The sequence below is a fragment of the Xanthobacter sp. YC-JY1 genome (genome assembly GCF_021730305.1).
Lineage (GTDB): Bacteria > Pseudomonadota > Alphaproteobacteria > Rhizobiales > Xanthobacteraceae > Xanthobacter > Xanthobacter flavus.
The window spans coordinates 4,672,977-4,730,647 of record NZ_CP032674.1; the positions used below are offsets into that span (position 1 = coordinate 4,672,977).

At 68.6% G+C, this 57,671-nt stretch carries 48 protein-coding genes (2 of these 48 cut by a window edge); 34 read left to right on the plus strand and 14 right to left on the minus strand.

All coding sequences use genetic code 11. The features are described 5' to 3' along the window. Nucleotides 1-471 carry the 3' portion of an outer membrane protein gene (locus D7006_RS22015; protein WP_237354554.1) on the plus strand. The gene continues 243 nt to the left of window position 1, outside the view, so the window shows 471 of its 714 coding nt (coding positions 244-714); its start codon lies off the left edge, out of view; its stop codon occupies nt 469-471. A gap of 46 nt (nt 472-517) precedes the next feature. Here the strand turns inward: D7006_RS22015 and D7006_RS22020 are convergent, their stop codons facing one another. After that, on the minus strand, nt 518-934 hold the full coding sequence (locus tag D7006_RS22020; protein WP_237354555.1) for a DUF3806 domain-containing protein: 417 nt from the start codon (nt 932-934) through the stop codon (nt 518-520). Nucleotides 935-1,112: 178 nt separating this feature from the next. Between D7006_RS22020 and D7006_RS22025 the strand changes: the two genes are divergently transcribed. Together D7006_RS22025 and D7006_RS22030 are read left to right on the plus strand one after the other, a co-directional pair. Beyond that, complete coding sequence (locus D7006_RS22025) at nt 1,113-1,868, plus strand: rhomboid family intramembrane serine protease (RefSeq protein ID WP_169122210.1); 756 nt, start codon at nt 1,113-1,115, stop codon at nt 1,866-1,868. 154 nt (nt 1,869-2,022) lie between these two features. Further along, nucleotides 2,023-2,454 (plus strand): CBS domain-containing protein, encoded by a 432-nt coding sequence (locus D7006_RS22030; protein ID WP_237354556.1) that lies wholly within the window; start codon nt 2,023-2,025, stop codon nt 2,452-2,454. A gap of 252 nt (nt 2,455-2,706) precedes the next feature. On the opposite strand, the gene D7006_RS22035 is transcribed toward D7006_RS22030, so the two are convergent. Beyond that, the gene (locus D7006_RS22035; RefSeq protein ID WP_169121850.1) at nt 2,707-3,345 is read right to left on the minus strand and encodes a peroxiredoxin; all 639 of its coding nucleotides are present in this window, start codon (nt 3,343-3,345) and stop codon (nt 2,707-2,709) included. Between the two features lie 270 nt (nt 3,346-3,615). Here D7006_RS22035 and D7006_RS22040 point away from each other — a divergent pair, with 270 nt between their 5' ends. Further along, complete coding sequence (locus tag D7006_RS22040) at nt 3,616-4,722, plus strand: choloylglycine hydrolase family protein (RefSeq protein WP_237354557.1); 1,107 nt, start codon at nt 3,616-3,618, stop codon at nt 4,720-4,722. Nucleotides 4,723-4,748: 26 nt separating this feature from the next. Here D7006_RS22040 and pncB read toward each other — a convergent pair whose 3' ends face one another. Further along, complete coding sequence (gene pncB / locus D7006_RS22045; RefSeq protein WP_237354558.1) at nt 4,749-6,041, minus strand: nicotinate phosphoribosyltransferase; 1,293 nt, start codon at nt 6,039-6,041, stop codon at nt 4,749-4,751. 195 nt (nt 6,042-6,236) lie between these two features. Continuing rightward, nucleotides 6,237-6,524 carry a YARHG domain-containing protein gene (locus D7006_RS22050; protein WP_169121853.1) on the minus strand — a complete coding sequence of 96 codons (288 nt, stop codon included), beginning with the start codon at nt 6,522-6,524 and terminating at the stop codon, nt 6,237-6,239. Nucleotides 6,525-6,756: 232 nt separating this feature from the next. Here D7006_RS22050 and gcl point away from each other — a divergent pair, with 232 nt between their 5' ends. The 5 genes from gcl to D7006_RS22075 all read left to right on the plus strand — a co-directional run bounded on the left by gcl (nt 6,757) and on the right by D7006_RS22075 (nt 12,877). After that, nucleotides 6,757-8,532, plus strand: a complete 1,776-nt coding sequence (gene gcl / locus D7006_RS22055) for a glyoxylate carboligase (RefSeq protein WP_237354559.1) — start codon at nt 6,757-6,759, stop codon at nt 8,530-8,532. Between the two features lie 102 nt (nt 8,533-8,634). Then, nucleotides 8,635-9,414, plus strand: a complete 780-nt coding sequence (gene hyi, locus D7006_RS22060; RefSeq protein WP_237354560.1) for a hydroxypyruvate isomerase — start codon at nt 8,635-8,637, stop codon at nt 9,412-9,414. Nucleotides 9,415-9,461: 47 nt separating this feature from the next. Next, nucleotides 9,462-10,349 (plus strand): 2-hydroxy-3-oxopropionate reductase, encoded by an 888-nt coding sequence (gene glxR, locus D7006_RS22065; protein ID WP_237354561.1) that lies wholly within the window; start codon nt 9,462-9,464, stop codon nt 10,347-10,349. 320 nt (nt 10,350-10,669) lie between these two features. After that, nucleotides 10,670-12,187: a pyruvate kinase gene (gene pyk / locus D7006_RS22070; protein ID WP_169121857.1), complete on the plus strand. Its 1,518-nt coding sequence runs from the start codon at nt 10,670-10,672 to the stop codon at nt 12,185-12,187. A 225-nt stretch (nt 12,188-12,412) separates the two neighbouring features. After that, nucleotides 12,413-12,877, plus strand: coding sequence for a CYTH domain-containing protein (locus D7006_RS22075; RefSeq protein ID WP_229646386.1), 465 nt, complete (start codon nt 12,413-12,415; stop codon nt 12,875-12,877). A gap of 201 nt (nt 12,878-13,078) precedes the next feature. Here D7006_RS22075 and D7006_RS22080 read toward each other — a convergent pair whose 3' ends face one another. Both D7006_RS22080 and D7006_RS22085 read right to left on the minus strand, forming a co-directional pair. Then, nucleotides 13,079-13,963: a uracil-DNA glycosylase family protein gene (locus D7006_RS22080; RefSeq protein ID WP_237354562.1), complete on the minus strand. Its 885-nt coding sequence runs from the start codon at nt 13,961-13,963 to the stop codon at nt 13,079-13,081. A gap of 86 nt (nt 13,964-14,049) precedes the next feature. After that, nucleotides 14,050-14,430 carry an ester cyclase gene (locus D7006_RS22085; protein WP_237354563.1) on the minus strand — a complete coding sequence of 127 codons (381 nt, stop codon included), beginning with the start codon at nt 14,428-14,430 and terminating at the stop codon, nt 14,050-14,052. Between the two features lie 285 nt (nt 14,431-14,715). Here D7006_RS22085 and D7006_RS22090 point away from each other — a divergent pair, with 285 nt between their 5' ends. The 9 genes from D7006_RS22090 to D7006_RS22130 all read left to right on the plus strand — a co-directional run bounded on the left by D7006_RS22090 (nt 14,716) and on the right by D7006_RS22130 (nt 26,354). After that, a complete protein-coding gene (locus D7006_RS22090) occupies nt 14,716-16,389 on the plus strand; it encodes an electron transfer flavoprotein-ubiquinone oxidoreductase (RefSeq protein WP_237354564.1) in 1,674 nt (557 codons plus the stop codon). 223 nt (nt 16,390-16,612) lie between these two features. Next, on the plus strand, nt 16,613-19,330 hold the full coding sequence (locus D7006_RS22095) for a VCBS domain-containing protein (protein ID WP_237354565.1): 2,718 nt from the start codon (nt 16,613-16,615) through the stop codon (nt 19,328-19,330). Between the two features lie 145 nt (nt 19,331-19,475). Further along, nucleotides 19,476-20,579: a LacI family DNA-binding transcriptional regulator gene (locus D7006_RS22100; RefSeq protein WP_237354566.1), complete on the plus strand. Its 1,104-nt coding sequence runs from the start codon at nt 19,476-19,478 to the stop codon at nt 20,577-20,579. Between the two features lie 155 nt (nt 20,580-20,734). Beyond that, entirely contained in the window at nt 20,735-21,655 is a 921-nt protein-coding gene (locus D7006_RS22105; RefSeq protein ID WP_371745136.1) for a dioxygenase, read from the plus strand. A gap of 52 nt (nt 21,656-21,707) precedes the next feature. Next, nucleotides 21,708-22,535, plus strand: a complete 828-nt coding sequence (locus D7006_RS22110) for an SDR family NAD(P)-dependent oxidoreductase (RefSeq protein ID WP_237354567.1) — start codon at nt 21,708-21,710, stop codon at nt 22,533-22,535. A gap of 14 nt (nt 22,536-22,549) precedes the next feature. Beyond that, nucleotides 22,550-23,470, plus strand: a complete 921-nt coding sequence (locus D7006_RS22115; protein WP_237354568.1) for a 3-keto-5-aminohexanoate cleavage protein — start codon at nt 22,550-22,552, stop codon at nt 23,468-23,470. Nucleotides 23,471-23,481: 11 nt separating this feature from the next. Next, entirely contained in the window at nt 23,482-24,522 is a 1,041-nt protein-coding gene (locus D7006_RS22120) for a zinc-binding alcohol dehydrogenase family protein (RefSeq protein WP_237354569.1), read from the plus strand. A gap of 3 nt (nt 24,523-24,525) precedes the next feature. After that, complete coding sequence (locus D7006_RS22125) at nt 24,526-24,909, plus strand: cupin domain-containing protein (protein ID WP_237354570.1); 384 nt, start codon at nt 24,526-24,528, stop codon at nt 24,907-24,909. An 89-nt stretch (nt 24,910-24,998) separates the two neighbouring features. Further along, nucleotides 24,999-26,354, plus strand: a complete 1,356-nt coding sequence (locus tag D7006_RS22130; RefSeq protein WP_237354571.1) for a dicarboxylate/amino acid:cation symporter — start codon at nt 24,999-25,001, stop codon at nt 26,352-26,354. 74 nt (nt 26,355-26,428) lie between these two features. Here D7006_RS22130 and cysG read toward each other — a convergent pair whose 3' ends face one another. From cysG to polA, 3 genes are all read right to left on the minus strand, one after another. Continuing rightward, nucleotides 26,429-27,937, minus strand: coding sequence for a siroheme synthase CysG (cysG, locus tag D7006_RS22135; protein WP_237354572.1), 1,509 nt, complete (start codon nt 27,935-27,937; stop codon nt 26,429-26,431). A gap of 247 nt (nt 27,938-28,184) precedes the next feature. Further along, the gene (locus D7006_RS22140) at nt 28,185-28,529 is read right to left on the minus strand and encodes a RidA family protein (protein ID WP_237354573.1); all 345 of its coding nucleotides are present in this window, start codon (nt 28,527-28,529) and stop codon (nt 28,185-28,187) included. A gap of 242 nt (nt 28,530-28,771) precedes the next feature. After that, on the minus strand, nt 28,772-31,756 hold the full coding sequence (gene polA, locus D7006_RS22145; protein WP_237354574.1) for a DNA polymerase I: 2,985 nt from the start codon (nt 31,754-31,756) through the stop codon (nt 28,772-28,774). A 480-nt stretch (nt 31,757-32,236) separates the two neighbouring features. On the opposite strand from polA, the gene D7006_RS22150 reads away from it, so the two are divergent. The 8 genes from D7006_RS22150 to D7006_RS22185 all read left to right on the plus strand — a co-directional run bounded on the left by D7006_RS22150 (nt 32,237) and on the right by D7006_RS22185 (nt 43,468). Continuing rightward, nucleotides 32,237-33,601, plus strand: coding sequence for a CmpA/NrtA family ABC transporter substrate-binding protein (locus D7006_RS22150; RefSeq protein WP_237354575.1), 1,365 nt, complete (start codon nt 32,237-32,239; stop codon nt 33,599-33,601). Between the two features lie 70 nt (nt 33,602-33,671). Next, a complete protein-coding gene (ntrB, locus tag D7006_RS22155) occupies nt 33,672-34,577 on the plus strand; it encodes a nitrate ABC transporter permease (protein ID WP_237354576.1) in 906 nt (301 codons plus the stop codon). A 10-nt stretch (nt 34,578-34,587) separates the two neighbouring features. Next, on the plus strand, nt 34,588-35,382 hold the full coding sequence (locus D7006_RS22160; RefSeq protein ID WP_237354577.1) for an ABC transporter ATP-binding protein: 795 nt from the start codon (nt 34,588-34,590) through the stop codon (nt 35,380-35,382). 110 nt (nt 35,383-35,492) lie between these two features. Continuing rightward, complete coding sequence (locus D7006_RS22165) at nt 35,493-35,918, plus strand: globin family protein (protein ID WP_237356975.1); 426 nt, start codon at nt 35,493-35,495, stop codon at nt 35,916-35,918. A gap of 10 nt (nt 35,919-35,928) precedes the next feature. Further along, entirely contained in the window at nt 35,929-37,143 is a 1,215-nt protein-coding gene (locus D7006_RS22170) for an NAD(P)/FAD-dependent oxidoreductase (protein ID WP_237354578.1), read from the plus strand. Between the two features lie 22 nt (nt 37,144-37,165). Further along, the gene (locus tag D7006_RS22175; protein WP_237354579.1) at nt 37,166-38,926 is read left to right on the plus strand and encodes a NirA family protein; all 1,761 of its coding nucleotides are present in this window, start codon (nt 37,166-37,168) and stop codon (nt 38,924-38,926) included. 207 nt (nt 38,927-39,133) lie between these two features. Then, a complete protein-coding gene (locus D7006_RS22180) occupies nt 39,134-40,756 on the plus strand; it encodes a sulfite reductase subunit alpha (RefSeq protein WP_237354580.1) in 1,623 nt (540 codons plus the stop codon). Nucleotides 40,757-40,792: 36 nt separating this feature from the next. Beyond that, nucleotides 40,793-43,468 carry a nitrate reductase gene (locus tag D7006_RS22185; RefSeq protein WP_237354581.1) on the plus strand — a complete coding sequence of 892 codons (2,676 nt, stop codon included), beginning with the start codon at nt 40,793-40,795 and terminating at the stop codon, nt 43,466-43,468. Nucleotides 43,469-43,762: 294 nt separating this feature from the next. Here D7006_RS22185 and ppa read toward each other — a convergent pair whose 3' ends face one another. From ppa to D7006_RS22200, 3 genes are all read right to left on the minus strand, one after another. Beyond that, a complete protein-coding gene (gene ppa, locus D7006_RS22190) occupies nt 43,763-44,305 on the minus strand; it encodes an inorganic diphosphatase (RefSeq protein ID WP_237354582.1) in 543 nt (180 codons plus the stop codon). A 120-nt stretch (nt 44,306-44,425) separates the two neighbouring features. Beyond that, nucleotides 44,426-44,935: a GNAT family N-acetyltransferase gene (locus D7006_RS22195; RefSeq protein WP_029556674.1), complete on the minus strand. Its 510-nt coding sequence runs from the start codon at nt 44,933-44,935 to the stop codon at nt 44,426-44,428. A gap of 136 nt (nt 44,936-45,071) precedes the next feature. Beyond that, the gene (locus tag D7006_RS22200; protein ID WP_237354583.1) at nt 45,072-45,956 is read right to left on the minus strand and encodes an aldose 1-epimerase family protein; all 885 of its coding nucleotides are present in this window, start codon (nt 45,954-45,956) and stop codon (nt 45,072-45,074) included. Between the two features lie 481 nt (nt 45,957-46,437). On the opposite strand from D7006_RS22200, the gene D7006_RS22205 reads away from it, so the two are divergent. From D7006_RS22205 to D7006_RS22235, 7 genes are all read left to right on the plus strand, one after another. Then, a complete protein-coding gene (locus D7006_RS22205) occupies nt 46,438-46,734 on the plus strand; it encodes a DUF485 domain-containing protein (RefSeq protein ID WP_237354584.1) in 297 nt (98 codons plus the stop codon). After that, nucleotides 46,731-48,479, plus strand: coding sequence for a cation acetate symporter (locus D7006_RS22210; RefSeq protein WP_371744979.1), 1,749 nt, complete (start codon nt 46,731-46,733; stop codon nt 48,477-48,479). Before D7006_RS22205 ends, D7006_RS22210 begins: the two co-directional genes overlap by 4 nt. A 203-nt stretch (nt 48,480-48,682) precedes the next feature. Continuing rightward, nucleotides 48,683-50,092: a putative nucleotidyltransferase substrate binding domain-containing protein gene (locus D7006_RS22215; protein ID WP_237354585.1), complete on the plus strand. Its 1,410-nt coding sequence runs from the start codon at nt 48,683-48,685 to the stop codon at nt 50,090-50,092. Further along, entirely contained in the window at nt 50,089-50,391 is a 303-nt protein-coding gene (locus D7006_RS22220) for a hypothetical protein (RefSeq protein ID WP_237354586.1), read from the plus strand. The genes D7006_RS22215 and D7006_RS22220 overlap by 4 nt, the downstream gene beginning before the upstream one ends. Before the next feature lie 9 nt (nt 50,392-50,400). Further along, on the plus strand, nt 50,401-53,175 hold the full coding sequence (locus tag D7006_RS22225) for an ATP-binding protein (RefSeq protein WP_237354587.1): 2,775 nt from the start codon (nt 50,401-50,403) through the stop codon (nt 53,173-53,175). A 12-nt stretch (nt 53,176-53,187) separates the two neighbouring features. Beyond that, nucleotides 53,188-53,631 (plus strand): response regulator transcription factor, encoded by a 444-nt coding sequence (locus tag D7006_RS22230; protein ID WP_168462217.1) that lies wholly within the window; start codon nt 53,188-53,190, stop codon nt 53,629-53,631. A gap of 14 nt (nt 53,632-53,645) precedes the next feature. Continuing rightward, complete coding sequence (locus tag D7006_RS22235; protein WP_237354588.1) at nt 53,646-55,802, plus strand: exonuclease domain-containing protein; 2,157 nt, start codon at nt 53,646-53,648, stop codon at nt 55,800-55,802. 4 nt (nt 55,803-55,806) lie between these two features. On the opposite strand, the gene D7006_RS22240 is transcribed toward D7006_RS22235, so the two are convergent. After that, entirely contained in the window at nt 55,807-56,541 is a 735-nt protein-coding gene (locus D7006_RS22240) for an alpha/beta fold hydrolase (protein WP_237354589.1), read from the minus strand. Between the two features lie 118 nt (nt 56,542-56,659). On the opposite strand from D7006_RS22240, the gene D7006_RS22245 reads away from it, so the two are divergent. Next, nucleotides 56,660-57,163, plus strand: a complete 504-nt coding sequence (locus D7006_RS22245; RefSeq protein ID WP_237354590.1) for a TIGR02444 family protein — start codon at nt 56,660-56,662, stop codon at nt 57,161-57,163. A gap of 53 nt (nt 57,164-57,216) precedes the next feature. On the opposite strand, the gene D7006_RS22250 is transcribed toward D7006_RS22245, so the two are convergent. Then, on the minus strand, nt 57,217-57,671 hold the 3' end of the coding sequence (locus tag D7006_RS22250; protein WP_237354591.1) for an alpha-hydroxy acid oxidase. 814 nt of this gene lie beyond the right edge of the window; the window shows 455 of its 1,269 coding nt (coding positions 815-1,269); the start codon falls outside the window, past its right edge — the gene reads right to left on this strand; the stop codon is at nt 57,217-57,219.

The following is a 57,671-nucleotide window of genomic DNA, read 5'->3' on the forward strand; positions in this document are numbered from 1 at the left end:
CTGGGCCTGCCCACCGGGCTCGATGTCTCCGGCGCCGGCTGGTCGCTGGGTGGCGGCATCGGCTATCGCTTCTTCCCGTTCCTGCGCGGTGAAGTGAGCATCGAATATCTCTCCCTCGGCGCGGCCAGCCTCTCCCCCATCGGACCCGGGGTCGGCGCCAGCGCCACGGTGGGGCTCGCCAGCGTCTACTGGGACATCATCACCCTTGCCGGCTTTACGCCGTATCTGAGCATCGGCGCGGGCTTCGCCATCGATTCGCTGAGCGCCCCTGTGGCCCTCAGCCCGGCCGGCAATTCCTGGGAATTCGCCTGGGCGGCGGGCGCGGGCGTGTCCTTCGCGGTGAGCAGCAGCTTCAGCCTCGATCTCGGCTATCGCTATCTCGACCTCGGCAGCCCCTCTTATGCGGGCGGCCTCGCCCTGGGCAATTCCACCGCGCAGGAAGTGCGCTTCGGCCTGCGCTACGCGCTGTAGGGGGCGAGGCGCCGCATCGATAGCCTCGTCTTTGGCGGGCAAGCCATCAGACCAGTCGCGGACCGAACAGGCGCGCCCACAATGAGGGCTTCCGCAGGATCGGAGCGCAGAGGGCGCAGAAGGCATTGAACAGAGCAAAAATGTCGATCGGCACTTCTTCCAGGGAAACGCGTTTCTCGATTGCGTAGAAGGCGCCCAGATTGAAAGACGTTCCCGGACGCCTAAGGACCGGAGCTTCACCCATTTCATCGGCCACAAAGGCCCATTCAAGGTTCAGCTCCATGGCGAGCGCGTCGCCGAACAGCACGCCGAGCCCCTGCAGCAGGTCCTGCCGCTCGAGCGTCGCCTCGCCGCTATCCAGGATGTGCTGGATCAGGCCAAGCTTGCCGCCGACCGTCTCGAACCGGTGTTTGTCCGCATCGGCAAAGAAGGTCGAGAACTCCTCCCGCCAATAGTTGAACATCTTCAGCTCGTCTTCATCGAGCTCTCGAAAGTATGGTTTCGCCATCCCGCCCCACAGCGATCGTTGAACGTGCACCCGCTTGCGCGGCATCGACGGAGAAGTTGTAGCAGGTTCGATCCAGGTTGCACGGACTTGGCGGCCACGCTTTTCCCTTGCCGCGCGGGGCGGCGGCTCCTATGTGCAGGACGTGCTCGACCGCCCCACCCATCCCGGTACATCGCATCGGGAGCCCGTTTTCAACGTGCCCGGCGCGGTGGCGGTGCTGACGCTTGGGCTGGTGCTGATCCACGCCGTCCGCGTGCTGCTCCTCTCCGAGGATGCAGACATCGAGCTGCTCACCTATTTCGCCTTCATCCCGGCCCGCTACTCGCTGCCGGACACCATGTTCTATCTGCCGGGCGGCATCGGCCCGAAGCTGTGGACCGTGGTGACCTACGCGCTGCTCCACGCCAACTGGATGCACCTCATCGTCAATCTCGTCTGGCTGCTGGCCTTCGGCACGCCGGTAGCGCGGCGGTTCGGCTCCGGGCGGTTCGTGCTGTTCTGCGTGGTGACGGCGGCGGCGGGCGCGGGGGCGCACTATCTCGCCAATCCCGATGCCATCGCGCCGCTCATCGGCGCCTCGGCGGCTATTTCCGGCACCATGGCGGCGGCGGTGCGCTTCGCCTTCGCGCCCGGCGGCGCGCTGTCCAGCTACCGCACCATCTTCTCCGATCACCAGCCGGCGGGCTCGCTGAAGGAGAATTTCAGCGACAAGCGGGTGCTGATCTTCGTGGGCGCGTGGTTCGCCTTCAACCTGCTGTTCGCCTTCGGCGTTTCCCTGCCCGGGACGGAGGGCGCGGAAGTGGCCTGGCAGGCCCATATCGGCGGCTTCGTCGCCGGCCTGCTGCTGTTTCCCCTGTTCGATCCGATCCCGCGCCGACGCAGGGCCTGAGCCGGTTTCTAGTGCCAAGGTCGGGGTGCACAGGGCGCGCTGCGCGCTTGCGTCGCACTGCGATGCGAGGGATCATCCCTGTCCGGATCGTTTCCAGAGAAGGCCCCGCCGGCGGAGCGGGCCCCTGGATCCACCAGCTAGGGAGAATGCGCCAATGTCCGTGACCGTCATCCTGAGCCGCAAGGGCAACGACATCGTCACCCTGTCCCCCGACGCCACCCTCGGCGATGCCGTGGCGAGCCTCGCGCGCAACCGCATCGGCGCCATCGTCGTCACCGATGCGAACATGGGGGTGGAGGGCATCATCTCCGAGCGCGACGTGGTGCGCCTCATCGGCGAACGCGGCGTGGACGTGCTCAGCGAGCCGCTGGCCGGCCTGATGACCAAGGCGGTCGTCACCTGCGCCCCCGACGAGACCGTGCCCCAGATCATGGAACGCATGACCCGCGGCCGCTTCCGCCACGTGCCCGTGGTGGCCGGCGGCAAGCTGGTGGGCATCATCTCCATCGGCGACGTGGTGAAGTATCGCGTGGAGGAAATGGAGCGCGAGAGCGCCCAGCTGCGCGACTACATCATGTCGGCCTGAGGGCGCTTCCGGCGCGGAGGCCTCTCCGCGCCCGTTCCCCGGACGCATGCAGCGTGAGCGGAATGCGAGCCGGGGCCCAGCGCAAGGGACCGCCAAAGCCGCTTCGTAATCCTGCCGCTCTCAGGTTTTGCCCGCTGCGCGGGGCTTGCGCGCTGGGCCCCGGATCAGCGCTCCACCTCCGGTGTCGCTTGTCCGGGGCGCCGCGTCGCCCTCCGGTCAAGCCGGAGAGCGACGGTCATGCAAAGACGCGACTCACGCGCCGGGCTGGCGCACCACGCGCAGATAGGGCTTCACAGTCTTCCAGCCGTCCGGGAACTTCTCCTTGGCGGCATCGTCCGAGAGCGAGGGAACGATGATGACGTCGTCGCCCTGCTTCCAGTCCACCGGGGTCGCCACGGAGTGCTTGGCGGTGAGCTGCAGGCTGTCCACCACGCGCAGGATTTCCGCGAAGTTGCGGCCGGTGGAGGCCGGGTAGGTGAGCGACAGCTTCAGCTTCTTGTCCGGGCCGATGATGAACACCGAGCGCACGGTGGCGGTGTCGCTCGCATTGGGGTGGATGAGGTCGTAGAGGTCGGAGACCTTCTTGTCGGAATCCGCGATCAGCGGGAAGTTCAGGGTCGCACCCGTGGCGTCCTTGATGTCGCCCACCCAGGCCGGGTGATTGTCGATGGCATCCACCGACAGGCCGAGCAACTTCACGCCGCGCTTGTCGAACTCGGGCTTGAGGTGGGACGCCTGGCCCAGCTCGGTGGTGCAGACCGGGGTGAAGTTCTTGGGGTGGGAAAACAGGATGCCCCAGCTGTCGCCGAGCCACTCATGAAACTTGATCGGGCCTTCAGTCGTCACGGCCTCGAAATCCGGGACCACATCGCCCAGTCGCAGCGTCGCCATCGTCGTCTCCAATAAACATCGAAAAACTGTATATAATTCAATTATACCACAAACTCGATGCATTTAAAGTCGATTCACGCCGCGGACCCGGCCGATGGGTCGGCGCGCGTTCACCGGAAATCAGGCTTTGCGTGATGACTTCGGAGCCGGACCGGATGGTGCTGATAGGATTGGATCGTCGGCGATCCGAAGACGCCCGACCCCGATACGCGACCCGCACAGCAATCGCTCCGACGGCGATCGGCAAAAACAGAGACGGAGGAAGCATCCATGAAACGCATCCTGGCGGCAGCCCTCGCCGCATTCCTTCCCATCCAGAATGCCGGTCTCGCCGTGGCGTGCACGGCGGTGAACGTGGTCGCGGCGGACAAGACCGTGATCGCCGGGCGCACCATGGAATGGGCGTTCGACATGAAATGGACGCTCAAGAGCATGCCCAAGGGCACGTCCCTGACGCTGACCGCGCCGCCGGAAGTCGGCCTGCCCGAGAAGAAGGTGGCGACCCTCTATTCCGTCGTGGGCATCAGCGCCGAGGTCATCCCCGGCGGTGCCATTGTGGAGGGGCAGAACGCGGCCGGCCTCGGCATGAGCGGCAATTTCCTGCCCGGCTTCACCACCTACCAGACCGTCACCAAGGCGGACACGTCCTACGTCTCCATCCTCGGCTTCGGCGCGTGGGCGCTCGGCATGCACAGCACCGTCGCCGAAGTCCGCACGGCTTTGGGCAAGACCAAGGTCTGGTCGGATCCGTCCCTGCCGAGCGGCCCCACGCCGCCCACCCTGCACATGGTCTTCACCGACCGCTCGGGCGCCAGCATCATCGTGGAATATGTGGGCGGCGAACTGCAGATCCACGACAACGTGGCGAGCGTGCTCACCAATTCGCCGCCCTATGACTGGCACCTTCTGAACCTGCGCAACTATCTCAATCTCTCCACCATGGGCGTCGCCGACCGCCGGTTCGGCACCGCGAACGTCACGGCCATCGGCCAGGGCGGCGGCGCCACCGGCCTGCCGGGGGATTTCACCCCACCCTCGCGCTTCGTGCGGGCAGCGTTCATGCGCCATTTCATGGCCCAGCCGAAGGACGGCGCCGACGCCATCACCACCATCGGCCACATCCTGAATACGGTAGACATCCCGCTGGGCATCGCCCAGAGCAAGGACGGCGACACGGTGGTCTCCGACTACACCCAGTGGGTGGCCATCAAGGACCTCACCCACAACCGGCTGGTCATCTCCGACTATGCCCATCGGACGACCTTCCTGACCCTCGATCTCGACGCCATCTTCGCCCAGGACAAGCCGAGCGCGCGGCTGGTCACGGACCTGCCGTTCCCGGCAGCGGTGGACGGGACCGCGGCGCTGAAGAACTGAGCCGGCGGAAGGGCGCGCCGCACGCCTCACACGAGTGCGGTGCGCACTTCCTGCTCGCCCACCTCGAACACCCTCTTGTAGCGCTCGACCTCACTGGCCGGGCCCATGGCCTTGGTGGGGTTGTCGGAGAGCTTCACCGCCGGGTGGCCGTTGGCGGCCACCACCTTGCAGACGATAGAGATGGGGTCGAGCGCCCCGTTCGGGGCCAGGCCGCGGAAATCGTTGGTGAGCAGCGTGCCCCAGCCGAAGCCGAGGCGGATGCGGCCGGAGAAGGTGCGGTGGATGCGCGCCACTTCCTCCGCATCGAGGGCGTCGGAGAAGATGGCGAGCTTCTCCCGCGGGTCCTGCCCGCGGGACTTCCACCACGCGATGGCCTCCTCGCCGCCGACGATGGGGTCCTTGCTGTCGATGCGGATGCCGGTCCAGTGCGTCACCCAGTCGGGGGCGCGTTCCAGGAAGCCGCTGGTGCCGTAGGTGTCGGGCAGGATGACGCGCAAATTGCCGTCGTAATCGTCCTGCCAGTCGGCGAGCACCTGGTAGGGCGCCCAGCGCAGTTCGTCGTCGTTGCGGGCCAGCGCCGCATAGACCATGGGCAGCTCGTGGGCATTGGTGCCCGTGGCCTCCACCTCGCGCCTGAGCGCGATGAGGCAGTTGGAGGTGCCGAGGAAGCCCTCCCCCAGCCCTTCCATCAGCGCCTGCACGCACCAGTCCTGCCACAGATAGCCGTGGCGGCGGCGGGTGCCGAAATCGGCGATGTTGATGGGGGCGAGGGATTTCAGGAACTGCACCTTCTCCCACACCCGCGCCATGGCCCGGGCATAGAGGATCTGCAGCTCGAACTTGCCCATGTCCTTCAGCACGGCGCGCGAGCGCAGCTCGTTGATGATGGAGAGGGCGGGGATCTCCCACATGGTGGTTTCCACCCACGGCCCCTCGAAGGTCAGCTCATACTGGCCGTCCACCTTCTCCAAGTGATAGGCGGGGAAGCGGAAGCCCTCGAGCCAGGCCACATAGTCCGGCGAGAACATCTGCCTCTTGCCGTAGAACATGTTGCCGCGCAGCCAGGTGCTCTCGCCGCGGGTGAGCGAGAGCGAGCGCACATGGTCCAGCTGCTCGCGCAGGGCGCCGATGTCGATGATGTCGGCCAGCCGCACCGAGGTGGAACGGTTGTGGATGCCGAAGGTGACGCGGGTCGCCCGGTGCCGGTTGAAGATCGTCTGCCCCATGAGGAGCTTGTAGAAGTCCGTGTCGAGCACGGACCGCACGATGGGGTCGATCTTCCAGGTGTGGTTGTAGACGCGCGTGGCGATGTCGGTCATGGGCGCCGGCGATGTCGTTCGGGTTCGGTCGGGCGGAGCAGCGAGCGGACGACCGCACGGGGCCCCGACGGGGCGGGACGGTATCTATAGCATGCCGCGCGGGATCGTCGCGGCCCTCTGCGATCTTCTCGCAACTGCCGGATGCGCCGGTTAACGGCGGCCCGCCAGCGGAAACCGCCTCAGCGGCAGCTCCCCTCAGCGGCAGCCTTTGCGGGCCTCCCAGGCCTGCACCTCGTTCACGAAGCGCTGCTGGTCCGGCGTCAGCTTGCCGAACGGCGCGTAGCAACGGGCACCGAAGGTGGCGATGGCGTCCTTGGTCTTGAAGCAATAGCCCTGCTCGGCATAGACCGCGTTGCGCTGGTACCACAGCGCCTTGCAGGACAGTTCGCTCAGCGCCTGCGCGCCGGCGCCCGACACGAAAACCGTCGCCGCCACGGCCCCGAGGACCAGAGCTGCGAGCCCCTTCCGCCGACCTTCCAGCATACCGCCCTCCCCCATTTGCCACACCCTGTCACCGCCCGAGGCCGGCAGCGGGTGCGCCCCGCAGCATTATTGCTCAGACGGCACGAATGTCATTCCGTTTCTTCCCATAGAAGCGAAAACGGCGCGGGCGTATCCAAGACGAAAGTCCAAGGCCGCGAAAAACCCGCATGACGGTCCATCGAGGATCGCGGCCCGTGAGGACGAAGCAATAAGACCCCAAGGGAGGACTGCCATGGCCCGCATGCGCGCCGTCGACGCCGCCGTCCGTGTTCTCGAGAAGGAAGGCATCACCTGCGCCTTCGGCGTTCCGGGTGCGGCCATCAACCCCCTCTATTCCGCCATGAAGGCGCGCGGCTCCATCCGCCACGTGCTCGCCCGCCACGTGGAGGGCGCCTCCCACATGGCCGAGGGCTACACCCGCGCGGTGGCCGGCAATATCGGCGTCTGCCTCGGCACCTCCGGCCCCGCCGGCACGGACATGATCACCGGCCTCTATTCGGCCTCGGCGGACTCGATCCCGATCCTGTGCGTCACCGGCCAGGCGCCCCGCGCCCGCCTCTACAAGGAAGACTTCCAGGCGGTGGACATCGAATCCATCGCCAAGCCCGTCACCAAGTGGGCGGTGACCGTGCGCGAGCCGGCCCTGGTGCCCATGGTGTTCCAGCAGGCCTTCCACGTCATGCGCTCCGGCCGCCCCGGCCCGGTGCTCATCGACCTGCCCATCGACGTGCAGATGGCGGAGATCGAGTTCGACGAGGACACCTACGCCCCGCTCCCGGTCTACAAGCCGTCCGCCACGCGGGCGCAGATCGACAAGGCGATGGGGATGATCCTCGACGCCGACCGGCCGCTGATCGTCGCCGGCGGCGGCATCATCAATGCCGATGCCTCCGACCTCCTCGTCGAGTTCGCCGAGCTCACCGGCATCCCGGTCATCCCCACCCTCATGGGCTGGGGCACCATCCCGGACGACCATCCGCTGATGGCCGGCATGTGCGGCCTGCAGACCTCGCATCGCTACGGCAATGCGAACATGCTGGCCTCCGACTTCGTGATCGGCATCGGCAACCGCTGGGCCAACCGCCACACCGGCTCGGTCGAGGTCTACACCCAGGGCCGCAAGTTCATCCACGTGGACATCGAACCCACCCAGATCGGCCGCGTGTTCGGCCCCGACTTCGGCATCGTCTCCGACGCCAAGGCGGCCCTGGAGCTGTTCGTGACCGCCGCGCAGGAGCTGAAGGCCGCCGGCAAGCTGCCCGACTGGACCGCGTGGGCCGACGAATGCCTCTCCCGCAAGCAGACCATGCTGCGCAAGAGCCACTTCGACGCCGTGCCGCTGAAGCCGCAGCGCGTCTATGAGGAGATGAACGAGGCGCTGGGCAAGGACGTCACCTACGTCTCCACCATCGGCCTCTCCCAGATCGCGGGCGCGCAGTTCCTGCACGTCTACCATCCGCGCCACTGGATCAATTGCGGCCAGGCCGGTCCCCTCGGCTGGACCCTGCCGGCGGCCCTCGGCGTGCGCGCCGCGCGGCCCGACGCCAAGATCGTCGCGCTGTCAGGCGACTACGACTTCCAGTTCCTCATCGAGGAGCTGGCGGTGGGCGCCCAGCACAAGCTGCCCTACCTGCACGTGGTGGTGAACAACTCCTACCTCGGCCTGATCCGTCAGGCGCAGCGCGGCTTCAACATGGACTTCGAGGTCAGCCTCTCCTTCGACAACATCAATTCGGAGGAAGTCGGGGCCTACGGCGTGGACCATGTGGCGGTGGCCGAGGGCCTCGGCTGCAAGGCCATCCGCGTGCGCACCCCCAACGAGTTCAAGGATGCCTTCGCCAACGCCCAGAAGCTCATGGACGAGCATCAGGTGCCGGTGGTTCTGGAATTCATCCTGGAGCGCGTGACCAACATCGCCATGGGCGTCGAGATCAACGCCGTGAACGAGTTCGAGGAAGTCCTCGACGTCCCGCTCAGCGAGGTTCGTTCTCTGGAGCCGGCCGAGTAAGGCCGGCGTGGAAAGACTCTTATCGATTTAAAAAAGCCTGGATGCCCCGGCCCCGCCGGGGCATGACAGTGCGCCACAACGGCTCAGCCCGCGGAGAGACGCATGCCCAAGTTCGCCGCCAATCTCACCATGCTGTGGAACGAGATCGATTTCCTCGACCGCTTCGAGAAGGCCGCAAATGCCGGCTTCACGGGCGTCGAATATCTCTTCCCCTATCCCTTCGAGAAGGACGTGCTGGCCGAGAAGCTGGCGAAGTACAGCCTCACCCAGGCGCTGCACAATTTGCCGGCCGGCGACTGGGCGGCGGGCGAGCGCGGCATCGCCTGCATCCCCGGCCGCGAGGGCGAGTTCCAGGACAGCGTGGGCAAGGGCATCGAATATGCGAAGGCCCTGAACACCAAGGCCATCAACTGCCTCGCCGGCCTCACCCCCAAGGACGTGCCGGCCGAAAAGGTCCACGAGACCCTCATCAAGAACCTGAAGTTCGCCGCGGCGGAGCTGAAGAAGGCGGGCATCCCGTTCGTCGTCGAGGCCATCAACACCCGCGACATCCCCGGCTTCCATCTGCACAACACCAAGCAGACGCTGGCGGTGCTGGATGAAGTCGGCGCGGACGACATCTTCTTCCAGTACGACATCTACCACATGCAGATCATGGAAGGGGACCTCACCCCGACCATCCGCAACAACATCGCCCGCATCAAGCACATCCAGCTGGCAGACAATCCCGGCCGCGGCGAGCCGGGCACGGGCGAAATCAACTATCCCTTCCTGTTCAAGGCCATCGACGACACCGGCTATGACGGCTGGATCGGCTGCGAATACAAGCCGAAGACCACCACCGACGAAGGCATCGGCTGGTTCGCCCCCTACAAGGGCTGAGCTTCCGCCCGCTTCAGCACAACAAGCACTCTTCAGGAGAAACGCACATGAACGTGGGATTCATCGGCCTCGGCATCATGGGCGGCCCCATGGCCGGCCACCTCATCGACGCCGGGCACACGCTGTTCGTCTATGACGTGGTGAAGGTGCCGGAGGCGCTGACCGCCAAGGGCGCGACCGCCTGCGCCTCGTCCGCCGAGGTGGCGAAGCACGCCGACATCATCATCACCATGGTGCCGGATACCCCGCACGTGGAAGAGGCGCTGTTCGGCATGGGCGGCGTCGCCGAAGGCCTGTCGGCCGGCAAGATCGTGGTGGACATGAGCTCCATCTCGCCGGTCGCCACCAAGGGCTTCGCGCAGAAGATCAACGCCCTCGGCTGCGACTATCTCGATGCCCCGGTCTCCGGCGGCGAGGTGGGCGCCAAGGCTGCCTCCCTCACCATCATGGTGGGCGGGCCGGACGGCGCGTTCGACACCGTGAAGCCCCTGTTCGAGAAGATGGGCAAGAACATCACCCTCGTCGGCGGCAATGGCGACGGCCAGACCACCAAGGTGGCCAACCAGATCATCGTCGCGCTGACCATCGAGGCGGTGGGCGAGGCCCTGCTGTTCGCGTCCAAGGCGGGGGCCAACCCGGCCAAGGTGCGCGAGGCGCTCATGGGCGGCTTCGCCTCGTCCAAGATCCTCGAGATCCACGGCGACCGCATGGTGAAGCGCACCTTCGATCCGGGCTTCCGCATCGAGCTGCACCAGAAGGACCTGAACCTCGCCCTCCAGAGCGCAAAGGCGCTGGGCGTGAGCCTGCCCAACACCGCCACCTGCCAGGAGCTGTTCAACGCCTGCGCCGCCCATGGCGGCTCCAAGTGGGACCACTCCGCCATGGTGAAGGCCCTCGAGCTGATGGCCAACCACAAGGTGGCCCCGGACGCCTGAGGGCGCCCCACCACTCCCAGAGCCACGACACCCTTGGCGACGCGCGGCGCGTTCCCTGCCCCGCGTCGCCGGCACCCCGGACGGGTCCGCGCGGCCCCTTCGGAAGAGGCGCGCCGACAGCGTTCCCGGCGCGCCTCCGCCGCTTCAATTTGCGCCCCCCACCTCCGGCGCCGCACGGGGGGCGAAGCGGAAGCCTGACCTGTCCGCAACGGTCAGCCTTGCTGCCGTTTATGCGACTTTATGCGTACATCAAAGGCGCGCATGATGCCGCCTAAAACGCGTTGAACCGAGCGCGAACGCGCCGAGCCGGAGGACGATTCATGCCCAACAAGCGCCACCACACCCTCAAGCGCCAGCGCGCCACCAAGATCGTCGCCACGGTCGGGCCCGCCTCCAACAGCGAGGAGAAGCTGAAGGCGCTGTTCCTCGCCGGCGTGGACGTGTTCCGCCTCAACTTCTCCCACGGCACCCAGGCCGATCACGGCGAGGTGCTGGCCCGCATCCGGCGGCTGGAGAAGGAGATGAACCGGCCCATCGGCGTCATCGCCGACATGCAGGGCCCCAAGCTTCGCATCGGCCGCTTCAAGGACGGCTCCATCGCGCTCAAGCCCGGCGACGTGCTGCACTTCGACGCCGACGTGGACCGCCCCGGCGACGAGACCCGCGTGCCGATCCCCCATCCGGACATTCTCGAAGCCCTCACTGTCGGCTCCACCGTGCTGTGCGACGACGGCAAGGTGCGCCTGAAGGTGGTGAAGAAGGGCGCCGGCTTCCTTGAGGCCCAGGTGGTGGCGGGCACCAAGCTCTCCAACAACAAGGGCTTCAACATCCCGGACGTGGTGCTGCCCCTCTCGCCGCTCACGGCGAAGGACCGCCTCGACCTGGAATTCGCCTGCGAGGCGGGGGTGGAGTGGATCGCCCTCTCCTTCGTGCAGCGGCCGGAGGACATCCACGAGGCGCGCGGCCTCATCAAGGACCGCGCCGCCATCATGCTGAAGATGGAGAAGCCCGCCGCGGTGGAGCATCTCACCGAGCTGGTGGAACTCTCCGACGCCATCATGGTGGCGCGCGGCGACCTCGGCGTCGAAATCTCGCTGGCCGAGGTGCCGGCGCTACAAAAGCGCATGATCGCGGAATCCCGCAAGTATGGCCGCCCGGTGATCGTGGCGACGCAGATGCTGGAATCCATGATCACCGCCCCCGTGCCCACCCGCGCCGAGGTGTCGGACGTGGCCACCGCCGTCTACGAGGGCGCGGACTGCGTGATGCTCTCCGCCGAGACCGCCGCCGGCCAGTTCCCGGTGGAGGCCGTGACCTTCATGGACGACATCATCCGTCACGTGGAGCGCGATCCCGGCTACCGGCAGGTGCTGGACGCCACCCAGGCGGAATGGGGCAAGACCATCGGCGACGCCGTGACCAAGGCCACCTATCAGGCGGCCATCGCGGTGGATGCCTCGGCGTTCGTCGCCTTCACTTTGTCGGGCACCACCGGCCTGCGCGCCGCGCGCGAGCGGCCGGCCATCCCGATCCTCGGCCTCACCCCCAAGGTGGAGACCGCCCGGCGCCTCGCCCTCTCTTATGGCGTTCACGCCGTGCACATGAAGGAGGACATCCACTCCTTCGGCGAGATGGTGGATACCGCCGTGCGCACCGCAGTGGAGCACGACCTCGGCAAGCCGGGCGACCGCCTCGCCATCACCGCCGGCGTGCCCTTCGCCAAGCCTGGCACCACCAACATCATGCGCATCACCACCATCGGCGCCACCAACCCGCCCTCGCGGGATGACCTCGACACCGGGGCGGCGAAGAGCAGCAAGTCCAAGGTCCACGCCTGACGCGTGCAACACGAACGGGAGCGCACGTTCCGCGCGCGCTCCCGCTTCTGCGAAACGTGAGCCTGACCAGCGCCGGCACATCGTAAGGTGCTGCCTGTTGACGCATGCGGTAGCCTGAAATCGTTTTCTTCGGGCGGATCGGGTGTTGCGCGCCATCTGCGGGGCTGGACGAGGGGCGCCCCCTTGGGTCTATGCTGGGATATTCACAGTCCAGCCGGCCCAAAGATGCCCGTCGAGATCGAGCGCAAGTTCCTCGTGACCTCCAACGCATGGCGAGCCGGTGCGCGCGCGACGCCGATCCGTCAGGGCTACCTCTCGCAGGAAGGTGCGACGGTGCGCATCCGCATCGCCGACGGCGACGCCTTCATCACCGTGAAGGGCAAGACGCAGGGCCTGTCCCGCGCCGAATTCGAATATGCCATCCCCGTCGAGGACGCCCGGGTCATGCTGGAGACGCTCTGCGCCCGGCCGCTGATCGAAAAGACCCGCTATGCCGTGGAGCATGCCGGCCGTCTTTGGACGGTGGACGTGTTCGAGGGCGAGAATGACGGCCTCGTCATGGCCGAGGTGGAGCTGGACGGCATCGACCAGCAAGTGGAGCTGCCCGACTGGGTGGGCGAGGAAGTCACCTCCGACCCCCGCTACCGCAACTCCTCGCTGGTCAGCGCCCCGCTGGGGTATGGGAAGTAGGGGCCGTTCCTATCGCGCGATGATCGCCCGGAACGGTCGTCATGGCCGGGCTTGTCCCGGCCAACCACGTGGTACGGCTGGGAACACCTTTTGACGCGAGATTCCTCGGCCCGACGTGGATGCCCGGGACAAGCCCGGGCATGACAAAGGCTAAGATCGGAAAAGAACTGGCCGCGGCGTGAAGGCAGGGCCCACCCCCCCTCAGGACGCGCCCTTCCCCGCCAGCAGCGCCTCCACCGCCAGCATGTCGCGCCAGGCGAAGCGCTTGCCCAGCGGCGTGCGCAGCAGATAGGCCGGGTGGAAGGTGGCGATGGCGCGGATGGTCCGCGTCCCGGTGTCATAATCCATGAACCGGCCGCGCAGCTTGGTGATGCCCTCGGTGGTGCCGAGCAGCGCCTGCGCCGACGGCCCGCCGAGGCAGACCAGGATGTCCGGGTCCGCCAGCTCGATCTGCCGGGCGATGAAGGGCAGGCACACCGCCGTCTCCTGCGGCGTCGGCGTGCGGTTGCCCGGCGGGCGCCAGGGAATGACGTTGGCGATGTAGGCGCTGGTGCGGTCGAGGCCGATGGCGGCCAGCATCAGATCCAGCAGCTTGCCGGAGCGGCCGACGAAGGGCAGGCCCTGCTGGTCCTCGTCGCGGCCGGGCGCCTCGCCCACGAACATGACCTTGGCGGCCGGATTGCCATCGGCGAACACCAGCCGGCTCGCGGTGCGCTTCAGGGCGCAGCCCTCGAAGCCGTCAAGGATCGCCTTCAGCTCGTCGAGGCTCGTGGCGGCCCGGGCGGCCTCGCGCGCGCCCATCACCGCCTCGTCCGGCGGCTGGGTGACCAGGGTGGGCGTCGCCGGCGCCGAGGAATAGGCGGGCTGGTTGCGGGACGGGGCCGGGCTTCTCGGCGCAAGGCCCGCCCCGCTTGCGGCGGCATCGCGCGCCGCAGCGGCCGGGGCCCGGGGCCGGCTCGGCTCGGCGGCACTCTCGGCGAAGCGGTCCACCGGCACCTCGCCGATGGCCACATCCACCCCCGCCTCCCAGTGGAAGGCGAGAATGTCGGCCCAGTCGTCGAAGTCTCGGTCGGCGGTCACGTCCATCCGCTCACTCTAGATCGTTGCCGCATGTTCTTCACGCGAAGCGATCCGCTTCGCGTGAAAATGCTTCCGCAGGCCCGCCGGAACGCTCAGGCGGGGCGCTGCTTGTAATCGAAATCGATGCCGGACAGCAGCCAGAACTCGGCAATCCGCCCGTCGCGCAGGTGGTAGAAATAGATCACCTCGGTAGCGAACACCTCCCCCGTCCCGATCAGGGTGCAGGAATAGAGGAAGCGGATGGCGAAGCGGTTCGCCTCGGCCACGATGTCGCGGATGTCATAGACCGGGTTGCCGAAATTCTGCACGTCCCACTGCAGGCGATTGGCGATGTCCGCCAGCGCCAGCGTCTGCGCGCGGTGATGGCCCACCACATCCGGATGATAGAAGCGCGGCAGCGCCGTGTGGTCGAACGGGCGCCACACCTCATCCATGAGACGGTTGGCGAAGGCGCGGACGTCGTCGGGGCTCATTGGGGCGCTCATTGGGGCGCTCATGGGCGGCCTCCTCAGGGGTGCAGCCCGAGGTTAGGCGGGAACGGCCCCGTGGGTAAGGGCACCTTTGCACGACATCTGCGCACGGCAGTGGCGCTGCTGGCGCGTAGCTCGCCCGGCCGGGTGCGTCCACCGTTTTCGGCATAACGGCATTATGTTCCCACATACGGCAAGATGTTGCCCTAAGGGGCAATCCGCGGTTGTCTTTGCCGGCGTGTCGTGGAAAAAGTCCAATCAACGGGATTGACACACGGGAGCCGGAGTATGAGCGCGGCGGAACTGCCTGAGCGCGAGGGCATGGATTATGACGTGGTGGTGGTCGGCGCCGGCCCTGCGGGCCTTGCCACCGCCATCCGCCTGAAGCAGCAGGCGGCCGAGCGCGGCACCGACGTTTCCGTCGTGGTGGTGGAGAAGGGCTCCGAAGTGGGCGCCCACATCCTCTCCGGCGCGGTCGTCGATCCCATCGGCCTCGACGCCCTCATCCCCGGCTGGCGGGAGGAGGCGGATGCGCCCCTCACCGTTCAGGTCACGGACGACCATTTCTATCTGCTCGGCCCGGCCGGCGGCGTGAAGCTGCCCAACTTCGCCATGCCGCCGCTGATGAACAACCACGGCAATTACGTCGGCTCGCTGGGCAATGTCTGCCGCTTCCTCGCCCAGAAGGCCGAGACGCTCGGCGTGGAGATCTATCCCGGCTTCGCCGCCGACGAGATCCTCTATGACGACAAGGGTGCCGTCATCGGCATCGCCACCGGCGACATGGGCGTGGACAAGACGGGCGAGCAGAAGCCCGAATTCACCCGCGGCATGGAACTGCGCGGCCGCTACACCGTGTTCGCCGAGGGCGCGCGCGGGCACCTCACCAAGAAGATCATCGCCAAGTATAATCTGGGCGAAGGCCGCGATGTGCCCAAGTTCGGCATCGGCCTGAAGGAACTCTGGAAGGTGAAGCCGGAGAAGCACAAGCCCGGCCTTGTGCAGCACGCCTTCGGCTGGCCGCTGGATTCCAAGACCGGCGGCGGCGCCTTCCTCTATCACATTGACGACGAGCAGGTGGTGGTGGGCTTCGTGGTCCACCTCAACTACCAGAACCCCTGGCTCTCGCCCTTCGACGAGTTCCAGCGCTTCAAGACGCATCCGCTGTTCAAGGACACGTTCGAGGGCGGCAAGCGCATCTCCTACGGCGCCCGCGCCATCACCGAGGGTGGCTGGCAGAGCGTGCCCAAGCTCTCCTTCCCCGGCGGCGTGCTGGTGGGCTGCGCGGCGGGCTTCGTGAACGTGCCGCGCATCAAGGGCAGCCACAATGCGGTGCTCTCCGGCATGCTCGCCGCCGATCACCTGCTCGACGCCCTTGCCGCCGAGCGCAGCCACGACGAGCTCGCGAGCTACGAGGCGGCCTGGCGCTCCTCGGCCATCGGCGCGGACCTGAAGAAGGTGCGCAACATGAAGCCGCTGTGGTCGAAGTTCGGCACCTTCCTCGGCATCCCGCTGGGCGCGCTGGACATGTGGACCAACACGTTCGGCTTCTCGCTGTTCGGCACGCTGAAGCACGGCAAGACCGACGCCGCCTCCCTGAAGCCGGCCAAGGACTGCAAGAAGATCACCTATCCCCGCCCCGACGGCGTGCTGACCTTCGACAAGCTCTCCTCGGTGTTCCTCTCGAACACCAACCACGAGGAGAACCAGCAGGTGCATCTGGTGGTGAAGGACATGGCCCTGCAGAAGGCGTCGGAGCACGACATCTATGCCGGCCCCTCCAACCGCTATTGCCCCGCCGGCGTCTATGAGTGGATCGAGGAGGGGGCGGACGCGCCGCGCTTCCAGATCAACGCGCAGAACTGCGTCCACTGCAAGACGTGCGACATCAAGGACCCCAACCAGAACATCACCTGGACCGCCCCCGAGGGCGGCGGCGGGCCGAACTATCCGAACATGTGAGGCGACACGCCCTTCATGATGATCATGCCCGGGCGAGATCCCGGGCATGCATCCGGAAAGTCGTTTAAGTCACGATATTCCGCAGCGTCATATTCCGATACGTAAAGTCAGTAGTCTTCGCGCTGCAATACAAGATTTGTCCGCGCACCCCTCGATCCGAGGTGGACCCTGGCACCCGTCACGGCTACTCCTGCTTGCGTGACTGTCAGGGAAGTTGCACAAAATGGCCACGAAGACGAAGGCGCCCGCTTTTGGCGGGCTCGACCGGTCGAAGACGCTTGCGGAAAACACCGTAAACGCCGGCCCGGTGGTGCTGGATTCGAACGTCACCCTGAAGAACCCGGACGGCACCGGCTTCCAGGGCTGCAGCCTCAACGTGACACTCCCGAATGCGGGGCTGTCAGAGCACCTGTCCATCGCCGAGGTGGGGGGCATCACGCTCCACACCGATCCCGTCACCGGAGAGACGACCGTTTTCTATAACGGCGTGCAGATCGGGACGGAGATGCTGTTGAACGGGGGGCTTGGGGTCAAGTTCGATCACCCCGTCAGTGACGCGGCAGCGACGGCCCTGGCGCGCGCGTTCGCTTATTCCACCACGACCAACCAACCGTCCGGCACCGCCCGTGCTGTGACCTTTACCGCCACCGATGCCGAGCAGTCGATCACGACCGCCACGATGAATATAACCGTGAAGCCGGAGAACGACGCGCCGGTCGTGTCGAGCCTCGGCCCCATGTCGTCCCAGACGCCCGGCAGCATCACGAGCGGCTTCGTCATCGACGGCGACGCCCAGGTCATCAATCCGGACAGCACCGGCTTCAAGGGCGGCAAGCTGACCGTCCATCTCGCAAACGCGACCGCCACGGATCAGCTTTATCTGTCGGATGGACCGTGGACCATAACCGGTACCAAGGTCTATCTTTACGGCAACCTGGTGGGCACGCTCTCCACCAACGGCGCGGCCGGACATGATCTGGTCCTGACCTTCAAGGGCAACTCTTTCATCCCCGACGAGCAGATGAGCGCCCTGCTCCATCAGGTATCCTATCGCTCCACGGCATCGACGCCATCCACGCAACCGCGCGATGTCACCTTCACCATAACCGATGCCGAGAAAAGCTCGGTCAGCACGCATGTGACGCTCAGCTTCGAGAACCATGCACCCTCGATCCTGGCATCGAGCCCAGACACGGGCATCTCGGTGGTTTCGGTCGGTGCGGTCGGGCAGCATGCGAACAATCTCAGCTCCAACCCCGTCGTTTCGCCGGACGGCACGGAGGTGGCGTTCCTCTCGACGGCATCAAGCCTGCTCCAGGTGCCGACCAACGTTTCTATTCCGGCCTTCTCGAGCCAGCAGGTTCTCGTCAAGAACCTGCATACCGGGGAAGTCACGCTCGCGTCTTCGAGCGCGACGGGCGACGTCGGAAATCAGGCCAGCACGGCCAACATCATCTTCACGCAGGACGGGAGCAAGGTCGAATTCTATTCGAAAGCGACCAACCTTGTCCCAGGCGACACAAATGGCACGTCCGACATCTTCGTGAAGGACATCGCCACCGGCGCGATTTCGCGGATCGATCCGAATGATCCTGCCAATCAGGACATCGTCAACGGATTCAAGGCCATCTCCTCCGACGGCTCAAAGATCGTATTCGGTGCCGTCGGAGACGCGCGCGGCGTCGGGATCGGGAGTGCTCATTCCATCTTCATTCAAGACGTTGCGACAGGTGAGGTCACATTTGTCTGTTATGGCAACGTCTATAATCAGAATCTCGCGTTTTCGCCCGACGGAACCAAGATCGCGTTCCTGTCCTATCCACAGGATGTCTCGCCGGGGTCTACGTCCGGCAATATGCAACTCTACGTCAAGGACCTTGAGACCGGTCAGCTGACCGTCGAGAGCAGCGACAGCGCAGGACATGTGGGCAGTTCCGCGACCACCGGCGCGTTTTCGTTTTCCCCCGATGGAACCAAGATCGCCTTTACGTCCTATTCGACCAATCTCGTCCCGGGCCAGGGCTTCAACGGCATCTTCATCAAAGATCTCCAGACCGGGGCGATAACAGAGCTCGCCATCGACGCCAGCACCTACAGTTCACGTCCCGTCTTCACGCCGGACGGGGCCCATCTGATCTTTACCTCCAGCGATATCGGGCCCACCTACGGCGGCTCCATCTTGATGGCCTCCCTGCCCGCCACCTCCGTCACCAGCGCCACCCTCACCGAGGACGCGGCGCGCAAGACGCTGAATGCGGCCGGCACGTTCTATTTCGCCGATGCGGATGCCAAGGACACCCACGCGGTGAGCGTCGCCGCGCCGGACGGAGCGCTGGGCACGCTTTCCGCCAAGGTGGTGAGCGACATGAACGGCACCGGCGCCGTGGTGTGGTCCTATGTGGTGGACGAAACCAAGGTGGAACCGCTGGCGGCCGGCCAGACGAAGGTGGAGACCTTCGCGCTGACGCTGGACGACCACCATGGCGGCACCGTCACCCAGAACGTCACCGTCACCCTCACCGGCACAGGCGGCGCGACGCCAATGGTTGCAAGCTTCGCCCTCGCGCCGGAATCCACGGCCGCAGCTGCCCCCGCGTCGGGTCCGGAGCTCTGGGCATCGGCGATGGCCAGCCTGTCCGGCGTAAGCGTGGCGGCGCCTCAACTGTTCGACGTGCTGGAAAAGCGCGCCGCCGCGCTGGAGGCCGCCCACGCCCATGGCCCCGCCGGCGCTTTCGAGGGGGCCGGCGCCGAGATGGCGCATCTCGCGGCCCAGATCGATCCCGCCGTCACCCATGTGCTGGAAACACTGTGGAGCGACCTGTCGGGCCACGGCGCCGGCACGGCGACCGCGCACCAGATCGCGGACGGGATGGAGGCCATCGCCACCCACCTGCGGGACGCGCTCCACGCCGGCCACGCCGGTGGTCCGCTCCTCGTCTGAGTGGACACCACACGCCGCCCCCGCCGCAGACGGCGGGGGCCACAGTGCGTCTCATCGCCCCCGGCGCGCTTGCCGCGTGCGCCCGGCGGGGAAGCTTGTATCTTGGGGGTCGCCAGAGCGAATCGCCGGATCACGTACCACGCGCATGCCCAGGAAAGACCACAAGCCGCCTGCCGCCGCCCGGAGCGCGACGCTCCAGTCCGTCGCGGATGCCGTGGGCGTGCATCGCTCCACGGTCGCCCGCGCGCTCGATCCGGAGCAGAGCCGGCGCATCTCGGCGGATGTGGTGGAGAAGGTGCAGGCGGAGGCGCGGCGGCAGGGCTATCGGCCGGATGCGGTGGCCTCCTCCCTGCGCACGGGGCGCTCCCGCCTCATCGGCGTGGTGGTGCCGGACCTCGCCAATCCCGTATTCGCCCCCATCCTCGGCGGCATCGGCGCCACGCTCGCGGCGCGCGGCTATTCCATGATGGTCGCCGACAGCGGCGAGGACGAGGCCGGGCAGGCCGACATCGTGGAGAAGCTCATCGCCCGGCGGGTGGATGGCCTCGTGCTCGCCACCGCCAAGCGCGACGATGCCACCGTCTCGCTCTGCCTCAAGGCGGGCGTGCCCACCGTGCTGGTCAATCGCGGAGAGGACGGCCTGCGCGCCTCCACGGTGGTGAGCGACGACAGGGGCGGCATCGCGGTCGCCGTCGCGCACCTCGCCGGGCTCGGGCATCGCCGCATTGGGCATCTGGCCGGCCCGGAGCGGCTCTCCACCGGCGTGCTGCGCCGGCGCGGCTTCGCGGACGCCATGGCGGCGGCGGGCCTTCCGGCCGATGCGGTCACCACCGCCACGGCCTATAATCGCGAGGCGGGGCGGGTCGCCGCCGCCGAATTGCTGGACCGCTGGCCGGACATTACGGCGATTGCCGCCAGCAACGATCTCATCGCGCTCGGCGCCTATCAGGAGGCGCAGCAGCGCGGGCTGAGGATCCCGCAGGACCTCTCCATCGTCGGGCACAACGACATGCCGCTGGTGGACATGGTGGCCCCGCCCCTCACCACCGTGCGCATCGGCCATGAGGCCATGGGCGCGCGCGCCGCCTCCATCCTTCTCGACCAGATCGCGCAGCCCGAAACGCCGCCAACCCTCGCCCTCGTGCCCGCCCGGCTGATCGCCCGCGCCTCCACCGCCGCGCCGCGCGGCGGGGCGGCCGAGGCCGGGGCCAAGGCACCGCGCAAGCCCCGCTCCACCCGCCCCGCCTGATCCCGCCTTCGACGGCGCGCGGCCGGCGCCGCGATTCGGCGCTTGACTTGTGCAATCGTTCGCGCATTATCGTGCAATCGATCGCACAACAAGCGCACGCGACAAAGCGCGGAGGAACGCCAATGGTTGCCGGACTGGAAACGACCGGACTGGACATGCTGGAAGCGCAGCTGAAGCCGCGCTCCCACATCATCGAGGATGCGTCCACGCTCACCGACGTCGTCCTCGACGCCATGTCCAAGGCCCCCGACCTGCGCCTCAGGCAGGTCATGGCTTCCTTCGTGCGCCACATGCACGATTTCGCCCGGGAGGTGCGCCTCACCGAGGCCGAGTTCGAGCTCGGCCTCGATTTTCTCAACCGCATCGGACAGGCCACTAACGACTGCCACAACGAGGCAGTGCTGTTCTCCGACGTCATCGGCTTCTCGACGCTGGTGTGCCTGCTGAACAACGGCCAGAACGGCGCCACCGAGACCGCCGCCGCCTTGCTCGGCCCGTTCTGGCGGATGCATTCGCCCCAGACGGAGAATGGCGGCTCCATCCTGCGCTCGCCGACGCCAGGCCCGGCCTTGTTCGCCCATTGCCGCGTCACCGACCCGGAGGGCCGCCCGCTCGCCGGCGTGGAGGTGGATGTGTGGCAGGCCTCGCCCGTGGGCCTCTACGAGAACCAGGACCCCGAGCAGGTCGACATGAACCTGCGCGGCAAGTTCCGCACCGATGCCGAAGGGCGCTTCTGGTTCCGCTCGGTGAAGCCGGCGGGCTATCCGGTGCCCACCCACGGCCCGGCGGGCGACCTGCTGAAGGCGCAGAAGCGCCACCCCTTCCGCCCGGCGCACCTGCATTTCCTCGCCTACCGGCCGGGCTACAAGACGCTCATCACGCAGGTCTTCGTCGATGACGACGGCCATCTCGACAGCGATGTGGTGTTCGGCGTCACCCGCGCGCTGGTGGGCGATTTCGCCGAAGGCCGCGGCACGCCGCCGGCCCCCGATGCGGGCGCGCCGTGGTACCGGCTCGACTACGCCTTCGTCATGGAGCCCGGCGAGGCCAAGCTGCCGGTGCCGCCGATCCGCTGAGGCGGCGCCCCTCCCCCTTCCCGATCTTCGCGAACCCTTAAAGGAGACGCCGGTGAGAACCGACGCAGTGTCGCCGCGCGACCATTCCCCCGCTCCCCCCGCCGCCGCCACGGGCCGCCATTCCACCTATCCGCGCTCCCTCGAAGGCAAGGTCGCCCTCGTGGTGGGCGGGGCGGGCGCCATCGGCGCCGAGACCAGCCGCATGCTGAAGGCGGCCGGCGCGAAGGTGGTCATCAGCCATCTCGCCGCCGAGAAGGACACAGCAGCAGCAGCCGCCCTTGTCGCCGAGCTGGGCGAGGGCCACGCCGCCTTCGTCGCCGACGTGGTGGACACGCCGTCCCTCGTCGCGCTGCGGGACACCATCGCCGCCCGCTATGGCCGCCTCGACATCCTGGTGAATGCGGCCGGCTTCACCAAGCCGGTGCCCCACGCCGATCTCGATGCGCTCACCGACGAATTGATCGACCGGATGCTGCAGGTGAACTGGCGCGGCCAGTTCGCCACCATCCGCACCTTCGCGCCCTTGCTGAAGGCCTCCGGCGACGGGCTGGTGGTGAACATCTCCTCCATCGCCGCCTTCACCGCCGTGGGCTCCTCCATCGCCTACTGCGCAGCCAAGGCCGGCATCGACGTGATGACCAAGGCGCTCGGCCGCGCCCTCGCGCCGGAGGTGCGGGTGCTCGCCGTGTCGCCGGGGGTGGTGGACACCGAGTTCGTGCCCGGACGCGGTGCCGACTTCAACGACAAGGTCAGCGCCTCCACACCGCTCAAGCGGATCGGCAATGCGCAGGACATCGCCGCCGCCATCACCGCCTGCGCCACCATGCTCGGCTTCTCGACCGGACACACCATCCAGGTCGATGGCGGCCGCGCCCTCTGAGGAAAGCCGAACCCATGCGCGCGCCCCTGCCCCGGGTGTTCATCACCTGCGCCATCACCGGAAACCTCACACGGCCGGACCAGACACCCCATCTGCCGATCACGCCGGCCCAGATCGCCACCTCCGCGCTGGAGGCCGCCGATGCCGGCGCGGCGGTGGTGCACATTCATGTGCGCGATCCCGCCACCGGCGCGCCCTCCATGGAGCTGGCGCTCTACGAGGAGACCATCCGCCTCATCCGCGCCGGCAACCCGGACATGATCCTCAACATCACCACCGGGCCGGGCGGGCGCTTCGTGCCGTCGGCCGACGATCCGAAGATCGCCGCGCCGGGCACCACTTTGCTGCCGCCGGAAGAGCGCGTCGCCCATATCGCGGCGCTGAAGCCGGACATCTGCACCCTCGACCTCAACACCATGTATTCGGGCAGCGCGGTGGTCATCAACACGCCGGCCAATGTGCGGCGGATGGCCAAGGTGATCACTGAAGCCGGGGTGAAGCCGGAGATCGAGCTGTTCGATTCCGGCGACATCGCCCTGCTGCACGATCTCCTCGCCGACGGCACGCTTGCCGGCCCCGTGCTCGCCTCCTTCGTCATGGGCGTGCGCTACGGCTTCCAGCCCTCGCCGGAAACCGTGCTCTACGCCCGCAACCTGCTGCCGGCCGGCACGGCCTTCACCGCCATCGGCATCGGCCGCGCCGCATTCCCGATGGTGGCCATGTCCTATCTCTCCGGCGGCCATGTGCGGGTGGGGCTGGAGGACAGTGTCTATCTCGATCGCGGCGTGCTCGCCCCCTCCAACGCCGCGCTGGTGACCAAGGCGCGCGGCATTGTCGAGGCCCTCGGCGGCACCATCGCCACCCCATCCGAGGCCCGCGCTCTGCTCGGCCTCGCCCCCGCCCGCCCGGAGCGCGCTCCGGCCGCCGCCGAATGACGGATCACCCCATGACCCTGCCTGCCATGACCCTCCTTGCCGAACGCCCGCAGATCGCCCCCATCGTCCGCCGGGGCCTGCGGCTGAACGCGAAGGCCGACAGCTACGCCGCCATCGACCTCGTGATGGAGGAGGCGCCGCTGCGCGCGCTCCGCCCCGACGAGGTGGTGGTGAAGATCGCCGCCGCGGCGGTGAACCCCTCCGATGCCAAGGCGGCCACCGGGCTCATGCCCTATGCCGTCTTCCCCCGCACTCCCGGCCGGGATTTCTCCGGCACGGTGGTGGCCGGCCCCGAGGCGCTTCTGGGCCGCAACGTGTTCGGCTCCTCCGGCGACCTCGGCATCCGCCAGGACGGCGCGCAGGCCAGCCACATGATCGTCGAGGCCGACGCCGTGGTGGAGGTGCCTGATGGCATCTCCCTGCGCGAGGCAGCGGGCATCGGCGTGCCCTTCGTCACTGCCTGGGAAGGCCTTCGCCGCGCCGGCCTGCCGCAGCCGGGCGAGACGGTGCTGGTGCTCGGCCTCAACGGCAAGGTCGGGCAGGCGGTGGCGCAGATCGCCGCCTGGCGCGGTGCCCGCGTGATCGGCGTGGTGCGGCGGGCGGAGCCCTTCATCGGCGATGCCCTCGTGCCGCCTCTCGTGCTCAATGCAAGCGCCGAGGACGTGCCCGCCCGGGTGCGCGACCTCACCGAGGGCAAGGGCGCCGACATCGTGTTCAACACGGTGGGCGATCCGTTCTACGACATCGGCCAGAAGGCGATGGCGGTGGGCGGGCGCGCGGTGTTCATCGCCGCCATCGAGCGCTTCGTCACCTTCGACATCCTCGCCTTCTACAAGGGCCGCCACACTTATGTGGGCATCGACACCATCGCCCTCAATTCGGTGGAGACGGGCCGCCTCCTGGCGGCGCTGGCGCCGGGCTTCGCGGCGGGGGCGCTGAAGCCCTTCCCCATCCACGAGCGCGCGCTCTACCCCCTCACGGATGCCCGCGCCGCCTATGCGGCGGTGATGGGATCGTCGCAGGACCGCGTGCTCCTGCTGCCGGAGGCGTGAGCCATGCACGTCGTGCGCATCGACGCCGCGCCCGCCTATGAGGCTCCCGGCCATCATCTGATGGAGATGCGGCGCCTTCAGGGGCGGGAAGCTAGCCCGGCGGACACCGTCTGGCTCGGCCTCTCCACTTTGGCGCCGGGCGGCGGCACCACCCTCGACGGCTCGAATGTCGAGAAGATCTATCTGGTGCTGGAGGGCGAGCTCCTCCTCTCCAACGGCATCGAGGAGGTGCGGCTCGCCCGCCTCGATTCCTGCCGCCTCGCCCCCGGCGAGGCCCGCCAGCTGCGCAATGCCGGCACCGCGCCGGCCGTGGTGCTGCTGGTGATGCCGCTGGCCCCCGCCGCGCCCGCAACCCCCGTCCCGGCGGCTGTCGCCGGAACGCCCTGAAGCCGACCTCGAACCCTGAACTGCCCCCAAGAACACAAGACCAACACGAGGGCAGCGCAGCCCCGCCCGCCCACCCGGAGGAAGCCCCAATGGCCCACACAGCCCACGCCGTCCGCCGACGCAAACCCTGGTATCAGGTGCTCTACATCCAGGTGCTCATCGGCATCGCCCTCGCCATCGTCGTCGGCTATCTCTGGCCGGCGGTGGCGGTGGACATGAAGCCGCTCGGCGATGTCTTCATCAAGCTCATCAAGATGATCGTCGCCCTCGTCATCTTCTGCACGGTGGTCACCGGCATCGCCGGCATGAGCGACCTGAAGAAGGTGGGCCGCGTCGGTGGCAAGGCTCTGCTTTACTTCGAGGTGATGTCCACCATCGCCCTCGCCATCGGCATCATCGTCGCCAACGTGGTGCGCCCCGGCGCCGGCTTCAACGCCAATCCCGCCACCCTCGACAGCGCGGCGGTGAAGGCCTACGCCGGCAAGGCGGCGGACCAGTCCATCTCCGACTTCCTCATCAACATCGTGCCCAACACCGTGGTGGATGCCTTCGCCCGTGGCGACATCCTGCCGGTGGTGCTGATCTCGGTGCTGTTCGGCTACGTGCTCTCGCATCTCGGCGATCGCGGAAAGCCGGTGCGCGACACCATCGAGGCCGGCGCCCATCTGGTGTTCGGGGCGCTGAACGTCATCATGCGCCTCGCCCCCATCGGCGCGTTCGGCGCCATGGCCTTCACCATCGGCAAATATGGCGTCGCCTCGCTCGGGCCGCTGATGATGCTGATCGGCACCTTCTACCTCACCGGCGCCATCTTCGTGGTCGGCGTGCTCGGCGCGGTGTGCTGGTGGGCGGGCTTCAGCGTGCTGAAGTTCCTCGCCTACATCAAGGAAGAGATCCTGATCGTGCTCGGCACCTCCTCCTCGGACTCGGCCCTGCCGAGCCTGATGGAGAAGCTGGAGCGTGCCGGCGTGCCCAAGCCCGTGGTCGGCCTCGTGGTGCCCACCGGCTACGTGTTCAACACCGACGGCACGTCCATCTACATGACGCTGGCCGCCCTGTTCGTGGCGCAGGCCACCAACACGGACCTCTCCTTCACCCAGCAGATGGCCATTTTCGCCGTGGCGATGCTCACCTCCAAGGGCGCATCGGGGGTGACGGGCGCGTCCTTCATCGCCCTCGTGGGCACGCTCTCGGTGGTGCCGACCATCCCGGTGGCCGGCATGGCGCTGATCCTCGGCATCGACCGCTTCATGAGCGAGGCGCGAGCGGTCATCAACATGATCGGCAACGGCGTCGCCGCCGTGGTGGTGGCGCGCTGGGAAGGCGAGCTGGACCACGCCCGCTTCACCGCAGCTCTGGCCGGCGAGGCGAGCCCGCCCGTCGCCATGCCCGAGCCCGCCGAGGCGCTGGCCGTGCCCGTGCTCCGAAGCGAGCAGCAGGCCTGACGCCCGCCACGAAGCAGAACGCCGGCGCTGAGCCCTCAGCGCCGGCGTTCGCGTATTGAAAGGGGTTCAGGCAGCTAGCCGCGCGCCGCCTCGGCCGCCTGCGGCAGGTCCTGCGCCGCCACTTCCGACAGCGCATGGCCATAGAGCACGAGGCAGGGGCCTTCCGCCCCCGCATCCACGGCGCGGGTCACCGCCTCGGTGAGGCTGGCGACGGTGGCGATGACCACCTTCTCCTCCGGCCGCGTGACCGAGAAGATGGCCACGGCCGGGGTCGCCGGCTCGATGCCGGCGGCGAGCAGGTTGCGCACGAGATCCGGCAGGGTCCGGCGCGGCATGTAGACGACGGTGGTCGCCGCCTTGTCCGAGAGGGCCTTGAAGTCGAGATCGGCGGGCAGCTTCCCGTCGCGGGCATGGGCGGTGACGAATTGCAGCCGCCGCGCATGGTCGCGATGGGTCAGCGAGGTGACCAGCCGGCTCGCCGCGCCCTGCGGGGAGGAGATGCCCGGCACCACCTCCACCGGCACGCCGGCCGCGCGGCAATGGGCGATCTCCTCGCCGGCCCGGCCGAAGATCATGGGCTCGCCGCCCTTGAGCCGCACCACGCGGCGGCCCTCGCGGGCCAGCTCCACCATCAGCGCGTTGATGTCGTCCTGCTTGCAGGAGGGGCCGTAGCCGGTCTTGCCCACCAGCATCTTCTTCGCCTCGCGCCGGGCGAAATCGAGGATCGCGCCGGACACGAGGTCGTCATAGAGCACCACGTCCGCCGATTGCAGCGCGCGCACGGCCTTCAGCGTCAGAAGCTCGGGATCGCCCGGCCCGGCCCCCACCAGCACCACGGAACCGCCGGCGCCGGAGCGGCCTTGCGGGGCGGTGCCCTCAATCTCGATGGCGGCGAACAGAGCGGCGCGGTCGGCCTCCTCCGGCGCGCGGTGGGGCTCGGAGAGGGCCTTTGCAGCAAACCGCTCCCAGAAGGCGCGGCGGGCGTGGAAGGAGAGGCCGCGCTCGGTCACCGCCGCGCGCCACGTCTTCGCCGCCTGCGCCCAGGCACGGAAGCCGGAGGGCAGCAGCGCCTCGATCTTGGCCCGCACCGCCTGTCCGAACACGGGGGCGGCGCCGTCCGTGGAGATGCCCACCACGAGGGGCGAGCGGTTGACGATGGCGCCGAAGGTGAAGTCGCACAGAGCCGGCCGGTCGATGACGTTCACCGGCACGCCGGCCGCGCGGACGGCGGCGGAAAAGCGCTCGGCCTCGGCCGCATCCTCGAAATCGCCGATGGCGAGGGCGGCGCCGTCGATATCGTCCGAATGCCAGTCGCGCACATGCACGGCGATGGGGCCGTGGGTCGGCGCGCCGGCCAGCCGCCAGATGTCCTCGCAGACGGCCGGGGCGATCACCTCCACCCGCGCACCGGCGGCGGAGAGAAGCTCCGCCTTCCAGGCTGCCGGCTCGCCGCCGCCCGCCACCAGCACGCGCCGGCCCTCGAGCCCGAAGAACACCGGCAGGCGGGCAAGCGCCTCCATGCGCGCCGGCCGCGTCTCACGCGGGGCACGGGGGCTTGAGGATTCGGCGCCGGGGGCGGCCATGGGAAAGGCTCCAAAAAGCTCGCTGTTCGGAAAGGGTAAGCTCCAAGTTCGCCGGGCGCCACCCCTCTCCCCTCGCGGGAGAGGGGTTGGGGGTGAGGGGGCTCGCGCCACTGTTCGCGGAGCCGGGCAAACGGCACCATACCCCTCACCCCGACCCTCTCCCGCCTGAACTCGGCTGATGCCGAGTTCATTTCGTGAAAGCCGAAGTCGGCAAAAGCCGACTTCGGGGGAGAGGGAGACCCTGAGATCAGCCGCGGGCGGCGACGACGATGATCTCGACCAGGAACTGCGGCGCGGCGAGCTTGCCTTCGCTGGTGGCGCGGGCGGGGGGATTGGCCTTGTCCACCCAGCTGTCCCACACGCTGTTCATGGCGGCGAAATTCTTGATGTCCGACAGCCAGATGGTGGCGGTGAGGATGCGCGACTTGTCGGTGCCGGCGCGGGCCAGCAGGCTGTCGATGGAGGCGAGCACGGCCTTCGTCTGGCTCTCCACGTCCGGCCCCTCGGCCACCTGGCCGGCGAGATAGACGGTGTTGCCGTGGATCACCGCCTCGCTCATGCGGGCGCCCTTGTCGAGCCGTTCGATGCTCATGATGTGTCCTCTTGTTGGGGATGGCGGGTGTTTAGCAGCATCCGGGGCGGAGGCGTCAACCATCTCGGGCGGTCTCGCTCCCTCCCGGCGTCATCCCCCCGCCTTGTGCGGGGGATCCACCTGTGGCCCGGCGCGGTGCCAGAGTTCGGTGAGCGGCCCATCGGCCAAGTGGATGCCCCGGACAAGCCGGGGCATGACTGCGCAAAGGCGGGTTGCAGTCGGCCGGAACGCGAGAGCGGTGCTCAGTGCGCCTCTTCCCAGTTCTTCGCCGCCCGGGCGTCCACCTTCAGCGGCACGGCGAGGTGGACGGCGGGCGCCGCCGCGCTCTCCATGGCCTGGCGCACCACGGGAATGGTGGCCTCGGCCTCGGCCTCCGGCACCTCGAAAACCAGTTCGTCGTGCACCTGCAGCAGCATCCGGGCGGATAGGCCCGCCTCAACCAGCGCCGGCTCCATGCGGATCATGGCGCGGCGGATGATGTCGGCGGCGGTGCCCTGGAGGCGGGCATTGATGGCGGCGCGCTCGTTGAAGGCGCGCAGAGACGGGTTCTTCGCCGCGATGTCGGGATAGTGGCAGCGCCGGCCGAACAGCGTCTCCACATATCCGTGCTCGCGGCAGAAGGTCTTGGTCTCCTCCATATAGTCGCGGATGCCGGGGAAACGCTCGAAATAGCGCTTGATGTACTGCCCCGCCTCCTCGCGCGGAATGCCCAGCTGGTTGGCGAGGCCGAAGGCGGAGATGCCGTAGATGATGCCGAAATTGATGGCCTTCGCCCGCCGCCGGATTTCCCCCGGCATGTCCTTCACCGGCACGCCGAACATCTCGGAGGCCGTCATGGCGTGGATGTCCAGCCCGTCCGTGAAGGCCTGCCGCAGTGCCGGGATCTCGGCGATCTCGGCGAGCAGCCGCAATTCGATCTGCGAATAGTCGGCCGAGACGAGGAGATTGCCCTCCTCCGCCACGAAGGCGCGGCGGATGCGCCGGCCTTCCTCGGTGCGCACCGGGATGTTCTGGAGGTTGGGATCGGAGGAGGAGAGCCGCCCCGTGGTGGTGGCCGCCAGCGCATAGGAGGTGTGGACGCGCTTGGTCTGCGGATGCACGAAATTCGGCAGCGCGTCCGTATAGGTGGAGCGCAGCTTGGAGAGCTGGCGCCATTCGAGGATCTTCTGCGGCAGCTTGTGGCCCAGCTCGGCCAGCTCCTCCAGCGCGGTGGCCTTGGTGGACCACATGCCGGTGGCGGTCTTGGTGCCGCCGGGAAGGCCCATCTTGCCGAACAGGATGTCGCCCATCTGCTTGGGCGAGCCCACGTTCAGCCGCTCGCCGGCCAATTCCGCGATCTCGTCCTCCACCCGCGCCGCGCCCTGCGCGAATTCGGAGGAGAGCCGCGCCAGAATGGTCTTGTCGATGGCGATGCCACGGCTCTCCATGCGCGCCAGCACGGGAATGAGGGGGCGTTCCAGCGTCTCGTAGACCGTGGTCCGGCCCTCGGCGGCGAGGCGGGGCTTAAGCACCTGCCACAGGCGCAGCGTCACGTCCGCATCCTCGGCGGCGTAGGCGGTGGCGGGCTCCAGCGCCACCTTGTCGAAGGTGATCTGCGCCTTGCCCTTCCCCGTCACCTCCGAATAGGCGATGGGCTGGTGGCCGAGATGGAGCACGGAAAGCTCGTCCATGCCATGGCCGTTCCGGCCGGCATCCAGCGCGTAGGACATGCACATGGTGCAGTCGATGGGCGAGACCTGAATGCCGTGGCGGGCCAGCACCAGCTCGTCATACTTCACATTGTGCCCGATCTTGAGCGTGCCCCTGTCCTCGAGCATGGGCTTCAGCGCCGCGACCGCATCGGCGAGGGAAATCTGCCCCGGCAGCAGGCCCTCGCTGAACAGGCCGTCGCCCGCGCCCTGATGCAGCAGCGGGATGTAGCAGGCCTCATTGGGCGAGAGCGCCAGCGAGACGCCCACGAGGTCCGCCTGCATGGGATCGAGGGAATTGGTCTCGGTGTCGAAGGCGACGACACCGAGGTCGATGGCCTTCGCGCACCACGCCTTCAGCTCGGCGAGATCGAGGATGGTGCGGTAGGCCTTGCGGTCCACCGGCGTCGCCCGCGCGGCCTGCGCGCGCTGGTGGGCGAGATCGGAGGGGGTGGGTGTGCCGCTGGGGGCAGCGGGGGCAGCGCCCGGCTGGGCGACGGCCGGCGCTTCCCCATCTGCGGGGGGCGCGGCGGGGGCGAAGAGATCGCCGCCGCTGGGCGCCAGCTTCGGGTCCGGGTCCACCTCGCCGGCCTCCACGCCATAGGCCTCGGCCACGCGGCGGGTGATGGTGGTGAATTCCATGGCCTTGAGGAAGGAGATGAGGCGCTTGGCGTCCGGGTCCTCCAGCACGAGGTCCTCCAGCGGCACTTCCACCGCCACGTCGCGCACCAGCGTGACGAGCTGCTTGGAGATGCGCGCGGCGTCCTGATTGTTCATGAGCGACTCGCGCCGCTTGGGCTGCTTGATCTCGCCGGCGCGGGCGAGCAGCGTTTCCAGGTCGCCATATTCGGCGATGAGCTGGGCGGCGGTCTTGATGCCGATGCCGGGCACGCCGGGCACGTTGTCGGTGGAATCACCGGCCAGCGCCTGCACGTCCGTGACCTTCTCCGGCGGCACGCCGAAATATTCCACGACCTCGCCGAGGCCGATGCGCCGTTCCGGCCGCGCCCCGCGCCCGCCGCTCTCGCCGGAGGCGGGATCGTACATGGCGACCTTGGGGCCGATGAGCTGCATCAGGTCCTTGTCGGCGGAGACGATGAGCACGTCAGCCCCGGCCTTCACCGCCTGCTCGGCATAGGTGGCGATGATGTCGTCCGCCTCGTAGCGCGCCTGCTCCACCGGGATGAGGCCGAAGGCGCGCACCGCTTCGCGCATGAGCGGGAACTGGGGAATCAGCTCGTCCGGCGGCTCGGAGCGGTTGGCCTTGTAGTCGGGATAAAGCTCCTTGCGGAACGAATCCTCCGACTTGTCGAAGACGATGGCGAGGTGGGTGGGGCGGATGCCCACCGCCCCGTCGCGCACGAACTGGAACAGCTTGGTGCAGAACAGCCGCACCGCACCCGTGGGCAGCCGGTCCGAGCGGAAATTGTACTTCCGGTCCTGGTTGATGGACTGGAAATAGGCGCGGAACACGAAGGACGAGCCATCCACCAGGAACACATGGTCGCCGGGCTTGAGGGGGCGGGGAGAGGGGGACATGGGGCGTCCTTCAAAGGTCCGGCGGCAGCGGCGATCAGAGGTCTGGATCGGGGGTCGATCGAAGGCGCGCACGATGCCCGAGGGGGCGGCCAGGAACAAGAGCCGTGGCACCCGCTGAACGCGCGCGTCGCCGGCGCGGGAAAGCCCGCCAGCCTAACGGCCAAGCCGCGCCGCAGCGCACACTTCGCAGGCATCTGCATCACCAGATGAACAACGGAAGTGCAGGCACCGCGCACGCCCAATTTTTCATCATTCGAAATTCAATCTCAGAATCAAAGGCCTAAGCATTTGGGCGCAGTTGGCCCATCACTTGCTTTTATCAGTCCGGCGCAGTCGATGATGACCGCGACCCATATTCGTCCCAACGATGGGACCCGCAGCAGAGCCGCTGACAGCCATGACCGGAAGGTCGTGAGCATGTCCGCGGCTTTTTTCGTTTCGGGTCTCCTCGTCCGCCTTTGCCGATCCAGGGGAAAGAACATGAGCGACGCTTCCAAGTCCGGACCCAACGAGACCGTCTCCACCGCCACGCCCGACGCCAAGGCCACCGGCGTCTCGCGCCGCTCGCTCCTGAAGGGCACCGCCGCCGCCCTCGGCACCGCCGCCTTGTTCGAGAGCATCCGCATGGCGTTCCCCGGCGGCGTGCCGGCGGCCTATGCCTCCGAAGCGCCAGAGACCAACAAGGCGACGCTCGGCTTCATCGCCCTCACCGACGCGGCGCCCCTGTTCGTCGCCAAGGAAAAGGGCCTGTTCGACAAATACGGCATGACCGACGTGACGGTGGCCAAGCAGGCCTCCTGGGGCACCACGCGCGACAACCTCGTGCTCGGCTCCGAGGGCAACGGCATCGACGGCGCCCACATCCTCACCCCGATGCCCTACCTGATCTCCGCCGGCAAGGTGACGCAGAACAACGTCCCTACCCCCATGTACATCCTCTCTCGGCTGAACCTGAACAGCCAGTGCATCTCGGTGGGCCAGGAGTATATCGACCTTAAGATCGGCCTCGACACCAAGCCCTTCAAGGAAGCGCTGGACAAGAAAAAGGCCTCCGGCAAGTCGGTGAAGGCCGCCATGACCTTCCCCGGTGGCACCCATGACCTTTGGATCCGCTACTGGCTCGCCGCCGGCGGCATCGATCCGGACAAGGACATCGAGACCATCGTCGTCCCGCCGGCCCAGATGGTGGCCAACATGAAGGTGGGCACCATGGACTGCTTCTGTGTCTGCGAGCCGTGGAACGAGCAGCTCATCCACCAGAAGATCGGCTACACCGCCGTCACCACCGGCGAGCTCTGGAAGGACCATCCGGAGAAGGCCTTCGGCATGCGCGCCGCCTATGTGGACAAGAACCCCAAGGCCGCCATGGCGCTGCTGAAGGCTGTGATGGAAGCCCAGATGTGGTGCGACAAGATGGAAAACCGCGAGGAAGTCGCGGCCATCTGCGCCAAGCGCCAGTGGATCAACGTGCCGGTCGCCGACGTGGTGGACCGCATGAAGGGCAAGTTCGACTACGGCACCGGCCGCGTAGTCGAGAAGAGCCCGGTGATGATGAAGTATTGGCAGGACAATGCGTCCTACCCCTACCAGAGCCACGACCTGTGGTTCATCACCGAGGACCAGCGCTGGGGCAAGTTCGAGCCCGATTACGACGCCAAGGCCCTCATCGCCAAGGTGAACCGCGAGGACATGTGGCGCGAGGCGGCGAAAGCCCTCTCCGTGCCGGCGGCCCAGATCCCCACCTCCACCTCGCGCGGCAAGGAGACCTTCTTCGACGGCAAGGTCTTCGATCCGGAAAACCCGTCCGCCTACCTGTCGAGCCTCGGCATCAAGCGGATCTCGTGATCGCGCGGCGCCGCCCCTGATCCAAGACCACGGGGGCGGCGCCCCCTGCCCCGAACCCGGAGACGCATTCATGTCCATGCCCGCCCTCAAGCTAGAAAAATCCTCGCCTGCCAAGATGGCGCAAGCCCCGGCAGCCCAGGTGGTGAAGATGCCGGCGCGCCAGCGCCCGGCGCTGGCGGAGAAGATCGTGCCCTTCCTGAAGTCGGCCGCGGCCAACATCATCCCGCCCGTCGTCGTCATCGCCCTGCTGGTAGGCCTGTGGCAGATCCTGTGCAGCGCCCCGGGCGCGGCCCTGCCGCCGCCCTCCTCCATCATCCAGAATTCGTGGGAGCTGATCGCCCACCCCTTCTATGACCGCGGCGGCCTCGACAAGGGCCTGTTCTGGCACATCCTCGCCTCGCTCCAGCGCGTGGCGGTGGGCTACAGCCTCGCGGCGGTGGCGGGCGTCGGCCTCGGCGTGCTCATCGGCCAGTCCACTTGGGCCATGCGCGGGCTCGACCCGCTGTTCCAGGTGCTGCGCACCGTGCCGCCGCTCGCCTGGCTGCCGCTCTCCCTCGCCGCCTTCCGCGACGGCCAGCCCGCAGCGGTGTTCGTCATCTTCATCACCGCCATCTGGCCGATCATTATCAACACGGCGGTGGGCATCCGCAACATCCCACAGGATTACCGGAACGTTGCTGCGGTGCTGCGGCTGAACCCGCTTGAATTCTTCACGAAGATCATGATCCCGGCAGCGGCGCCCTACATCTTCACCGGCCTACGCATCGGCATCGGCCTGTCCTGGCTCGCCATCATCGCGGCGGAGATGCTCATCGGCGGCGTGGGCATCGGCTTCTTCATCTGGGATGCGTGGAACTCGTCGCTCATCGGCGACATCATCGTGGCGCTTATCTATGTCGGCATCACCGGGTTCATTCTCGACCGCGTGATCGCCGCCATCGGCGCCTTCGTCACCCGCGGCACCGCCGCTGCCTGAGGAGGTCGCCATGGGCGCCTATCTGAAGCTCGATCACATCGACAAGACCTTCACCCGCGGCTCCGCCTCCACCAACGTGCTGAAGGAGGTGACGCTCGACATCGACAAGGGCGAATACGTCTCCATCATCGGCCATTCCGGCTGCGGCAAGTCCACTTTGCTCAACATCGTGGCCGGCCTCACCTCAGCCACCACCGGAGGCGTGATCCTTGACGGGCGGGAGGTGAATTCCCCCGGCCCGGACCGCGCCGTCGTGTTCCAGAACCACTCGCTGCTGCCCTGGCTCACCGTCTACGACAATGTGCGCCTCGCGGTGGACAAGGTGTTCTCCGGCACCCGCTCGCGCGCCGAGCGGCACGACTGGACCCTGCACAATCTCGACCTCGTGCAGATGGGCCATGCCAAGGACAAGCGCCCCTCGGAAATCTCCGGCGGCATGAAGCAGCGCGTCGGCATCGCCCGGGCGCTCGCCATGGAACCGAAGGTGCTGCTGCTGGACGAGCCCTTCGGCGCGCTGGATGCGCTCACCCGCGCGCACCTTCAGGACAGCGTGATGCAGATCCACGCCACGCTGGGGAACACCATCCTCATGATCACCCACGACGTGGACGAGGCGGTGCTGCTCTCCGACCGCATCGTGATGATGACCAACGGCCCCTCCGCCTATGTGGGCGAGGTGCTGGAGGTGAACCTGCCGCGTCCGCGCAAGCGCCTCGATCTGGTGACCAACGCCACCTACCTCAAGGCCCGCGAGGCGGTGCTGAAATTCCTCCACGAGCGCCACCGCTTCGTCGAGGCCGCCTGACCTGACACCCGGCGCGGGCCTGCCCGCGCCACTCCACAGTCCGCCGACACCACGTGCCCAACCGGCGCGCGCAGGTTCGTGCGCCCTTCATCAGGAATTTTGCCATGAGCCTGACCCCGAGCCAGATCGAGCTGATCCAGGATTCGTTCCGCAAGGTGGTGCCCATCGCCGACACCGCCGCCGCGCTCTTCTACGGCCGCCTGTTCGAGATCGTGCCCGAGGTGAAGCCCCTGTTCAAGGGCGACATGAGCCTCCAGGGCGCCAAGCTCATGGCGACGCTCGGCCTCGTCGTCGCCGGCCTCAACGACCTCTCGAAGATCGTCCCCGCCGCCGAGAGCCTCGCCCGCAAACACGTGGCCTATGGCGTGAAGGACGAACACTACGCCCCCGTCGGTGCCGCGCTGATCTGGACGCTGGAGCGCGGCCTCGGCCCGGATTTCACCCCCGAGACCAAGGACGCCTGGGTGGAGGCCTACGGCATCCTCTCCTCCGTCATGATCGCCGCCTCCGCCGAGGCGCCGGTTCCGGCCGAGTGAGGAGGACAGCGTGAGCGAGCCCCTTCTTGTCATCGGCAACGGCATGGCCGCCGCGAAGCTCTGCGAGGAGCTGACGCGGCGCGCGCTCGGCCGCCACGCCGTGGCGGTGATCGGGGCTGAGCCGCACCTCGCCTATAACCGCGTGCTCCTCTCCGAGGTGCTCGCCGGCCACATGACCGCCGCCGAGGCGGAGATGAAGCCCGCCGCCTGGTGGCGCGAGCGGGGCGTGACCCTGCAATACGGCACCCCCGCCGCCGCCATCGACCGCGCCGCGCGCGACGTGATCCTCGCCGATGGCCGCCGCCTGCCCTTCGGCAAGCTGGTGCTCGCCACCGGCTCCCACCCCATCCGCCTGCCGCTGCCGGGCATGGACCTGCCCGGTGTCCACACCTTTCGCGATCTCGACGACGTGGAGGCCCTGCTGGCCGCCGCCGCCGTGCCGGGCACGCGCGCCGTGGTCATCGGCGGCGGGCTGCTCGGCATCGAGGCCGCCGCTGGTTTGGCCGGCGCGGGCGTCGAGACACGCCTCGTCCACCTTCAGGACCGGCTGATGGAGCGACAGCTCGACGCCGCCGCCGGTGCCTTCCTCAAGCGGGCGGTGGAGGCCAAGGGCATTGAGGTGCTGCTGGGCGCCGCGAGCGAGGCCATCGAGGGCGAAAGCCGCGTCACCGGCCTGCGCCTCAAGGACGGCCGCGTCATTCCCGCCGACATTCTGGTGGTGGCCTGCGGCGTCATCCCCAATGCGGACCTCGCCCGCGCGGCGGGGCTGGACGTGAAGCGCGGCATCGTGGTGGACGACACCCTCGCCGCATCCGATCCCGACATCTTCGCCATCGGCGAATGCGCCGAGCATCGCGGCATGACTTATGGCCTCGTCGCCCCGGCCTATGAGCAGGCCGGCGTGCTCGCCCGTCGCCTCGCTGGGGAGGATGCGCGCTATGAGGGCTCGGTCGTCTCCACCAATCTCAAGGTGTCGGGCGTGCCCGTCTTCTCCGCCGGAGATGTGACGGGAGGGCCGGGCACCGAGGACATCGTGCTCACCGATCGCGGGCTCGGCGTCTACCGCCGGCTCATCGTGAAGGACGGCCGGCTCGCCGGCGCCGTGCTGTTCGGCGACACGGCGGACGGCCTCTTCTATCTCGACCTCATCACAAGCCGCACCCCCATCGCCGCCATGCGGACCGAGCTTGCGTTCGGCCGCGATGCGGTGGCGGCCGCAGCCTGACAAGAAGAAGAAAGGAAACCCCATGGGCGCCGATTTCACCCTCGACCAGAAGCGCTATCTGGAAGGCTTCGTCTCCGGCGCCAAGGCCGTGCAGATCGCCCGCGGGGCTGCCCCCGCGCCTTCGGCCGCGCCCGTCGCCGAGATGACCGGGCCGGATGCCGCCAGCCATCGCGCCATGGCGCGCACCGAGGCCGAGGGCCGGAAGCTCACGCCCGAGGAGAAGGCGAAGCGCGAGGAGCTGGGCCTCGACGCCTATGACCGCATGCGCCACGCCGCCCGCGAGGGCACCTTTCCCAAGGGGCCGGACGTGCTGCGCTGGAAGTATCACGGCCTGTTCTACGTGGCGCCGGCGCAGGACAGCTTCATGTGCCGCATGCGCATTCCCGGCGGCATCCTCACCCACTGGCAGTTCCGCGGCGTCGCCGACATTGCCGAGCGCCATGGCGGCGGCTTCACCGACATCACCACCCGCGCCAATCTCCAGATCCGCGAGATCCCGCCGACGGACAGCATAGCCGTGCTGGAGGGGCTGGTTTCCCTCGGCCTCACGGCCAAGGGCTCCGGCGCGGACAACATCCGCAATGTCACCGGCACCCCCACCGCCGGCATCGACCCCCAGGAACTCCTCGACACCCGCCCGCTGGCGAGCGCGTGGCACCATTGCATCCTGAACAGCCGCGACATGTACGGCCTGCCGCGCAAGTTCAACGTGGCCTTCGACGGCGCCGGCACCATCGGCGCGCTGGAGGACACCAACGACATCGGCTTCCAGGCGGTGGACGTGATGGACGGCTTCGGCGTCACGCCCGGCGTGTGGCTGCGCCTCGTGCTGGGTGGCATCACCGGCCACAAGGATTTCGCCCGCGACACCGGCATCGTGGTGCGGCCGGAGGAGGCGGTGGACGTGGCGGCGGCTATCGTGCGCGCCTTCATCGACACCGGCGACCGCACCGACCGCAAGAAGGCGCGGCTGAAATACGTGCTGGATTCCCTGGGCTTCGACGGCTTCCTGAAGCTGGTGGAAGGAAAGCTCGGCCGCCCCTTCACCCGCCTTGCCGCCGAGGCGGTGAAGCCGCGCGCGGAGCCGGACCGGCTCGCCCATCTGGGCGTCCACCCGCAGAAGCAGGCGGGCCTGAACTATGTGGGCATCGCCACCCCCGTGGGCCGCATGAGCGCGACGCAGATGCGCGGCCTCGCTGACATTTCGGCGCGCTTCGGGGATGGCGACATCCGCCTCACCGTCTGGCAGAACCTGCTCATCTCCGGCATCGCCGATGCCGACATCGCGACCGTCACGGACGCGGTGGAAGCCCTCGGCCTCAGCACGAAGGCAACACCGCTCCAGGCCGGCATCGTCGCCTGCACCGGGGCGAAGGGCTGCCGCTTCGCAGCGGCCGACACCAAGGGCACCGCGCGGGCCATTCTGGCGCACTGCGAAGAGCGGGTGACCCTCGACGGGCCGGTGAACATCCATGTCACCGGCTGCCACAATTCCTGCGCCCAGCATTATATCGGCGATATCGGGCTGATCGGGGCGCGGGTGCCCGTCAATGACGACGGGGACACGGTGGACGGCTATCACATCCTCGTCGGCGGAGGCTTCGGCAGCGCGGCCGCCATCGCCCGCGAGCTTTACCAGAACGTGCCGGCGGAAGACGCCCCGGCCGTGGTGGAACGCCTGCTGAAAAGCTGGATCACCCATCGCGTCGCGGGCGAGAGCTTCGCCGATTTCACCCGCCGCCTCGACCCCGACGCGCTGAAGGCGCTGGCGGCGGCGGCATGAGGGAGCAAGGCAGAAGGAATTTGCCGCTGCGCGAGGTTTTGCGCTGGGTCCCGGCTCTCCTTCCACTGCGCTCCGCTTCGTTTCAGTCGGCCGGGACACGAGACCGGCTTCGCCCCCCGGACGCATGGAGCGTCAACGCAATGCGAGCCGGGGCCCAGCGCAAGACACGAGCGCCGCAGGCGCTCTCCTGATCCAGAGACACGCCCCATGAGCCTCCAGTCCCGTCCCCCCATCGTCCCGGTCCTGCCCGACAGCGCCCCCTTCACGGCGGAGCAGCGCGCGTGGCTGAACGGCTTCTTCGCCGCCATCCTCTCCACCGAGACGGCGCCCGCCCCCATGGCCCTCTCGGCCGGCGACGCGGCGGCGCTGATGCCGGACATCTCCGCGCCAGCCGCCGCCGAGGAGGACGATGGCGCCCCCTGGCACGACCCCGCCATGCCGCTGGTCGAGCGCATGGCGCTGGCCGAGGGCAAGCCTTTGCCCCGGCGCATGATGGCGGCCATGGCGCAGCAGGATTGCGGCCAATGCGGCTATGTCTGCGAGAGCTACGCCAAGGCCCTGGCGAGCGGCGCCGAGAGCAAGCTCAACCTCTGCGCCCCCGGCGGCAAGGACACGCTGCGCATGCTGAAACAGCTCGCAGCGGAAACCTCCGCCCCCGCCGAGCCCGCGCCTGTTGCCGAAGCCCCCGCCCCGGCCGTCGTCCACGCGGCGCCCGCCGCCACCGGCACCCGCGAAAATCCCGGCGAAGTCACCTTTCTCTCCCGCACCCGCCTCAACGCGGCGGGCTCGGAGAAGGAGACGTGGCATGTGGAGTTCGACCTTTCCGGCTCCGGCATCGACTATGCCGCCGGCGACAGCTTCGGCGTCTTCCCGGTGAACGATCCCGGCCTCGTCGCAGCGGTGCTGGAGGCGCTGCACGCCCCCGCCGATTTCCCCATCGCCGGCCACACGCTCGCCGAGGTGCTGGCCCGCGAAGTGTGCCTGAAATCGGCGCCGGACGCGCTCTTCACCCTCATCTCCTATCTCGTCGGCGGGGAGCGCAAGGCGAAGGCCCGCGCGCTCGCGAACGGCGAGGACCCGGACGGCGATGCCGCCACCCTCGACGTGCTGGCGGCGCTCACGAAATTCCCCGGCATCCGGCCCGATCCGGAAGCCCTCATCGAGTGCCTGGAGCCGCTGCAGCCGCGCCTTTATTCCATCTCCTCCAGCCCCGTCGCCACGCCCGGCCGCCTCACCCTCACGGTGGATGCGGTGCGCTATGATCTCGATGGCCGCACGCGGCTCGGCGTCGCCTCCACCTTCCTCGGCGACCGCCTCGCGCCGGGCACGCGGATGAAGGCCTATATCCAGAAGGCGCACGGCTTCGCCCTGCCGCAGGATCTGGCGAAGGACGTCATCATGGTCGGCCCCGGCACCGGCATCGCGCCGTTCCGCTCCTTCCTCCACGAGCGGCTGGCGACCAAGGCCCCGGGGCGCAACTGGCTGTTCTTCGGCCATCAGCGCCGCGAGACGGATTTCTTCTATGAGGATGAGCTCTCGGGCCTTCAGGCTGCCGGCTGCCTCACCCGGCTGGACACCGCATGGTCCCGCGACGGCGACCGCAAGGTCTATGTGCAGGATCGCATCCGCGAGGCCGGCGCTGAGCTGTGGGGCTGGATGAAGGGCGGAGCCCATTTCTATGTCTGCGGCGATGCCAAGCGCATGGCGAAGGATGTGGAGACCGCCGTCGCCGATGTGGCCGCCACCCATGGCGGGCTCTCGGCCGAGGCGGCGGCGAAATTCGTCGCCGATCTCAAGACCGCCGGGCGCTATCAGGCCGATGTGTACTGAGCTAGAAATAATCGCCCAGCCTCAGGCAGGACCGGCATGAACGCCCCGCTCGCCTCGCCCCCTTCGGTGAAGACCACCTGCCCCTATTGCGGCGTCGGCTGCGGCGTGAAGGCGACGCCGGACGGGCTGGGCGGCGCGCTCATCGAGGGCGATCATGACCACCCCGCCAATCTCGGCCGCCTGTGCTCCAAGGGCGCGGCGCTGGGCGAGACGCTGGGGCTCGAAACCCGCCTGCTCCATCCCATGTTGCGCGGGGCGGACGGCGTGCTCGCCCGCGCAACGTGGGACGCGGCGCTCGACCGCATCGCCGGTGACCTCAGGGACATCATCGACCGGCACGGGCCGGGGGCGGTGGCCTTCTATCTTTCCGGTCAGTTGCTGACCGAGGATTATTACGCCGCCAACAAGCTGGCCAAGGGCTTCCTCGGCACGGCGAACGTGGACACCAATTCCCGCCTGTGCATGTCCTCTTCCGTCGCCGGCCACAAGCGCGGCTTCGGCTCGGACACGGTGCCGGGCAGCTATGAGGATCTGGATGGGGCGGACCTCATCGTCCTCACCGGCTCCAACACGGCATGGTGCCATCCCGTCCTGTTCCGCCGCATGGAACAGGCGCGCAAGGCGCGGGGCACCAAGCTGGTGGTGATCGATCCGCGCCGCACCGATACGGGGGCCGAGGCGGACCTCTTCCTGCCGCTCGCCCACGGCTCCGACGCAATTCTCTTCTCCGGCCTCCTCGTGCATCTGGCGCAGAGCCTGGCCTTCGATGCCGCTTATGTGGAGGCGCACACCACCGGATTTGCCGAGGCGCTCGCCGCCGCCCGCGCGGTGGCGCCCGATGTCGAGACCACCGCGCGCGCCTGCGGGCTGGCGGTGGAGGACGTGGAACGCTTCTTCGCGCTGTTCACCGAAACGCGGCGCACCGTCACCTGCTATTCGCAGGGGGTGAACCAGTCGGCCGTGGGCACCGACAAGGTGAACGCCATCCTCAACTGCCATCTCGCCACCGGCCGCATCGGGCGGGAGGGTATGGGGCCCTTCTCCCTCACCGGCCAGCCCAATGCCATGGGCGGGCGCGAAGTGGGCGGGCTCGCCAACCAGCTCGCCGCCCATATGGGCTTCTCCCCCGCCGAGGTGGACCGCGTGCGCCGCTTCTGGGGCGCACCGCACATGGCCGAGCATGAGGGCCGCAAAGCGGTGGATATGTTCGCCGCCATCGGCCGGGGCGAAATCAAGGCCCTGTGGGTGATGGGCACCAACCCCGCCGTGAGCCTGCCCGAGGCGGACGGCGTGCGCACCGCGGTGGAGGGCTTGGAGCTGTTCGTCCTCTCCGAGAACGTTCAGTCCAACGACACCGCCGCCTGCCGCCCCCATGTGATGCTGCCGGCCGCCGCCTGGGGCGAGAAGGACGGCACCGTCACCAATTCCGAGCGCCGCATCTCCCGCCAGCGCCCTTTCCTGCCGCGCCCGGGCGAGGTGAGACCGGACTGGTTGGCGCTCAAAGGCGTGGCGCAGCGCCTCGGCTTCGGCGATGCCTTCGCCTGGCGGGGTCCGGCGGACATCTTCCGCGAGCATGCCGCCCTCTCCGGCTTCGAGAATGACGGGACGCGGGATTTCGACATCTCCGCCTTCGCCGGCCTCACCGAAGCGGCCTACGAGGACATCGCGCCGGTGCAATGGCCCCTGCCCGCCGGCCGAGCCGAGGGCACCGCCCGCCTGTTCGCGGATGGCGGCTATTTCACGCCCGACCTGCGCGCAAGATTCGTCGCCCCGCGCCCGGTGCCGGCGGCGGAAGGCACCGCGCCCTATCCCTTCCTGCTCAACACCGGCCGCATCCGCGACCAGTGGCACACCATGACCCGCACCGGCCTTGCGCCCCGCCTCGGCGCGCACATCCCGGCACCGTTCGTCGCGGTGCATCCGGACGATGCCGCGCCGCTCGGGCTTGCCACCGGCATGCTTGCGGAGGTGACGAGCGCTCACGGGCGCGCGGTGCTGGAGGTGGTGGTGGATGCCGGCCAGCGGCCCGGCACGCTCTTCGCCCCTATCCATTGGAGCCACGCCAATTCGTCCGATGGCCGCGTCGGCGCGCTGGTGCATGCGGTGACCGATCCGATCTCCGGCCAGCCGGACGCCAAGGCGACACCCGCCGCGCTTTCCCCTTACGCCGCCCCGTTCGAGGGCTTCGTTCTGGCGCGCCGCCACATGGCCCTGCCGGAGGGCGTGTGGTGGGCGCGTGCGGCGCTGGAGGGAGGCTATGGCTGGCGCATCGCCGGCCGCATGGGGCCGCAGGACTGGGCGCAATGGGTGACGGCGGAAGGCCCGGCCGATGTAGCCGAGCTGAGCGACACGCCCTCCGGCCTCTACCGCGCCGCGGCTTTCGATGCGGACGGGCGGCTGGATTTCGCGGTGTTCGTCGGCGCCGCCGGCCAGCGCGTGGCGTGGGATGCGCTGAAGGGGCTGCTGGCGTCGGAGGTCTCGGCCGCCGACCGGCGCCTCGTGCTCTCCGGCCGCCGGGCGGGCGCGAATGCCGCCTGCGGGCCGCTCGTGTGCGCCTGCTTCGGGGTGCCGAAGGACACCATCCTGGCCGCCGTCCGGGAGGGTGCCGCCGATGCGGCGGCGGTGGGAGCGCGGCTCAAGGCCGGCACCAATTGCGGCTCGTGCCTGCCGGAAATCCGCAAGCTCATTCTGGAGGCGAAGGCGCCGGCGTGACCGGAGGGCCGAAGGCAGCGCGGGATGGACTTTTTACGCGGCTGTTTTCGAGGGTGCTCAACTCGCAGTCATGGCCGGGCTTGTCCCGGAAGTCGACTGTTGCCGACTTCCGTCTCCGAGAGCGGAACACGCAAACATGCGGGTTCGGGCCATCCAGGTGGATCGGCCGGGAACAGTGGCCACACGCCTCGCGCCATCGGCACGACGTGGATGCCCGGGACAAGCCCGGGCATGACGTGGACTGGCGGACAGGGACGCGAACCCCTCCGGTCAAGCCGGAGGGTAGCGTAAGCCTCAGCCTTCCTTGCTTTCGGCCTTGGCGCGCTCGATGCCTTCGAGGATCAGCTTCTGCGCCTCGGCGGCGTCACGCCAGCCGACGATCTTCACCCACTTGTTGGGTTCCAGATCCTTGTAGTGCTCGAAGAAGTGCTCGATCTGCTTGAGGGTGATCTCGGGCAGGTCGTTGTAGTTCAGCACCTTGTCGTAGCGCTTGGTAAGCTTGGAGGAGGGCACGGCGATGATCTTCTCATCCATGCCGGCCTCGTCCTCCATCAGCAGCACGCCGACCGGGCGGGCCGAGATGACCGCGCCGGGCACGATGGCGCGGGTGTTGGCCACCAGCACGTCGCAGGGGTCGCCGTCGCCGGAGAGGGTGTGCGGGATGAAGCCGTAGTTTCCGGGATACCGCATGGCGGTATAGAGGAAGCGATCCACGAAGAGGGTGCCCGCGGCCTTGTCCATCTCGTACTTGATCGGCTCCCCGCCGATCGGGACTTCGATCAGCACGTTCACGTCGTGGGGCGGGTTCTTGCCGATCGGGATCGCGTCGATGCGCATGGGATGCTCGCTCTTGACACTGGCTGCGGGACTTCGGGTCCGCTCCGACCAAAGTCGAACCCGCGCCACGCAGGGCTGCGCAGGCGCTTCGGACCCGACGGGCGGGTGCCCGTCCGGGCGCTACCGCTGCCAAGCGAAGGCGGTCTTGTCCAGCGTTTTCGAACCGAACTGCTCGGTCGAGGATGCGACCGGTTGCCCCCCCAACGCCTGATAGAAGCCCACGGCGCTTTCGTTTTCCGCCAGCGCCCACACCACGAGACCACCAAGCCGCGCAATCGCGAGATCGCGCCGCGCCGCCGCGAACAGGCGCTGGCCGAAGCCGAGGCCCTGATATTGCGGGTGGAGGTAGATTTCGTAAATCTCGCCGCCATAGGGCAGCGCCTTGGCGCGGTTGCCGCCGTAATTCACGTAGCCGGCGATATCCTCGCCCACGAGCAGCACGGACAGGCGGCTGCCGCGGCGGATGGCGGCATCCCACCAGCGCGGGCCGCGCCGCTCCACCATACGCTCCAGCTCGATGCCGGGGATGATGCCGCGATAGGCGGTGCGCCACGCGTCGTCATGGACCGCCGCGATCGCCTTGGCGTCGGCGGGCTTGGCCCTGCGGATCTCGATCAGGCCGGTGGTCATACCCGTGATGGAAGCAAACCCGGCGCATTCCATCAAGGGGCATGACGCATGGCAGCCCCAACCGGCGGGGGATGATGCCTTGAGCCTAGCCGCACGCGCGCCGAAACCGCACGGCGGCAAAGGCACTTAGCCACCCTCAGGCCGCCACCTCGGGGATAACGGACACGTTCATCACAAAGCGGCGTTCCTCGCCCGCGGGGATGTGGAGAAGGCCCGGCTTCTCCACGAACGGACGGGTATCGCCCTCCGGCGTCGCATAGCCGGACCATGGCTCGATGCAGAGGTAGGGCGCGCCGGGCTTGGTCCAGATACCGAGGTCCGGCATGCCGGGAAAGGTGATGTCCAGCCCCGGCCGGCCCGGCACGCCATACTGGAGCCGATGCGAATTGAGGCCGAGGAAGATCAGCGCGTCGCGCTCGAACATGGCGTCATCCGGCTTGAGCACGCCGTCGGCGGCGGGGCTCGGCTCGCTGGCTCGGGAGAGCAGGCCGTTGACGGGGCGGTGGATGGGCGCGAGCTCGGGGTCAGCGAAGATCACCCGATGCTCGGCGCGCGTGCCGCCATAGGGCAGCGGCCAGAGGAAAGCGGGGTGGTAGCCGAAGCTCGCTGGCAGCACGCCGGGGCCGGGATTCGTCACCACCGCCTCCATGGCGAGCGTCGCGCCGTCCAGCGCGAAGGTCACCTGCAGCGCGAAATCGAACGGGTATTCCGCCCGCGTCGCCTCACTGGGGAGGAGGCGGAAGGTGGCACGGTCGGCGGCCTCCGCCACCACCTCGAACTCGGAAAAGCGGGCGAAGCCGTGCCGGCGCATGGGGTGGCCCTTGCCCTCATGCACGAGGGTCAGGTCCGGCAGCTCGCCGACGATGGGGAACAGCAGCGGCGCGCGGCCGGTCCAGAAGGCCGGATCGCCATGCCACAGCAGAGCGCGGCCCTCGGCGTCCGCAAGTGCGCGAAGCTCGGCGCCCAGCGTGGAAATCTCCGCCGACAGCGCGTCCGAGCGCAGCGATACGGTCCTGCCCATGGTGTCCCCCCGGTTTCGTCCCTGCGCCACCTGTAGCACCGGACGGAAGCGGGAGCACGGGGAGGCGCCGCCGGGTCGCGGCGACAGCGCCGGCCGGCCCCTTCCCCGACGTCAGAATTACGACCAAAGGCCAATCCGGGCTATCCCTCACCCGAAAGTATTAGGGGACCGCCCTCCTGCAAAAACACCGTTTCCTGCACGGAAAAAAGCCCTCCACGCCACGTAATAAAACGTCAATATCGACGCCAACCACTTGCAGATCATCGATTCCCGCGCGTTCCACAGAAGCGCGCAGCGCACTGCACAATACATTCGGCGTATGGCCGAAAGTACGGGGTTTCCTCAACTAGCGCGGGCCATTGGCTCTGGTACAGAGTGCAGGGTGACGAGGCCGTGTAAGGCCAAGGTCGATCACGAGATAACAACCGGGGCCCTTGGGGTACCTAGGGCTTTCAGGGAGGCGCGACCCATGGAAAACTCCGTGGCCGCACGCATTGCGGCTGATCCCAACTACAAGGCGCTCAAAGCGCGCCGTTCGAGCTTCGGGTGGATCCTCACCCTGGCCATGCTCATCGTCTATTACGGCTTCATCCTGCTCATCGCCTTCCGCAAGGATGTGCTGGCGGCGCGCATCGGTGACGGCGTGATGACCTGGGGCATTCCGATCGGCTTCGGCGTGATCGTCTTCACCATCCTCATCACCGCCCTCTACGTGCGCCGCGCCAACGGCGAATTCGACGCGCTCTCCGAGAAGATCAAGCAGGAGGCGCTCAAGTGACCGCGACGCTCCCGACGTCCTACGCCCGCCGCGCGCTCGCCATCGGCGCCTTGGCGGCGTTCGTCCTTGCCCCCACCCTGGTGCTCGCCGCCGGCGGCGATCTCGGGCAGGCCGACAAGCAGTCCACCAACTGGACCGCGATCACCATGTTCGCCGTCTTCGTGATGGGCACGCTCTACATCACCAAGTGGGCGGCCGCGAAGACCAAGTCCGCCGCGGACTTCTACACCGCGGGCGGCGGCATCACCGGCTTCCAGAACGGCCTCGCCATCGCCGGCGACTACATGTCGGCCGCCTCCTTCCTCGGCATCTCCGCCGCGGTGATGAGCTCCGGCTATGACGGCCTCATCTACTCCATCGGCTTCCTCGTCGGCTGGCCGATCCTGACGTTCCTGATGGCCGAGCGCCTTCGGAACCTCGGCAAGTTCACCTTCGCCGACGTCGCCGCCTTCCGCTTCGCCCAGACCCCGGTGCGCGTGTTCGCCGCCTCGGGCACCCTGGTCGTGGTGGCGTTCTACCTCATCGCCCAGATGGTGGGCGCCGGCCAGCTCATAAAGCTGCTGTTCGGCCTCGACTACTGGATCGCCGTGGTGATCGTCGGCGCGCTGATGATGGTCTACGTGCTGTTCGGCGGCATGACGGCCACCACCTGGGTGCAGATCATCAAGGCGTGCCTGCTGCTCGGTGGCGCCACCTTCATGGCCGCAATGGTCATGTGGCGCTACGGCTTCAGCCCGGAGAAGATGTTCGCTGCCGCCGTCGAGGTGAAGACCAACATCGCCGCTGCCAAGCCAGGCACCACGCCCCAGGCCGCGGCTGCCGCCGGCCAGTCCATCATGGGGCCGGGCAACTTCATCAAGGACCCGATCTCGGCCATCTCGTTCGGCATGGCGCTGATGTTCGGCACTGCCGGCCTGCCGCACATCCTCATGCGCTTCTTCACGGTGCCCAGCGCGAAGGAAGCCCGCAAGTCGGTGATGTGGGCCACCGCGTGGATCGGCTACTTCTACCTGCTGACCTTCATCATCGGCTTCGGCGCCATCACCTTCGTGCTCACCAATCCGGAGTTCCTCACCGGTCCCGGCGGCGGGCTCATCGGCGGCAACAACATGGCGGCGGTGCACCTCGCCCATGCGGTCGGCGGCAACGTGTTCCTCGGCTTCATCTCGGCGGTGGCGTTCGCGACCATCCTCGCGGTGGTGGCCGGCCTCACGCTGTCGGGCGCCTCGGCGGTGTCGCATGACCTCTATTCGACGGTCATCAAGAAGGGCAAGGCCGACAGCGCCTCGGAGCTGAAGGTCTCGCGCGCCACGACGGTGGCCCTCGGCATCCTCGCGGTGCTGCTCGGCATCGCCTTCGAGAAGCAGAACATCGCCTTCATGGTGTCGCTGGCCTTCGCGGTTGCCGCCTCGGCCAACTTCCCGGTGCTGTTCATGTCGGTGCTGTGGAAGGACTGCACCACCAAGGGCGCCGTCATCGGCGGCTTCCTGGGGCTGTTGTCCTCGGTGGTGCTGACCGTGCTCTCGCCCTCGGTCTGGGAGGCGACGCTCGGCTACCCCGCCGGTTCCGCGCCGTTCCCCTACACCTCGCCGGCGCTGTTCTCCATGACGCTCGGCTTCGTCGGCATCTGGCTGTTCTCGATCCTCGACAACAGCCAGCGGGCGAAGATCGACCGCGCCGGTTTCCCGGCGCAGGAAGTGCGCTCCGAGACGGGCATCGGTGCATCGGAGGCGTCGGGGCACTGACCCCGTGCTAGGCTGAGACCATGCCACGGCCGGACCCCATGACCGGCCCCCCGAACGGGGACCGCCGGGAGGATGAACCCCGGGCCGCCACGGCCCGGGGCACAGCCCCCCACGGTCCCGAGGACGCCCCCGCAGCGTCCGGCCCGCCCGCCCCCGGGCGGGCATCGCCGTCAGAACGGGACCGGCGCGAGCTGGTCTCGCTCATGACCTCGCGGGTGCGCGACGTCTATCTGCGCAAGCCCTTCTTCGTGGACGGGGCGACCGACCTCGTCTCCCTCTGCCGCGATCTCTCCGCCCGCCGCCTCAGCGAGGCCGTGGTGCGCGACGGCGACCGCATCGGCATCTTCACCACCACCGACCTGCGCGACGCGCTCACCCGCGACACGCCCCCTTCCGCCCTCACGGTGCGCGAGGTCGCGACCTTCGAGCCGTGGTGCATCGCGCCCGACGCCGAGCTGTTCGAGGCGCTCATCCTCATGCTGCGCCACCGCATCCACCGCCTGCTCGTGCGCGAGGGCGGCGGACGGGCCGCCGGCGGGGACGGCATCCTCGGCGTGCTCGGCCAGCTCGACCTGATGGCCTTCGTCGCCAACCACTCCCATTTGATCGCCCTGGAGGCTGCCCAGGCGGGCAGCCTCGACGAGCTGAAGGCCGCCGCACGGCAGATCGACAGCATGGTCGCCGTGCTCAGCGCCGACGGGGTGCGGGTGGAGGTGATCGCGGCGCTGGTGGGCGAGCTCAACGCCCAGATCTTCCGCCGCCTGTGGGATCTGCTGGCGCCCGAGGAGCTGCGCGCCAATTCCTGCCTCATCGTCATGGGCAGCGAGGGGCGCGGCGAGCAGATCATCAAGACCGACCAGGACAACGGCCTGATCCTCAGGGACGGCTTCGCCTTCGCCGGGCTGGACGACGTCACCGCCCGCTTCACCGCCGCGCTCATCGATTTCGGCTATCCCCCCTGTCCCGGCGGCGTCATGCTGAGCCGGCCGACCTGGTGCCAGCCGCTGTCCGCCTTCAAGGAGACGCTGAAGGACTGGATCCACGGCGGCGTGCAGGATGGCCCCATGAACCTCGCCATCTTCCTCGATGCCGTGGCGGTGGCGGGCGATGCCGCCCTGGCCGCGGCGGCGCGGGCGCATGTGGACTTCCTGATGATGGGCGACCACGGCTATTTCGCCCGCTTCGCCCAGGCGGTGGATCGCTTCGGCGAGAGCGGGAGCTGGTGGAGCCGCCTGCCCGGCCTCACCGGGCGGGGCGCGGCCGAGGTGGACCTGAAGAAGCTCGGCATCTTTCCGCTCGTCCACGGCGTGCGGGCGCTGGCGCTGGAGCACCGCATCACCGCCCTCGGCACCGCCGACCGGCTCGCCGCTCTGGTCGCGGCCGGGCACATGGACGAGGGCTTCGCCCGCGATCTCACCGATGCGCTGCGCCTGTTCATGGGCATGAAGCTCTCCAGCAACCTCAGGCAGATCGCCGACGGCCGGCCGCCCAGCAATGCGCTGCGCCTCGCCGACCTCGGCACGCTGGACCGGCAGGCATTGAAGGAGGCCCTCGCCATCGTGCGCGGCTTCAAGCAATGGCTCTCCCGCCACTACCGGTTCGACGCTTTATGAGCCCCGGCCGCGCCTCCGCAGAGCCTGCCGAGCCGCCGGGAGGGCGCGAGCGCGGGCCGGACCGCCAAGGACCGGACCGGCAGGTGCTGATCGCGCTGGCGGCGCTGGGCATGCTCGCCTTCAACTTCCCGCTGCTGGCGGTGTGGGACACGGAGGCCACCGTCTTCGGCCTGCCGCTGCTGCCGGTGGCGCTGTTCGCCATCTGGGGCGCGCTGATCGCGGCGCTGGCCTTGGCCAGCGAGCGGCGGGGCACCGGCGCGGCCGCACCCCTCCTCCCGGCCGAGCCGGACGAGCACTGAGGCGGCGCGATGGGACCCGCCCTCTCCCCCGCCCTCGTGATCGGCGTCGCCGCGCTCTATCTGGCGGTGCTGTTCGCCGTCGCCGCCTTCGCCGACCGCCGCGCGCGGGAGGGCCGCTCGCTCATCGGCAATGCGTGGGTCTACGGCCTGTCCCTGGCGGTCTATTGCACCGCCTGGACCTATTTCGGCAGCGTCGGCCGCGCGGCCACCACCGGCGTGTGGTTCCTGCCCATCTATCTCGGCCCGACTTTGGTGATGCTGGTGGCGTGGGTGGTGGTGCGCAAGATGATCCGCATCGCCCACACCTACCGCATCACCTCCATCGCCGATTTCATCGCCTCCCGCTATGGCAAGAGCCCGCTGGTGGCGGCGGTGGTGACGCTGATCACCGTGGTCGGCATCGTCCCCTACATCGCCCTGCAACTGAAGGCCGTCTCGGCCGGCTACGCGGTGCTCACCGCCACCGGCGCCCATGCAACGGCACCGAGCTGGTGGCAGGACGGCACCCTGCTGGTGGCGCTCGCCCTCGCTTTGTTCACCATCCTGTTCGGCACCCGCCACCTCGACAGCGCCGAGCGGCACGAGGGCATGGTGGCGGCGGTGGCGGCGGAATCCCTCGTCAAGCTCGTGGCCTTCCTCGCGGTGGGCGCCTTCGTCACCTACGGCCTGTTCGGCGGCTTCGCCGATGTGTGGGCCCGCGCCTCGGCGTTGCCGGGAGTGACGGGGCTGCTGACGCTTTCGGGCGCGGGCAATTTCGCCTGGGCGCAGTGGTTTAGCCTCACCCTGCTCTCCGGCCTCTCCGTGCTGCTGCTGCCCCGCCAGTTCCAGATGATGGTGGTGGAATGCGTGGACGAGCGGCACCTGAAACGCGCCGCCTGGGTGTTTCCCGCCTATCTCCTTGCCATCAACATCTTCGTCCTGCCCCTCGCGCTCGGCGGGCTCGTGCTGCTGGGCAAGGGCGCGGACCCGGAGACCTTCGTCCTCACTTTGCCGCTGGCGCACGGGGCGGGCGCGCTGGCGCTCATCGCCTATGTGGGTGGGCTCTCGGCGGCGACGGGGATGCTGATCGTCGAGACCATCGCCGTCTCCACCATGGTCTGCAACGACCTCGTGATGCCGGCGCTGCTGCGCCTGAAGCTCATCCGCGCGGACGGGGGCGACCTCACGCGGCTGCTCCTCAACATCCGCCGCGCCGCCATCCTCGGCGTGCTGCTGCTCGGCTATCTCTATTTCGTGGTGGCGGGGGAGGCCTATGCGCTGGTCTCCATCGGCCTCATCAGCTTCGCGGCGGTGGCGCAGTTCGCCCCGGCGCTGCTCGGCGGCATGTACTGGCGCGGCGCCACGCGCCTCGGCGCGCTGGGCGGGCTCCTCGGCGGCTTCGCGGTGTGGGCCTATACGCTGATGCTGCCCTCGGTGGCGAAATCCGGCTGGATGGACGCCGCCTTCCTCACCCATGGCCCGTTCGGCATCGCCGCTCTTGCGCCGGAGCGGCTGTTCGGCCTCTCCGGCCTCGACAACCTCTCCCACGCCTTGTTCTGGAGCCTGTTCGTCAACGGCGTGCTCTATGTGGGGCTCTCGCTCTGGCGCGCGCCGTCCGGGCGGGAGGCGAGCCAGGCGCTGCTGTTCGTGGACGTGTTCGCCCGCGGCCGCAGCGCCGCCGATCCCGTCTTCTGGCGCGGGCGTGCGCACCGGGCCGACCTCGAGGCGCTCGCCCGCCGCCTGCTGGGCGCGGATACCGCCCGCCAGATCTTCGAGGAGCACGCCCGCGACAGCGGCACCGGTGACGTGGCGGACCTCACCGCCGATGCCCGCCTCGTGGACATCGTGGAACGCCGCATTGCCGGCGCGGTCGGTGCGGCCTCGGCCCGCGTGCTGGTGGCGGCGGTGGCGGACGAGGAGCCGCTCAACGCCGGCGACGTGATGGACATCCTCAACGAGGCCTCCCAACTGCGCGTCTATGCCCGCGCGCTGGAGGAGAAATCCCGCTCGCTGGAGATCGCCTCCGCCGAACTCTCCGCCGCCAATGCCCAGTTGCGCACGCTGGACGAGCTGAAGGACGACTTCATGTCGTCCGTGACCCACGAATTGCGCACCCCGCTCACCGCCATCCGCGCCTTGTCCGAGCTGATGCTCGACACGCCGGACATGGAGGGCGAGCAGCGGCAGGACTTCCTGCGCATCATCGTGGGGGAGAGCGAGCGGCTGGGGCGGCTCGTCAACCAGGTGCTGGACATGGCCAAGATCGAATCGGGCCATGCCGAGTGGCACAGCACCGACGTGGACCTCAAGGCCCTCGTCGCCGACGCGGTGAAAGCCACGGCGGAACTCGCCCGCACCAAGGGGGCCGAGATCGTGCTCACCGCCCCCGCCGCGGTGCCGTCCGTGAAGGCCGACCCCGACCGCCTCACCCAGGTGATGCTGAACCTCATCTCCAACGCCGCGAAATTCGTGCCGGCGCAAGGCGGGCGCATCGATGTGCGGCTTCTGGCCGACGCCGATGGGCTGGAGGTGCAGGTCGAGGACAACGGCCCCGGCGTACCGCCCGCCGACCGCGACACCATCTTCGAGAAGTTCCGCCAGGGCGGCGATGCCCTGAACCGCCCGCCCGGCACCGGGCTCGGGCTTCCGATCAGCCGCCGGATCGTGGATCATTTCGGCGGAAAGATCTGGCTGGATCAGAAGGAGGGCAAAGGCGCATGCTTCGCCTTCCGGCTGCCGCTGCGGTCCCAAGGGGCGAATGCCCCGACACAAACAACGTCGGCAGAAGCCGAAGAGACCACATGAGGAGGAAACGCCATGGACAGGGAGATCGCAGTGGAGACGGGACCGACGCCCGCGCCCTGCCCCCAGGGGGCCAAGGTGCTCATTGCCGATGACGAGCCCAATATCGTCGTCTCGCTGGAATTCATGATGAAGCGCGAGGGCTTCGCCGTGCTGGTGGCGCGCGACGGGCGCGAGGCGCTGGAGACGATCCGCCGCGAGCATCCGCGCCTCGTGCTGCTCGACGCCACCATGCCCGGCATGAGCGGCTTCGACGTGTGCGAGGCCGTGCGGGCGGATGCCGAGGTGCGCTCCACCCGCATCGTCATGCTCACCGCCAAGGGCCGCGAGACCGACATGGCCCGCGGCGTCGGAGCGGGGGCGGACGCCTATGTCACCAAGCCCTTCTCCACCCGCGAGCTGATGCAGAAGGTGAAGGACATGCTGGCCGAGCCGCCCGCCGGGAGCCTTCCTGCATGAGGTTGCCGCGGGGGATGGGCGCTGTTCTGGCCATGCTGCTGCCGGGGCTCGCCCTTGCGCTGTGGCTGGTGCTGGGCGCCGGCTTCCTGCTGATGGCGCTGGATGGGGCCGCGCGCTCCGCGCTTCTCGGCGCCCTCGCCCCGGTGGCCGAGAGCCATGGCATGGTTCTGGTGCTGTGGTGGGTACTGTTCTCCGCCGGCGCCGGCCTGCTCGCGCGGCGGTTCTACGGGGCCCATGCCGAGGCGCCGGCCCGGCTCGCCGATGCGGCGCGGGTGCTGGCGGGCGATCCTTCCGCGCCTCAGGTCCCGGCCACCGGCCCTGCCGGGCTGAAGGCGCTGGCCGAGGTGGTGAACGATCTCGCCGCCCAGCGCCGCACGCTTCAGGACGACATGGCCCGGCTTGTCGCCGAGGCGAGCCGCGACGTCGCCTTCCAGCGGGATCAGCTCGCCGCCTTGATGGCGGAGCTGGAGCAGTCCGTGGTGGTGCTGAACCTCGAAGGCCGCATCCTCCTCTACAACGCCCGCGCGCGCACCCTCTTCCGCCGCCTGTTCCGCACGGCCGGAACGGCGGAGGGCGTCAGCGCCGATCCCATCGGCCTCGGGCGCTCCATTCACACCGTCATCGACCGCGCGCTGATGGACCATGCGCGCGAGACGGTGGAGCGGCTGATGGGCCGGGGCGAGGCGCGGCCGTCCGCCCGCTTTGTCACCACCACGCCGCTGGGCCATCTGGTGCGGGTGCTGCTCGCCCCCGTGAGGGCCGAGACGGGGGGCGCGGTGACCGGCCAGCAGATCACCGGCTTCGTGCTGCTGCTCGACGACATCACCGACGAATACGAGGCCCGCGCCCGGCAGGACCGCACCCTCATCGACCTCAACGAATCCGCCCGCGCCTCGCTCGCCGCCATGCAGGCGGCCCTCGACATGCTGGATTATCCCGACCTCGACGCGTCCGACCGCGAGCGGTTCCAGGCCGTGGTGCGCGACGAGGTGATGGGGCTCGGCACCCGCCTGTCGCTGGCCGCCGATGCCACGGGCGACATGGGCAGCCGCTGGCCGCTGCAGGACATGCTGGGCGCGGACCTCGCCGCCGCCGCCGCCCGCCGCATTGCCGCCGACACCGGCCATGCCGTGGCAACCGATCAGGTGGATGCGGACATCTGGCTGAGCGTGGACAGCTTCGCCCTCATCGGCGCCCTCGCCTTCCTCGCCGCCCGTGTGGCGGAGGCCGAGGGCGGGGCCGATCCCGCCTTCGCGCTGCGCCTGACGCCGGCAAGCGGGCGGGTGCATCTCGACCTCGCCTTCGCCGACGCCCGTGCGGCCACCGGTGGCGGCGGCTGGCAGAGCGCTCCCATGGGCGGCACCTCGCAGCTCTGCGTCCGCGACGTGGTGGAACGCCATGGCGGCGAGCTCTGGCTGGAGCGGGCGCGCTCCGGCACCGGCGCCTGCTTCCGCTTCCTGCTTCCCGCCGCGTCCGAAGGCCATGCCGAGGCGCAGGCCCCGGCAGAGAGCCGGCCGGCCTATTTCGATTTCGACCTGTTCGCCGCCAGCGCCGGCAGCCATGCCAGCGACGACCGCCTCTTGAGCGACCTCGCTTATACGGTGTTCGACACCGAGACCACCGGCCTCGACCCGGCCGGCGGCGACGAGATCCTCCAGATCGGCGCCACCCGCATCGTCAACGGCCGCATCCTCGCCAGCGAATGCTTCGACCAACTGGTGGACCCCGGCCGCTCCATCCCCGAGGCCGGCATCGCGGTGCACGGCATCCGGCCGGAGATGGTGCGGGGCAAGCCGCGCATCGGCGAGGTGCTGCCCGCCTTCCACGCCTTCGCGGCGGAGACCGTTCTGGTGGGCCACAACGTGGCCTTCGACATGCGCTTCCTCACCCTGAAGGAAGAGACGAGCGGCGTCGCCTTCGACCAGCCGGTGCTGGACACGCTGCTGCTGGCCGGCCTCGCCCATCCCGGCGAGGAGAGCCACAGCATGGAAGCCATCGCCGGCCGCCTCGGCGTCACCGTCTCCGGCCGCCACACGGCCTTGGGTGATGCGCTGGTGACGGCGGACATCTTCCTGAAGCTGCTGCCCCTGCTCCGCGCGCGCGGCATCCGCACATTGGGCGAGGCGCGGGCGGCGGCGGCGACCTCCTATTATGCCAAGCTGAAGTACTGAGGCTTCACCCCACGCCTTCCAGCAGCCCCGCCAGCGCCTCCGGCTCCAGCACCATGGCGTCGTGGCCGGTGGGCATCTCGATGAAGGTCCAGCCGGCCTGCCGCGCATAGGCCCGCGCGGGCTCCATGGGCAGATAGAGCGGGTCCGTGCAGGAAATGTAGGTGCAGGGCCGCCCGTTGCCGACCGGGTTGGCGAGGGCGAGCGGGCTCTCGTAGGAGCCGACCGGATGCGGCGTGAGGCGGCGGCGCACCCAGTCCGCGCGGGGATGGTCGACGGGGACGCCGAAGGCCGTCACCTCCGGCACCGGCATGGCGATGCCGCCCGCTTCCGCCACCTTCCGTCGTCGCTCCGCCACCACCTCCGCCGGCAGCACGCCGAAGGCGCTCTCGCCGTTCTTGAGGATGGTGGCGTCGAGATAAACGAGGGCGTGGATGCGCTCCGGCATGGCATCCGCCACACCGCTGATGACCGCCCCGCCATGGCTGTGGCCGACGAGGATGATGTCCCGAAGCTCCTCCGCCTCGATCACGCCGGTGACGTCGGCCACGAAAGTCGAGAGGCTGATATCGGGACCGAGAAGATGGCGCCGCTCGCCGAGGCCGGTGAGCGTGGGCGCGAACACCCGATGGCCCTGCGCCCGCAACAGATCCGCCACGTCCCGCCAGCACCAGCCGCCATGCCACGCGCCATGGACGAGCACAAAGGTCTGCGGCGAAATCCTATCTCCGGCACCAGCCATCAGCGCGCCTCCATTTTCGCGGAGTGAAGCAGCCTTCCGGCCGCGCGGCAATGCGGATGAATTGCGCCGCCCGCGCCCCTCCCTTAAGGCTGCGGCGGAGACGAGAAAGGGCGCGACGATGGCGGACCAGACCCCCACTTTGAAGGACTTCGCCCTTGCCCTCTATGCCCGCGAAGGCGTGCCGCCCGCCTGCCTCGCCTTGCAGGAGGCGACCGGGCTCGACGTCAACATCCTCCTCTTCGCCGCCTGGCGCGGGGCCGTGCTGCGGCGCGCGGTGAGCGCCGCCGACATCGCCGCCGCGCGGGCGCGCGTGGCCGAGTGGCACAGCGAGGTGGTGAAAGCGCTGCGCACCGTGCGCCGCCGCCTGAAGACCGGCCCCAGCCCCGCACCGGATGACCGCACGGCGAAGCTGCGCGCGCAGGTGCAGGCCGTCGAGATCGCCACTGAGATCATAGAGCTGGAAGAGTTGGGCGCCCTCGCAGACGGCCCGCCTGCCCCGCCCCAAACCGATGCGGCGGCCCTCGCCTTCGCCGCCATGGCGCAGGTGGTGGCGTCCTTCGCCGGGCGACCGCTTCGCCCGGAGGAAGAGGCCGCCGTACGGGCCATCGCATCCGCGATCTGAGCCTCAGCGGGCGCAGCACCTTGCCGGAGTTCAGGAGGCCGCCACCACCCGCGTCATGGCCGGAACACGAAGGCCCACTCGTGGCGGCGCTCCACGCCCTTCAGCGCGGTCAGATCGCGCACGCTGAGCTGGCCCATGGCCACCTGCACCTCCTCAGTGAGCAGCTCCGCCACATAGTCCGCGCCACCGTCGCCGATGCCGGCGAGGCCGATGAGGAAGGCGCGGCCGCAGAAGGTGCTCGTCGCCCCCAGCGCCAGCGCGCGGACCACATCGAGGCCGGAGCGGATGCCGCTGTCGAACAGCACCGTTGCCCGCGTCCCCACCGCCGCAGCGATGGCGGGCAGCACATCGATGGCGGCGGGCGCGGCATCGAGCTGGCGGCCGCCGTGGTTGGAGACGAGGATGCCGTCCACGCCAATGGAAATCGCCATTTCCGCATCGGCGGGGTGCAGGATGCCCTTCATCACCAGCGCACGCGGCCAGGCATCGCGCAGGCGCTTCACCGCCT

What these genes read in the sequence shown, in the direction of transcription:
- D7006_RS22085 (WP_237354563.1), bottom strand. Translation starts at nt 14,430, where the DNA reads ATGAGCCCCGACGACGTCCGCGCCTTCGCCAACCGTCTCATGGATGAG.
- D7006_RS22115 (WP_237354568.1), top strand. Translation starts at nt 22,550, where the DNA reads ATGCGCGCGCCCCTGCCCCGGGTGTTCATCACCTGCGCCATCACCGGA.
- D7006_RS22120 (WP_237354569.1), top strand. Translation starts at nt 23,482, where the DNA reads ATGACCCTGCCTGCCATGACCCTCCTTGCCGAACGCCCGCAGATCGCC.
- D7006_RS22245 (WP_237354590.1), top strand. Translation starts at nt 56,660, where the DNA reads ATGGCGGACCAGACCCCCACTTTGAAGGACTTCGCCCTTGCCCTCTAT.
- D7006_RS22175 (WP_237354579.1), top strand. Translation starts at nt 37,166, where the DNA reads ATGGGCGCCGATTTCACCCTCGACCAGAAGCGCTATCTGGAAGGCTTC.
- D7006_RS22020 (WP_237354555.1), bottom strand. Translation starts at nt 934, where the DNA reads ATGTTCAACTATTGGCGGGAGGAGTTCTCGACCTTCTTTGCCGATGCG.
- D7006_RS22230 (WP_168462217.1), top strand. Translation starts at nt 53,188, where the DNA reads ATGGACAGGGAGATCGCAGTGGAGACGGGACCGACGCCCGCGCCCTGC.
- ppa (WP_237354582.1), bottom strand. Translation starts at nt 44,305, where the DNA reads ATGCGCATCGACGCGATCCCGATCGGCAAGAACCCGCCCCACGACGTG.
- D7006_RS22100 (WP_237354566.1), top strand. Translation starts at nt 19,476, where the DNA reads ATGCCCAGGAAAGACCACAAGCCGCCTGCCGCCGCCCGGAGCGCGACG.
- hyi (WP_237354560.1), top strand. Translation starts at nt 8,635, where the DNA reads ATGCCCAAGTTCGCCGCCAATCTCACCATGCTGTGGAACGAGATCGAT.
- D7006_RS22140 (WP_237354573.1), bottom strand. Translation starts at nt 28,529, where the DNA reads ATGAGCATCGAACGGCTCGACAAGGGCGCCCGCATGAGCGAGGCGGTG.
- D7006_RS22200 (WP_237354583.1), bottom strand. Translation starts at nt 45,956, where the DNA reads ATGGGCAGGACCGTATCGCTGCGCTCGGACGCGCTGTCGGCGGAGATT.
- D7006_RS22125 (WP_237354570.1), top strand. Translation starts at nt 24,526, where the DNA reads ATGCACGTCGTGCGCATCGACGCCGCGCCCGCCTATGAGGCTCCCGGC.
- D7006_RS22035 (WP_169121850.1), bottom strand. Translation starts at nt 3,345, where the DNA reads ATGGCGACGCTGCGACTGGGCGATGTGGTCCCGGATTTCGAGGCCGTG.
- D7006_RS22180 (WP_237354580.1), top strand. Translation starts at nt 39,134, where the DNA reads ATGAGCCTCCAGTCCCGTCCCCCCATCGTCCCGGTCCTGCCCGACAGC.
- gcl (WP_237354559.1), top strand. Translation starts at nt 6,757, where the DNA reads ATGGCCCGCATGCGCGCCGTCGACGCCGCCGTCCGTGTTCTCGAGAAG.
- D7006_RS22240 (WP_237354589.1), bottom strand. Translation starts at nt 56,541, where the DNA reads ATGGCTGGTGCCGGAGATAGGATTTCGCCGCAGACCTTTGTGCTCGTC.
- D7006_RS22130 (WP_237354571.1), top strand. Translation starts at nt 24,999, where the DNA reads ATGGCCCACACAGCCCACGCCGTCCGCCGACGCAAACCCTGGTATCAG.
- D7006_RS22185 (WP_237354581.1), top strand. Translation starts at nt 40,793, where the DNA reads ATGAACGCCCCGCTCGCCTCGCCCCCTTCGGTGAAGACCACCTGCCCC.
- D7006_RS22075 (WP_229646386.1), top strand. Translation starts at nt 12,413, where the DNA reads ATGCCCGTCGAGATCGAGCGCAAGTTCCTCGTGACCTCCAACGCATGG.
- D7006_RS22095 (WP_237354565.1), top strand. Translation starts at nt 16,613, where the DNA reads ATGGCCACGAAGACGAAGGCGCCCGCTTTTGGCGGGCTCGACCGGTCG.
- polA (WP_237354574.1), bottom strand. Translation starts at nt 31,756, where the DNA reads ATGTCCCCCTCTCCCCGCCCCCTCAAGCCCGGCGACCATGTGTTCCTG.
- D7006_RS22215 (WP_237354585.1), top strand. Translation starts at nt 48,683, where the DNA reads ATGACCTCGCGGGTGCGCGACGTCTATCTGCGCAAGCCCTTCTTCGTG.
- ntrB (WP_237354576.1), top strand. Translation starts at nt 33,672, where the DNA reads ATGTCCATGCCCGCCCTCAAGCTAGAAAAATCCTCGCCTGCCAAGATG.
- D7006_RS22225 (WP_237354587.1), top strand. Translation starts at nt 50,401, where the DNA reads ATGGGACCCGCCCTCTCCCCCGCCCTCGTGATCGGCGTCGCCGCGCTC.
- D7006_RS22030 (WP_237354556.1), top strand. Translation starts at nt 2,023, where the DNA reads ATGTCCGTGACCGTCATCCTGAGCCGCAAGGGCAACGACATCGTCACC.
- D7006_RS22160 (WP_237354577.1), top strand. Translation starts at nt 34,588, where the DNA reads ATGGGCGCCTATCTGAAGCTCGATCACATCGACAAGACCTTCACCCGC.
- D7006_RS22150 (WP_237354575.1), top strand. Translation starts at nt 32,237, where the DNA reads ATGAGCGACGCTTCCAAGTCCGGACCCAACGAGACCGTCTCCACCGCC.
- D7006_RS22040 (WP_237354557.1), top strand. Translation starts at nt 3,616, where the DNA reads ATGAAACGCATCCTGGCGGCAGCCCTCGCCGCATTCCTTCCCATCCAG.
- pyk (WP_169121857.1), top strand. Translation starts at nt 10,670, where the DNA reads ATGCCCAACAAGCGCCACCACACCCTCAAGCGCCAGCGCGCCACCAAG.
- cysG (WP_237354572.1), bottom strand. Translation starts at nt 27,937, where the DNA reads ATGGCCGCCCCCGGCGCCGAATCCTCAAGCCCCCGTGCCCCGCGTGAG.
- D7006_RS22105 (WP_371745136.1), top strand. Translation starts at nt 20,735, where the DNA reads ATGCTGGAAGCGCAGCTGAAGCCGCGCTCCCACATCATCGAGGATGCG.
- D7006_RS22195 (WP_029556674.1), bottom strand. Translation starts at nt 44,935, where the DNA reads ATGACCACCGGCCTGATCGAGATCCGCAGGGCCAAGCCCGCCGACGCC.
- D7006_RS22080 (WP_237354562.1), bottom strand. Translation starts at nt 13,963, where the DNA reads ATGGACGTGACCGCCGACCGAGACTTCGACGACTGGGCCGACATTCTC.
- D7006_RS22050 (WP_169121853.1), bottom strand. Translation starts at nt 6,524, where the DNA reads ATGCTGGAAGGTCGGCGGAAGGGGCTCGCAGCTCTGGTCCTCGGGGCC.
- glxR (WP_237354561.1), top strand. Translation starts at nt 9,462, where the DNA reads ATGAACGTGGGATTCATCGGCCTCGGCATCATGGGCGGCCCCATGGCC.
- pncB (WP_237354558.1), bottom strand. Translation starts at nt 6,041, where the DNA reads ATGACCGACATCGCCACGCGCGTCTACAACCACACCTGGAAGATCGAC.
- D7006_RS22220 (WP_237354586.1), top strand. Translation starts at nt 50,089, where the DNA reads ATGAGCCCCGGCCGCGCCTCCGCAGAGCCTGCCGAGCCGCCGGGAGGG.
- D7006_RS22235 (WP_237354588.1), top strand. Translation starts at nt 53,646, where the DNA reads ATGGGCGCTGTTCTGGCCATGCTGCTGCCGGGGCTCGCCCTTGCGCTG.
- D7006_RS22090 (WP_237354564.1), top strand. Translation starts at nt 14,716, where the DNA reads ATGAGCGCGGCGGAACTGCCTGAGCGCGAGGGCATGGATTATGACGTG.